This window comes from Pseudomonas sp. PAMC 25886 (genome assembly GCF_000242655.1).
In the GTDB taxonomy this organism is placed as follows: Bacteria; Pseudomonadota; Gammaproteobacteria; order Pseudomonadales; family Pseudomonadaceae; genus Aquipseudomonas.
On record NZ_AHHC01000058.1, the window covers coordinates 114,991 to 172,661 of the forward strand.

At 62.5% G+C, this 57,671-nt stretch carries 48 protein-coding genes (2 of these 48 only partly in view); 12 read left to right on the forward strand and 36 right to left on the reverse strand.

All coding sequences use genetic code 11. The features are described 5' to 3' along the window. The 4 genes in view from MUM_RS0120115 to MUM_RS0120130 are tightly spaced (at most 52 nt apart) and all read right to left on the reverse strand, a layout consistent with a single transcriptional unit that may run on beyond the window. Positions 1 to 202, reverse strand: partial view of an amino acid ABC transporter ATP-binding protein gene (locus tag MUM_RS0120115; protein WP_010173355.1) — the beginning only. Its footprint begins 584 nt before the window's first position; only the first 202 of its 786 coding nucleotides appear in the window; its start codon is at positions 200 to 202; its stop codon lies off the left edge, out of view. Further along, positions 199 to 861: an amino acid ABC transporter permease gene (locus MUM_RS0120120; RefSeq protein ID WP_010173357.1), complete on the reverse strand. Its 663-nt coding sequence runs from the start codon at positions 859 to 861 to the stop codon at positions 199 to 201. Before MUM_RS0120120 ends, MUM_RS0120115 begins: the two co-directional genes overlap by 4 nt. Positions 862 to 870: 9 nt before the next feature. Then, positions 871 to 1,533: an amino acid ABC transporter permease gene (locus MUM_RS0120125; RefSeq protein WP_003207993.1), complete on the reverse strand. Its 663-nt coding sequence runs from the start codon at positions 1,531 to 1,533 to the stop codon at positions 871 to 873. Positions 1,534 to 1,585: 52 nt separating this feature from the next. Continuing rightward, positions 1,586 to 2,434 carry a transporter substrate-binding domain-containing protein gene (locus MUM_RS0120130; RefSeq protein WP_010173359.1) on the reverse strand — a complete coding sequence of 283 codons (849 nt, stop codon included), beginning with the start codon at positions 2,432 to 2,434 and terminating at the stop codon, positions 1,586 to 1,588. A 334-nt stretch (positions 2,435 to 2,768) separates the two neighbouring features. Between MUM_RS0120130 and MUM_RS0120135 the strand changes: the two genes are divergently transcribed. Together MUM_RS0120135 and MUM_RS0120140 are read left to right on the forward strand one after the other, a co-directional pair. Then, on the forward strand, positions 2,769 to 3,005 hold the full coding sequence (locus MUM_RS0120135; RefSeq protein ID WP_010173361.1) for a hypothetical protein: 237 nt from the start codon (positions 2,769 to 2,771) through the stop codon (positions 3,003 to 3,005). Between the two features lie 148 nt (positions 3,006 to 3,153). Next, positions 3,154 to 3,531, forward strand: a complete 378-nt coding sequence (locus MUM_RS0120140; protein WP_029616022.1) for a thioredoxin family protein — start codon at positions 3,154 to 3,156, stop codon at positions 3,529 to 3,531. On the opposite strand, the gene MUM_RS0120145 is transcribed toward MUM_RS0120140, so the two are convergent. From MUM_RS0120145 to MUM_RS0120190, 8 genes are all read right to left on the reverse strand, one after another. Beyond that, a complete protein-coding gene (locus tag MUM_RS0120145; RefSeq protein WP_010173365.1) occupies positions 3,467 to 4,309 on the reverse strand; it encodes a PhzF family phenazine biosynthesis protein in 843 nt (280 codons plus the stop codon). The two genes, MUM_RS0120140 and MUM_RS0120145, sit on opposite strands and share 65 nt — an antisense overlap. A gap of 79 nt (positions 4,310 to 4,388) precedes the next feature. Continuing rightward, complete coding sequence (locus MUM_RS0120150) at positions 4,389 to 5,942, reverse strand: TerC family protein (RefSeq protein ID WP_010173367.1); 1,554 nt, start codon at positions 5,940 to 5,942, stop codon at positions 4,389 to 4,391. A gap of 482 nt (positions 5,943 to 6,424) precedes the next feature. Then, positions 6,425 to 6,895 (reverse strand): hypothetical protein, encoded by a 471-nt coding sequence (locus tag MUM_RS0120160; RefSeq protein ID WP_010173369.1) that lies wholly within the window; start codon positions 6,893 to 6,895, stop codon positions 6,425 to 6,427. Positions 6,896 to 6,913: 18 nt separating this feature from the next. Beyond that, on the reverse strand, positions 6,914 to 7,342 hold the full coding sequence (locus MUM_RS0120165) for a hypothetical protein (RefSeq protein WP_010173370.1): 429 nt from the start codon (positions 7,340 to 7,342) through the stop codon (positions 6,914 to 6,916). After that, positions 7,339 to 7,542 (reverse strand): toxin-antitoxin system YwqK family antitoxin, encoded by a 204-nt coding sequence (locus tag MUM_RS0120170; protein ID WP_442962340.1) that lies wholly within the window; start codon positions 7,540 to 7,542, stop codon positions 7,339 to 7,341. The genes MUM_RS0120165 and MUM_RS0120170 overlap by 4 nt, the downstream gene beginning before the upstream one ends. Positions 7,543 to 7,903: 361 nt before the next feature. Then, positions 7,904 to 8,470 (reverse strand): hypothetical protein, encoded by a 567-nt coding sequence (locus MUM_RS0120180; RefSeq protein WP_010173372.1) that lies wholly within the window; start codon positions 8,468 to 8,470, stop codon positions 7,904 to 7,906. A 42-nt stretch (positions 8,471 to 8,512) separates the two neighbouring features. Beyond that, entirely contained in the window at positions 8,513 to 9,703 is a 1,191-nt protein-coding gene (locus MUM_RS0120185; RefSeq protein ID WP_010173373.1) for a sugar transporter, read from the reverse strand. Between the two features lie 88 nt (positions 9,704 to 9,791). After that, on the reverse strand, positions 9,792 to 10,790 hold the full coding sequence (locus tag MUM_RS0120190; protein WP_010173374.1) for a bile acid:sodium symporter family protein: 999 nt from the start codon (positions 10,788 to 10,790) through the stop codon (positions 9,792 to 9,794). An 85-nt stretch (positions 10,791 to 10,875) separates the two neighbouring features. On the opposite strand from MUM_RS0120190, the gene MUM_RS0120195 reads away from it, so the two are divergent. Then, positions 10,876 to 11,664 (forward strand): AraC family transcriptional regulator, encoded by a 789-nt coding sequence (locus MUM_RS0120195; protein WP_010173375.1) that lies wholly within the window; start codon positions 10,876 to 10,878, stop codon positions 11,662 to 11,664. A gap of 72 nt (positions 11,665 to 11,736) precedes the next feature. Here MUM_RS0120195 and MUM_RS0120200 read toward each other — a convergent pair whose 3' ends face one another. The 7 genes from MUM_RS0120200 to MUM_RS0120230 form a co-directional block, all read right to left on the reverse strand. Then, positions 11,737 to 12,972, reverse strand: a complete 1,236-nt coding sequence (locus MUM_RS0120200; RefSeq protein ID WP_010173376.1) for a Zn-dependent hydrolase — start codon at positions 12,970 to 12,972, stop codon at positions 11,737 to 11,739. Continuing rightward, positions 12,969 to 13,460, reverse strand: a complete 492-nt coding sequence (locus tag MUM_RS0120205) for an L-2-amino-thiazoline-4-carboxylic acid hydrolase (protein ID WP_010173377.1) — start codon at positions 13,458 to 13,460, stop codon at positions 12,969 to 12,971. Before MUM_RS0120205 ends, MUM_RS0120200 begins: the two co-directional genes overlap by 4 nt. A 31-nt stretch (positions 13,461 to 13,491) precedes the next feature. After that, entirely contained in the window at positions 13,492 to 14,631 is a 1,140-nt protein-coding gene (locus MUM_RS0120210; RefSeq protein WP_010173379.1) for a branched-chain amino acid ABC transporter substrate-binding protein, read from the reverse strand. A 66-nt stretch (positions 14,632 to 14,697) separates the two neighbouring features. Beyond that, positions 14,698 to 15,414, reverse strand: a complete 717-nt coding sequence (locus MUM_RS0120215) for an ABC transporter ATP-binding protein (RefSeq protein WP_010173381.1) — start codon at positions 15,412 to 15,414, stop codon at positions 14,698 to 14,700. Then, positions 15,407 to 16,180 (reverse strand): ABC transporter ATP-binding protein, encoded by a 774-nt coding sequence (locus MUM_RS0120220; RefSeq protein ID WP_010173384.1) that lies wholly within the window; start codon positions 16,178 to 16,180, stop codon positions 15,407 to 15,409. Before MUM_RS0120220 ends, MUM_RS0120215 begins: the two co-directional genes overlap by 8 nt. After that, positions 16,177 to 17,262 carry an ABC transporter permease subunit gene (locus tag MUM_RS0120225; RefSeq protein WP_010173386.1) on the reverse strand — a complete coding sequence of 362 codons (1,086 nt, stop codon included), beginning with the start codon at positions 17,260 to 17,262 and terminating at the stop codon, positions 16,177 to 16,179. Before MUM_RS0120225 ends, MUM_RS0120220 begins: the two co-directional genes overlap by 4 nt. Then, positions 17,259 to 18,206, reverse strand: coding sequence for a branched-chain amino acid ABC transporter permease (locus tag MUM_RS0120230; RefSeq protein ID WP_010173388.1), 948 nt, complete (start codon positions 18,204 to 18,206; stop codon positions 17,259 to 17,261). The genes MUM_RS0120225 and MUM_RS0120230 overlap by 4 nt, the downstream gene beginning before the upstream one ends. Positions 18,207 to 18,378: 172 nt before the next feature. On the opposite strand from MUM_RS0120230, the gene MUM_RS0120235 reads away from it, so the two are divergent. After that, positions 18,379 to 19,278 (forward strand): LysR substrate-binding domain-containing protein, encoded by a 900-nt coding sequence (locus tag MUM_RS0120235; RefSeq protein WP_010173390.1) that lies wholly within the window; start codon positions 18,379 to 18,381, stop codon positions 19,276 to 19,278. A gap of 74 nt (positions 19,279 to 19,352) precedes the next feature. On the opposite strand, the gene MUM_RS0120240 is transcribed toward MUM_RS0120235, so the two are convergent. After that, on the reverse strand, positions 19,353 to 20,366 hold the full coding sequence (locus tag MUM_RS0120240; protein WP_010173392.1) for an ABC transporter substrate-binding protein: 1,014 nt from the start codon (positions 20,364 to 20,366) through the stop codon (positions 19,353 to 19,355). Positions 20,367 to 20,525: 159 nt separating this feature from the next. Between MUM_RS0120240 and MUM_RS0120245 the strand changes: the two genes are divergently transcribed. Next, positions 20,526 to 21,422: a LysR family transcriptional regulator gene (locus MUM_RS0120245; RefSeq protein ID WP_010173393.1), complete on the forward strand. Its 897-nt coding sequence runs from the start codon at positions 20,526 to 20,528 to the stop codon at positions 21,420 to 21,422. On the opposite strand, the gene MUM_RS0120250 is transcribed toward MUM_RS0120245, so the two are convergent. After that, a complete protein-coding gene (locus tag MUM_RS0120250) occupies positions 21,423 to 21,815 on the reverse strand; it encodes a RidA family protein (RefSeq protein ID WP_010173394.1) in 393 nt (130 codons plus the stop codon). Between the two features lie 148 nt (positions 21,816 to 21,963). On the opposite strand from MUM_RS0120250, the gene MUM_RS0120255 reads away from it, so the two are divergent. Beyond that, a complete protein-coding gene (locus MUM_RS0120255) occupies positions 21,964 to 22,395 on the forward strand; it encodes a hypothetical protein (RefSeq protein WP_029616023.1) in 432 nt (143 codons plus the stop codon). Positions 22,396 to 22,417: 22 nt separating this feature from the next. Here MUM_RS0120255 and MUM_RS0120260 read toward each other — a convergent pair whose 3' ends face one another. Together MUM_RS0120260 and MUM_RS0120265 are read right to left on the reverse strand one after the other, a co-directional pair. After that, positions 22,418 to 22,822, reverse strand: a complete 405-nt coding sequence (locus MUM_RS0120260) for a VOC family protein (protein ID WP_010173396.1) — start codon at positions 22,820 to 22,822, stop codon at positions 22,418 to 22,420. Between the two features lie 16 nt (positions 22,823 to 22,838). Continuing rightward, on the reverse strand, positions 22,839 to 23,582 hold the full coding sequence (locus tag MUM_RS0120265; protein WP_010173397.1) for an SDR family NAD(P)-dependent oxidoreductase: 744 nt from the start codon (positions 23,580 to 23,582) through the stop codon (positions 22,839 to 22,841). A 139-nt stretch (positions 23,583 to 23,721) separates the two neighbouring features. Between MUM_RS0120265 and MUM_RS0120270 the strand changes: the two genes are divergently transcribed. From MUM_RS0120270 to MUM_RS0120280, 3 genes are all read left to right on the forward strand, one after another. Continuing rightward, positions 23,722 to 24,618 (forward strand): AraC family transcriptional regulator, encoded by an 897-nt coding sequence (locus tag MUM_RS0120270; protein WP_010173398.1) that lies wholly within the window; start codon positions 23,722 to 23,724, stop codon positions 24,616 to 24,618. 50 nt (positions 24,619 to 24,668) lie between these two features. Beyond that, the gene (gene potE, locus MUM_RS0120275; RefSeq protein WP_010173399.1) at positions 24,669 to 25,988 is read left to right on the forward strand and encodes a putrescine-ornithine antiporter; all 1,320 of its coding nucleotides are present in this window, start codon (positions 24,669 to 24,671) and stop codon (positions 25,986 to 25,988) included. 65 nt (positions 25,989 to 26,053) lie between these two features. Then, complete coding sequence (locus tag MUM_RS0120280; RefSeq protein ID WP_050543215.1) at positions 26,054 to 26,887, forward strand: alpha/beta fold hydrolase; 834 nt, start codon at positions 26,054 to 26,056, stop codon at positions 26,885 to 26,887. Between the two features lie 830 nt (positions 26,888 to 27,717). Here the strand turns inward: MUM_RS0120280 and MUM_RS0120285 are convergent. The 11 genes from MUM_RS0120285 to MUM_RS0120335 form a co-directional block, all read right to left on the reverse strand. Next, the gene (locus MUM_RS0120285) at positions 27,718 to 28,695 is read right to left on the reverse strand and encodes a LysR family transcriptional regulator (RefSeq protein ID WP_010173403.1); all 978 of its coding nucleotides are present in this window, start codon (positions 28,693 to 28,695) and stop codon (positions 27,718 to 27,720) included. Between the two features lie 51 nt (positions 28,696 to 28,746). Next, a complete protein-coding gene (locus MUM_RS0120290; RefSeq protein ID WP_010173406.1) occupies positions 28,747 to 29,682 on the reverse strand; it encodes a peptidylprolyl isomerase in 936 nt (311 codons plus the stop codon). Beyond that, complete coding sequence (locus MUM_RS0120295; RefSeq protein ID WP_010173408.1) at positions 29,679 to 30,167, reverse strand: YbjN domain-containing protein; 489 nt, start codon at positions 30,165 to 30,167, stop codon at positions 29,679 to 29,681. The genes MUM_RS0120290 and MUM_RS0120295 overlap by 4 nt, the downstream gene beginning before the upstream one ends. Positions 30,168 to 30,187: 20 nt before the next feature. Then, positions 30,188 to 30,814: a hypothetical protein gene (locus MUM_RS0120300; RefSeq protein ID WP_010173410.1), complete on the reverse strand. Its 627-nt coding sequence runs from the start codon at positions 30,812 to 30,814 to the stop codon at positions 30,188 to 30,190. Positions 30,815 to 30,831: 17 nt separating this feature from the next. Continuing rightward, entirely contained in the window at positions 30,832 to 32,535 is a 1,704-nt protein-coding gene (locus tag MUM_RS0120305; protein WP_010173412.1) for a putative porin, read from the reverse strand. A 41-nt stretch (positions 32,536 to 32,576) separates the two neighbouring features. Next, on the reverse strand, positions 32,577 to 33,278 hold the full coding sequence (locus MUM_RS0120310) for an energy transducer TonB family protein (RefSeq protein WP_010173414.1): 702 nt from the start codon (positions 33,276 to 33,278) through the stop codon (positions 32,577 to 32,579). Positions 33,279 to 33,281: 3 nt separating this feature from the next. After that, positions 33,282 to 33,707 carry an ExbD/TolR family protein gene (locus tag MUM_RS0120315; RefSeq protein ID WP_010173416.1) on the reverse strand — a complete coding sequence of 142 codons (426 nt, stop codon included), beginning with the start codon at positions 33,705 to 33,707 and terminating at the stop codon, positions 33,282 to 33,284. Positions 33,708 to 33,718: 11 nt separating this feature from the next. Then, positions 33,719 to 35,518: a DUF2341 domain-containing protein gene (locus MUM_RS0120320; protein ID WP_010173418.1), complete on the reverse strand. Its 1,800-nt coding sequence runs from the start codon at positions 35,516 to 35,518 to the stop codon at positions 33,719 to 33,721. Between the two features lie 24 nt (positions 35,519 to 35,542). Further along, entirely contained in the window at positions 35,543 to 37,141 is a 1,599-nt protein-coding gene (locus MUM_RS0120325) for a ShlB/FhaC/HecB family hemolysin secretion/activation protein (protein ID WP_010173420.1), read from the reverse strand. A gap of 59 nt (positions 37,142 to 37,200) precedes the next feature. Further along, the gene (locus MUM_RS0120330; protein ID WP_010173422.1) at positions 37,201 to 37,794 is read right to left on the reverse strand and encodes a transposase; all 594 of its coding nucleotides are present in this window, start codon (positions 37,792 to 37,794) and stop codon (positions 37,201 to 37,203) included. Between the two features lie 964 nt (positions 37,795 to 38,758). After that, positions 38,759 to 39,223, reverse strand: a complete 465-nt coding sequence (locus MUM_RS0120335) for an Lrp/AsnC family transcriptional regulator (protein WP_032882017.1) — start codon at positions 39,221 to 39,223, stop codon at positions 38,759 to 38,761. Positions 39,224 to 39,382: 159 nt separating this feature from the next. Between MUM_RS0120335 and MUM_RS0120340 the strand changes: the two genes are divergently transcribed. The 3 genes from MUM_RS0120340 to MUM_RS0120350 all read left to right on the forward strand — a co-directional run bounded on the left by MUM_RS0120340 (position 39,383) and on the right by MUM_RS0120350 (position 44,631). Further along, positions 39,383 to 41,209 carry a tyrosinase family protein gene (locus MUM_RS0120340; protein WP_010173426.1) on the forward strand — a complete coding sequence of 609 codons (1,827 nt, stop codon included), beginning with the start codon at positions 39,383 to 39,385 and terminating at the stop codon, positions 41,207 to 41,209. Next, positions 41,206 to 42,945 (forward strand): hypothetical protein, encoded by a 1,740-nt coding sequence (locus tag MUM_RS0120345; protein WP_010173428.1) that lies wholly within the window; start codon positions 41,206 to 41,208, stop codon positions 42,943 to 42,945. Before MUM_RS0120340 ends, MUM_RS0120345 begins: the two co-directional genes overlap by 4 nt. A 78-nt stretch (positions 42,946 to 43,023) precedes the next feature. Next, on the forward strand, positions 43,024 to 44,631 hold the full coding sequence (locus tag MUM_RS0120350; RefSeq protein ID WP_010173430.1) for a hypothetical protein: 1,608 nt from the start codon (positions 43,024 to 43,026) through the stop codon (positions 44,629 to 44,631). A 64-nt stretch (positions 44,632 to 44,695) separates the two neighbouring features. On the opposite strand, the gene MUM_RS0120355 is transcribed toward MUM_RS0120350, so the two are convergent. Together MUM_RS0120355 and MUM_RS0120360 are read right to left on the reverse strand one after the other, a co-directional pair. After that, on the reverse strand, positions 44,696 to 57,211 hold the full coding sequence (locus MUM_RS0120355; protein ID WP_010173432.1) for a filamentous haemagglutinin family protein: 12,516 nt from the start codon (positions 57,209 to 57,211) through the stop codon (positions 44,696 to 44,698). A gap of 184 nt (positions 57,212 to 57,395) precedes the next feature. After that, a protein-coding gene (locus MUM_RS0120360; protein WP_010173434.1) for a substrate-binding domain-containing protein crosses the window boundary here: on the reverse strand, positions 57,396 to 57,671 show its final stretch. The gene runs 948 nt beyond the window's last position; only the last 276 of its 1,224 coding nucleotides appear in the window; the start codon falls outside the window, past its right edge; its stop codon occupies positions 57,396 to 57,398.

A 57,671-nucleotide genomic window follows, 5' to 3' on the forward strand; every position in this document is an offset into this window, starting at 1 on the left:
TCTGGCCACCCTGGAATTCTTCCAGCAGGTTGACGCAACGCAGCAGCGTGGTCTTGCCCGAACCGCTGGAGCCGATCAACGTCACGACGTTGCCGCGCTGCATGCTCAGGTCGACGCCCTTGAGCACTTCCACCGGGCCGTACTGTTTACGCAGGCCGCGAATGTTCAGCAGTGGCTGGCTTTCTTTTGAGAGTTGGTTCATGGCAACGCCACCCGCTTTTCAATGTAACGCCCCAACAATTCGATGGCGTAGTTGATGACAAAAAACATAAAGCCTGCGAACAGGTAGAACTCCAGGGTCATGAACGTCCGGGCGATGACCTGTTGGGTGCTGAGCAGCAATTCGGCCACGCCGATCACCGACAGCAACGTGGACGCCTTGACGATTTCCGTGGACGAGTTGACCCAGGTCGGCAGGATCTGCCGCAACGCCTGAGGCAGCAGCACATAGCCCAGGGACTGGTAGAACGTCAGGCCGATGGCCTTGCCCGCTTCCAGTTGCCCTTTTGGAATGGCTTGCAACGCACCGCGCACGATTTCCGAAACGTGAGAGCCGCAGAACAGCGTCAGGCCCACGGCACCGGCCTGGAACGCGGTGATCTGCCAGCCAAGCGCCGGCAGCATGTAGAAGCATGCCAACACCAGCACAAACACCGGCGTACCGCGGATCAGGTCGACGTACAGGCGAAACGGCGCGCGCATCCAGAATTTGCCGTAGGTCAGGATCAACCCGGCAACGATGCCGATCAGGGTGCCGAAGATAATGGCCAGGGCCGAGCAATAGACGCTGGTCTGGAACCCCGCCCAGAGGGTTTCCCGGGCGATCCACAACTCATGCAGCCAGCTGGGGGATTCGTACATGGGCGCTCCTTAGCGGCGAATCGCCAAACGCTGTTCCAGGTAACGGAGCAGCATGGCAATGAGGTAACAGGCAGCCACGTAGAGCGCGGTCGTGACCATCCAGGTTTCAATCACCCGGTAGCTTTCGACGTTGATCTTGCGGGCGTAATAGGTCAGCTCCGGCACCGCGATCGCGGCCGCCAGGGAGGTGTCCTTGAACAGCGAGATGAAGTTGTTCGACAGCGCCGGCAGCACGTTGCGCAGCATCACCGGCACGGTGATGTACGCGCGGATGCGCCATTCGCCCAGGCCGATGGCCAGGCCCGCTTCACGCAACCCCTTGGGAATGTTCAAGAGGCCTGCGCGGAATACTTCGGTCAGGTAGGCACCGGCGTACAGCGACAGCGTGATGATGAACGAGGGGATCTTGTCCAGCCGGATACCCAGGCTCGGCAAGGCGAAGTAGATCAACAGGATCAGCACCAGGATCGGGGTGTTACGGATCACCGTCACATACACCGAGGCCACGATGCGTAGCGCGCGGTGTTTGGACAGCATGGCAAACGCCATCAACAGGCCGATCACGCAACCGATGGCGATGGACAGCAGTGCCAGTTCAAGGCCGAGGCCGAGCCCCGCCAGCAAGCTGGGGAAGTCGCGCCACACAGCGGCAAAGTTCAACTGATAGTTCATGGTCGGCAGTACCTGATTGGGGCGCCGTCAGCGACGCCCCAGTGTTTACGAATTACTTGAACTCAACCGGGAAACCGATCGCAGGCTCTGGCAGATCCACACCGAACCATTGCTTGAACGAGGCCTTGTACATCGGGAATTCCACGCCGGTCATGGCTTCATGCAGCGCGGTGTTGACGAAGTTCAGCCAGTCCTGGTCGCCACGCTTGACGGCGCACGCGTAGGTCTGCGGGCTCCAGGCGTAGCTCGGGCTGCGGTAGCGACCCGGGTTTTGCACCATCAGGTACTTGACCGAGGACTGGTCGGTGGCGGCGGTGTCGGCACGGCCGGAGTTCACGGCCTGGTACATCAGGTCGACACTGTCGTACTGGTCGACCTTGGCTTTAGGCAATGCCTGGTGCACCAGCTCTTCGGCGTAGACGTTCTGCAGCACGGCCACGGTGACGTCGCTGCCTGCGGCTTGCAGGTCTTCGATTTCCTTGTACTTGCTGTTGGCCGGCAGCAGCAGGCCCACGCCTTCGCGGTAGTACGGCAGGGTGAAGGCCACTTGCTGCGCACGGCTGGCGGTGACGGTGATGAACTGGCAGCTCATGTCGACCTTGTCGGTCAACAGGTTGGGAATCCGGGCGTCGGAGGACTGCACCACGTACTCGACTTTGCTCGGGTCGTTGAACAGCCCCTTGGCGACGATGTGGCCGATGTCGATATCAAAACCCTGCAACTTGCCATCCGCTCCCTGGAAGTGCCACGGCGCATTGGTACTGCCTGTACCCACGATCAGGTGCCCACGCTTGAGCACCGTATCGAGCTTGCTGTCCGCCGCTTGCACTACGCTTGCGAGGGAAGCCGATGCGGCGAAGAGAAAAACACACGCTTTAAACACGGAAGGTCGGTGATGCATGACAAGCACTCCAGGAGTTGTGTATTCCGCTATACCGGAACTTAGTATGTAACAACGGAATAGACAGCAGAAAGTGTGCCATACGCGGTAACAGAAAAATATTGCGGGATTAATTTCTTTTAAAATCAATTAGATAAATTTGTATCGGCGATGAGGCGTTAGGCCAGTCGTTGCAATCAGATTGCTACCGTTGGCTACACACCGGGGTGACAGGCCACATTTAGGTGCGGGAGCAGCGCGTTACCGTGCACGAAAGAGGTGCGATGGCCGAATGGAAATATCCCGTGGCTGGGCTAGCCTTTGCAGGTGATCCGCCCCCAAGGAATGCGCTCAGATGAAGATCAGTCTTGTGCTTATCGTGTTGTCGCTGGTGTTCGCCAGCCAGGTGTTTGCCAAGGATGACCGGCGCGAATGCAAGGCCGAGCTGGTCAAGCTCAAGGCGGCGTTCAGTACGAACTACACCACCCAGAATCATCATGGGTATCGTCGGGCGAAGGACGCCAAGGAACAGGGCGACTATAAGCAGTGCGTGGGGTTGGCGAAGAAGGCTCGGGAACGGGCGCAGCGTTGAAAGCCTTGGGGCTGCTGCGCAGCCCAACGGGGGACAAGCCCCCTCACCACAAAAGCGGATTGCTGCAGGGGACCTGTTAGTTTTGACAGTAGACCGTTTTGATCGCCGGGTTTAGCGTGGGCCTTGCCCTTTTGCCAAGGAGATCATCATGGGAATTGCAACGGCGGTGATTGCCAATGCCGAGGAATATCAGCAAGTGCTCGCGTCGCATGAGACGGTGTTCATGTTGTTTGTCTCGCAGCATTGCCCGGCCTGCGGTCAGGCCGGGCCACTGTTTGAGCAGATTGCCGGAAAATATGGCAGCACCGTGAAAAGCCTGGTGCTCGATACGGCCCAAACCCCCAGGCACCCGGATGTGACTGGCACACCCACCCTGCTGGTGTTCCGGAATGGCCGAATGATCGAGAAGCTGAAGGGGTTCGACGAAAAAATTCTGAGCGAGACGTTCGCCAAGACCAGAATCAGTCCTCCAACATCAACCGCGCCGTACCCGACACCCGAATCGACGCACCCCGCTGCGCGGTGATCTGCGCTTGCAAGCGTGAGCGACTGCCCACGTCCTCGCCCTGGATGATGTCGATACGACCGTTGTGCGGCCAGCCCAGGTCCCGCAGGTAGCCGGCAAATGCTGCGGCAGCGGAGCCCGTGGCCGGGTCTTCGTACACACCGCCCACCGCGAACGGGTTGCGGGTGTGAAACAGCGTCGGGCTTTCAGCGAACACCAGCACCACGGTGCCCAAGCCGGCGTCGGTCATATAGCGGCGACCGGCCTCCAGTTCATAGTGCATCTGGCTGAGCTTGGCGCGGCTGTCGAGGGCCAGCACCAGGTGGTCGATACCGCCATGGATGATAGCCGGCGGGATGCTCGGGTCCAGGTCGTTGCGGGTGTAGCCGAACAACCTCAGGCCCGCGTCCACCAGCGCATCGTTTGCCGGTGCACTGCGGGTTGGCGGGGATTGCAGCGCGGCTTCGATCAGGTCGCCTTCGCTGCGGCCACTGACGGAAATATCGCCATTGTTCAACGTCAGGTGGAATTCGCCGTCGCCCAGCGCCAGGCTCAGGGCTGCGCCGAGGGCAATGGTGGCGTGCCCGCAGAAGGCGACTTCGGCCTGAGGCGCGAAGTAACGCACGCGCCAGCCATCGTCCTGCGGGCAGGCGAATACGGTTTCCGAAAACCCGACTTCGTGAGCGATACGCTGCATCTCTGCAGCTTCCGGCAAGTTGTCACCGATCCATACGCCGGCCGGGTTACCGCCCTGGTTGCCGTCACAGAATGCAGAAATCTTAAGCACGTCCAAAGTCATTCGGGTAACCCTTCCTTAACGGTTCAGTGAGCGGCGATGCTATCCAAAGGCCAGCCCAGCGTCGAATGAAATCCACCCGCTACAGCCGTGCCAGCAGCACCTGCGTAACCCGCCGTTCCTCCACTGCGGCCACGGTCAGGCGCCAGCCCTCGTGTTCCAGGCTATCGCCCACCACCGGCAGGCGATCCAGCAGGCTCATCACCAGCCCGGCCAGGGTCTGGTAATCCTCCGTGGCCACGGCCTTGAAGCCGGTACGCTGGCGGATCAGGTTGAGGTTCAAGGCACCGTTGACCCGGAAACCGCCCGCCTCCTCGACGATATCCGGCCCTTCGACTTCGCTTGCATCCGGCAACTCACCGGCGATGGATTCCAGGATGTCGGTCATGCTCAACACCCCGATAAAATCGCCGAATTCGTTGATCACGAAGGCAATGTGGGTCGACTCCTGGCGCATCTGCTCCAGGGCGTTGAGGATCGAAAAACTCTCCAGCAGGTTGATCGCCCGGCGTGCCAGGTACTCCAGGTTCGGCTCGTTACCGGCCAGGTATTCCTTGAGCAACTCCTTCTTGTGCACAAAACCCAATGGCTCGTCGACATTACCGTTGCGGATCAAGGGCAGACGGGAGTAAGACGAATGCATCAGTTTCAGGCGGATAGTGTCGGGATCGTCCGACAGATCTATAGAGTCCACCTTGGCCCGAGGCGTCATCAGCGTACGGATCGGGCGTTCAGCCAGTTGCAGCACGCCACTGATCATCACCCGCTCGCGCCGGTCGAACAGCGGCCCGCCGCTGGCATCGGGGTTGTCCAGCAGGTCGGCGACCTCTTCGCCTACCTCCTCCACTGCCAAATTGCGCCCGCCGAGCAAACGCATCACCGCATGGGCCGTACGCTCACGCCTCGGCAGCGTGCCCTGGGCCGACTTCTTGCGGCGCGACCGGGCGATCTGGTTGAACAGCTCGATCAGGATCGAGAAGCCGATGGCCGCGTACAGATAGCCTTTGGGGATGTGGAAGCCCAGGCCTTCGGCGGTCAGAGCAAAACCGATCATCATCAAAAAGCCCAGGCACAGCATGATCACCGTCGGGTGGGCGTTGACGAAACGGGTCAGCGGCTTGCTGGCAATGATCATCAGGCCGATGGAAATGATCACCGCGATCATCATCACTGCCAGCTCATCCACCATGCCCACGGCGGTAATCACCGCGTCGAGGGAGAACACCGCGTCCAGCACCACAATCTGCGCAACGATCGGCCAGAACATCGCATAAGCCACGTTGCCAGTGCGCTGAGCCACATGCCCCTCAAGGCGCTCATGCAATTCCATGGTGGCCTTGAACAACAGGAACACACCACCAAACAGCATGATCAGGTCACGGCCCGAGAAGCTCTTGTCGAACACCTCGAACAAGGGCTGGGTCAGGGTCACCAACCACGAAATACTCGCCAGCAAGCCCAGGCGCATCAGCAATGCCAGGGACAAACCGATCAGACGCGCACGGTCACGCTGCTCCGGCGGCAGCTTGTCCGCCAGGATCGCGATAAACACCAGGTTGTCGATGCCCAGCACCAGCTCCAGCACAATCAAAGTCAACAGGCCGAGCCAGGCCGTTGGATCCGCTAACCATTCCATTTTTCAGTATCTCTTCAAGTTTTTCAGAATGCCGGGCACGGCAACGCACGGTCGAGGGACCGGGTAAGGGTAGGCAATTGGAATAAGGGGTGCTTGGCGTTGAGGCAGGCGATCAGCGGGAACGGCGGCAGTGAATGTCTTGGGGAAAGACGACTGGGAGGCTCCGAGAGGGTGTTCATGTAGGTCCTGTTATGGAAAAAGGACTTGAATCGTACAGGCGAAACGGGAATTTCCTACAATCTAAAATTATTACAAGATCTGTAACAGGTAAGGTGTCGACGATTGTCCTGCATGGGTTGAAGGGCCTCTACATCCAGGCCCTCTCACTTCAACCCTTCACACCCAGTCCAACCAATCGATAGACTTAATAAGTTTTCTGCCGAGCAGAAACTCCTCATCGATCGTTCCCACGCTCTGCGTGGGAATGCATACCGTGACGCTCCGCGTCACCCTCGCGCCGGACTTCAGCCAGGCTTGTAGCATCAAGCTTTATCGTCGGGCAGATCCACACGATCTTGCTGCTCTTCACTGATCAGGTATTCAAGAAACGCGGTATACGTCGGCCATGAATCCGGCGCAGTCAACAAGGCCTCCCTACCAAGGCGACACACATCCACGTCGTCACACCAAATCACCCGACCGCCTCCGCCTGAGCAATCCATCACGATCAAACTGGCCGGCGGCTGGGCTAATACCAAAAACTGCCGCGCAAGCTCGGCACGCTCTCGAAGACGTCTGGTTTCATCCAGGACATTCGGCGCAAGCGACCACCCTATCGCGTGCAAGGGCAAAACGTAGATTCCAGAGCCATCGAAGAACTCGGCAGCCTCACGAAAATCATCCGCAAGCGCCAGGCCAAGCTGGCTCTGCACCTCATCAAGAAACCCAGGCTCAACGGCGCGCGCGCCATTCAAAAGCAAACATTGCTGCCGGATCATTGCCAACGTGGACATCAACACCCGCCCTCTCGTCTAGAGATTTGCCCGCGTGCCAAGAAAGCGCAGATAGCGCCCATCCTCGTTCTCAAAGATCTCGGCCCCTGCGCCCATGTATGCCCGCATCAATTCATCGGCGGCCTGGTCATCATGGCCTTGATCCAGCAAAACCTGCCCCAGGCGCAAATGTAAAAACGGATTTCCGAGACCGCCCGGACAGGTCATCGCATAGTCCAAGGCATCCCGGGCTGAGCCGTTGAATCCGGATAAAAAGCATGCATCAGCGATGGCCGCCAATACCCAGGTGGAGGCTTCCCAGTTATTTTGCGGTCCGGGGATCAAGATCCAGGCCTTGTTGTATTGCTCGATGGCCTCTTCATAGCGGCCTTCATCGGCCAATTGATCACCTGCACTGCATAGCGACTGGATCTCTCCGTGCAGCGACGACGCAAGCTCAGTGGTCATGAGGACTCCTCCAGAGATCCATCTGCATCCCAGAACGACCACACCCCAACTTCCTGGCCACGCTCATAAGCGCCCTGCGCCGCCACCCGTCCATTGGCGTGGTAGTCCCGCCAATCGCCGTGTTCGGCACCGTCCACGTAATTCCCCTCGGAAGCCAGGTTGCCGTTTGGGTGGTAGGCGCGAAAAAGCCCATGCCGAATCCATTGCGTGCCGTCGTCGGACAGGTAACGCGAATACCTGAATCGAACCTCTCCGGTCTCGTAGGGAATTTCCGCTATGTGTAACGCGTTTGGTTTTTCGTCCATGGCAAACCTGCTGCGGTATGTTGATGTGCTTTCAGACTCTGTTGAGAAAACTGACTTTAGCCGGCGTTGTACCTTTATGCCCGTTATTCAGAACGGCCCCTTCGTCATCACCCGCTCATCAATAAAAACTGGCCGCCAGGCTTGCAGGGCTGAGCCACAACACGGAAAACCCGGCGAGCACTGCAAATACCGCCGGTTTAATCAAACGAACTGCCATGGAAATACCTCCTGTAGGAGCAAGCAGTAAGCGGCGCCATCAGTGAGTTGAGGTTTTAAACTTTGCAAACGCATCCAGATAAGCCGCCTTCAACCCCACACTGACGGCATCGAGGGTAGCTGAATTGAAAGCCACTTTATCCCGCTGAATAAGCGTCTGGCCTGCGCCTTTTATCTTGATTCGTGAATGCCCGGCATATTTGACACCGCCGATATAAACCGAAAGTTCTACATCAGCCGCATAGTATTCGGGATCACTCCAGGTTTTTACGAAAACCCGATCAATCTCGACCCGGGCTTTAATGGACGATGCCGAATCAGACCCTATAGCCCGCTTGGTAAAGCCAACCCAATCATCAACAGGAACATTGGCCATCCCCTCGTAGAGGCTGACGATTTCGTGGTTCGCGGCATGCCATACAATCTTGCTTCGCTCAGTACAGGGCCCACAACGCTCGTAGCCTGAAACCCCGACAATATCCGACTGAACAGCACTGTTCTTAATGCTGGCCAACTCCGCGTCAGAGGTATAAGAAGCGAAGTGCAACTGGTTGGTGACGCAACCACCCAGCATCAATAAAACAACGATCAGCAACCCTGCTTTCATACTAAATCCCTAGAAAAAACCACTGCATTAAGAATGTCGCGCCTACAGAGGGCCGCGGGCCACACCCTGCCCAAACCGATAAATCGCCAGGCAATACCCAATCAACGCCACTGCCGCCAACAACCCGCCCGCCGCACCTATCCAGGCAAACCCAAAGTGGCTGCCGACCCAACTGCCCATCAGCGCCCCACCGCCAATGCCGATGTTGTAGATCCCGGAAAACATCGCCATCGCCACATCCGTCGCATCCGGCGCCAGCACCAACACTTTGGATTGCAGCGCCAGGCCAAAGCCCATGATGGCCATGCCCCAGAACACGCTCAGGGTCACCAGATACGACACCTCGCCACTCAACGGCAGCAACAACGCCAGGCACAGCGCGAGGATGGTCACCGCGCTGATCAGGAAACGATGGGGGTTAAAGCGGTGCACCAGGCTGAACAGCAGCGAACCGATGATGCCCGCTCCACCGAACACCAGCAGGATCAGGGTCACGGTGTTGCCACTCATACCGGCAACGCCTTCAACGAAGGGTTCGACGTAGCTGTAGGCGGTGAATTGCGCCGTCACCACCATCGCCGTCAACACATACAACGCCACCAGCGCGGGGCGTTTGAACAGCAGCGGCAGGCTGCGCAACGAACCGGAGTTCTGGCTCGGCAGCAGCGGCAAGGTGCGCGCCAGCCAGAACACCAGCCCGGCCGCAAACGCGCCGATCACCAGAAACGTGGTGCGCCAGCCCATGGCTTCGCCCAGCAAGCGGCCGAGCGGGATACCCAGCACCATCGCCAGCGAAGTACCGGTAGCCAGCAGACCAAGGGCCTGCACCTGCTTGCCCTCCGGCGCCAGGCGCACCGCGAGGGACGCCGTGATCGACCAGAACAGCGCATGGGACAACGCAATACCCACCCGGCTGAGCATCAAAATGCCAAAACTGGTGGCCACACTGGACAGGATATGGCTGGCGATAAACATGCCGAACAGCACGATCAGCAGCCTGCGCCGCTCGACGTTGCGGGTCAGCAGCATCACCGGCAGCGAGGTCAGGGACACGATCCACGCATAGATGGTCAGCATCAGGCCGACGCTGGCGATGGGCATGTCGAAGCTCGCGCCGATGGCACTCAGCAGGCCGACCGGCACAAATTCGGTGGTATTGAAAACGAAGGCGGCCAACGCGAGGGCGAAGACCGGTTGCCAGTTGGCTTGAGGTGTTGCGGCGGAAATGCTCATTTACAGGTCGTCGTACTCGTTTGCGCGCAGATCAAGCCGGCCCGATGCCGGCCCTTGAGCCGCGCGCAAAAAATAGTAACACGACGGTTCAGGGATCGACCTGTCCCATCAGCTCCGGAATCGATTCCGGACGCTTGGCATAACGCTGGGCCAGGGCGGCACACACCATCAACTGGATCTGGTGAAACAGCATCAGCGGCAGGATCAGCACGCCCATGGTCGCCCCGGCGAACAGCACCTGGGCCATGGGCACACCGGTGGCCAGGCTCTTCTTGGAGCCGCAGAACAAAATGGTGATGCGGTCTTCCTGGCTGAACCCGAACGCCTTGCCCAGCACGGTGGACGCCACCAGCACCAGCCCCAGCAACACACAGCAGGCCACCACGAGGCCACCCAGCTCCCACAGCGGAATCTGGTGCCAGATGCCTTCGTTGACCGCTTCGCTGAACGCGCCGTAGACCACCAGCAGGATCGAGCCCTGGTCGACGAACTTCAGCCAGGATTTGTTGCGCCCTACCCACTCGCCGATCCAGCGGCGGGCGATTTGCCCGGCGACGAACGGCAGCAGCAGTTGCACGCTGATCTTCAGAATCGCGTCGACCGTCGAGCCGCCGTCGCCGTGCACGTTAAGCAACAAGGTCACCAGCAACGGCGTGAGGAAGATCCCGAACAGGCTCGACGCCGCCGCACTGCAAATCGCCGCCGGGATGTTGCCCCGGGCCAGGGACGTAAAGGCAATCGCCGACTGCACCGTGGCAGGCAATGCACACAGATAGAGCATGCCCATGTACAGGTCTTTGCCGATCAGCGGCGACAACACCGGCTTGAGCGCCAGGCCCAGCAGCGGGAACAGCACGAAGGTCAGGCTGAACACCAACAGGTGCAGGCGCCAGTGGCCGGCACCGGCGACGATGGCCTGGCGCGACAGTTTGGCGCCGTGCAGGAAAAACAGTAGCGCGATGGCCAGGTTGGTCACCCAGCCGAAGGCCACGGAGGTCTGGCCGCTGGCGGGCAGCAGGGACGCGAGGATCACCGTCGCGACCAGGGTCAGGGTGAAGTTGTCAGGTAAAAAACGTGGGCGGGTCATAAGCCAATCTTCCAGGGGTTGCCAAGAGCATCCTCGCGACTCTAACGTAACGGCTTGTTACCGACTAACGCCAATGAGCCAGTAAATGCCGCCTAAAGGACATGAAAAAACCGTGCGCCGCAGCGTGCCCGGGCTTTCCAGCCTGCCGAGGCCGGTGTATGGCCGTACCGAATCCCTGCCCAACCGCGCACTGACCCGTCGTCACAGTCACCCGTGGGTGCAGTTGTCCTATGCGATTTCCGGGGTGCTGGAGATCCAGACCAGTGCAGGACGCTTCGTCGCGCCGCCCCAGCGCGCGGTGTGGATCCCGGCCGGCATGCCGCACCGGGTGTTCAGTTCGCCCCATACCGAGATGCGCAGCCTGTACCTGGATTGCAGCGTCACCGGCTGGGCGGCCGACCGCTGCCAGGTGCTCGCGGTGAGCAGCCTGTTGCGGGAGTTGATCCGCAGCTTCAGCGAGTTGCCGGTGGAATATGCCGAGGATGGCCCGGACGGGCGACTGGCCCAGGTGGTTCTGGACCAGTTGGCCGCCGCGCCCCAGGTCGATTTGATGCTGCCACTGCCCGCCGACAGCCGCTTGCGCCAGATTTACCGCAGCCTGAACCTGCACCCCGAGCAGCAAACCACCCTGGGGCAGTGGAGCCAGAAACTGGCGGTGAGCGAAAAAACCCTCAGCCGGCTGTTCCTGAGCGACACCGGCCTGACCTTCCGCGCCTGGCGCCAGCGCTTGCGCCTGCTGAGCGCCTTGCCCGCGCTGGAGCAAGGCGAACGGGTGACCGATGTGGCATTGGCCTGCGGCTACGAATCCACCTCGGCGTTCATCAACGCCTTCCGCCAGCAATTCGACGCCACACCCGGCGAATTCTTCCGCTGATCCCCAGACAAAGAAGCTCCAGAGCGGGAACTCGGTCCCCTGTGGGAATCCAGTTGAACAGTTACACCTCGCTCACTCCTGCGCCTTGGCCAACACCGCCTGCAACAACACATCCGCCCCTGCCGTCGACCATTGCGGATAAATCTCCTCCGCCTCGTTATGGCTCAGCCCATCCACACACGGCACAAAAATCATCGCCGTCGGCGCCACCCGGTTCAGGTAGCAGGCATCATGCCCGGCCCCGGAAATCATGTCGCGATGGCTATACCCCAACGCTTGCGCCGAAGCCCGCACCACGTCCACACACGCGCTGTCGAAGGCAATCGGCGCGTACTGGAAGATCTGCTTCACGCTGTGTTGCAGGCCAATCCCCTCGGCAATCCGCGCCACCGCCGCCTGCAACTGCTGGTCCTGATGCGCCAGCACCGCTTCATCCGGGTGCCGGAACTCGACACTGAAAAACACCCGCCCCGGCACCACGTTGCGTGAGTTAGGGAAGATATTCGCCATGCCCACCGTCGCTCGCCCTTCGGCGCCCTGCTCCAGGCCAATCTGGTTGACCGCTTCCACCACCCGTGCAAACCCGAGAAGCGCATCCAGGCGGTGATCCATCGGCGTAGTACCGGCATGTGCGCTGCGCCCGCTCAGTTCCACTTCATACCAGCGCTGGCCCTGGGCGCCAGTCACCACGCCGATGGTCAAGTCCTGGGCTTCAAGAATCGGCCCCTGTTCGATGTGCAACTCAAACGCGGCATGCACCGCCTGGCCACCCACCGGGTGCGCACCGGCATAACCAATCTGCTGCAACGCCTGGCCGATGGTGACGCCAGCCTTGTCTTCGCGGGACAGGCCGTACTCCAGGTCAAACACCCCGGCATACACCCCGGAAGAAATCATCGCCGGGGCAAACCGCGAGCCTTCTTCGTTGGTCCAGTTGACCACTTCTATAGGCCGCTCGGTCTCGATCCCGAGGTCATTCAAGGTGCGCACCACTTCCAGCCCGGCCAGTACCCCGTAGATGCCATCGTACTTGCCGCCCGCCGGCTGGGAGTCGCCGTGGGAACCGGTCAGCACCGGCGCCAGGTGATCCTGGCGCCCGGCGCGACGGGCAAAGATATTGCCCATGGCATCCACCCGGATGCTGCAACCCGCCGCCTCGCACCAGCGCACAAACAGGTCACGACCGCGGCGGTCCTCATCGGTGAGGGCCAGGCGTGAAACCCCACCCTTTTGCGTGCCGCCGATCTGCGCCATTTCCATCAGCGAGCCCCACAGGCGCTCGCCGTCGACCCGCGCCAAGTCACTCATGAGCGGGGCTCCTGAGGCTTGGCCCGGTAGCGGAAGTCACAGTGATGGGCGCCGCCCATGATGGTCTGCGTGCGGGTCAGCTTGATGTCCGGGTTGTAGCCGACGATAAACAACTCGTCGCGGTTGCAGGACAGCAAGTGGCCGATCTCGCCCAGGCCCATCTCGTGGTACATCTCGGCGTAGCGGCAGCGCTTCACGTCGTAGTCATAGTGCTCGGCGTCGCTGGCGATGATCTCGACCTTGAGCGCATCGTCCTTTTCCCAGAGCACTTGCAGCTCGACGAAACTCTTGAGGTCGGCACCCTGTTCTTCCAGTTCGGCAAAGTGCTTGCCGGCCTGGATCGCCGCATTGCCCACCGCCTCGCCGATCACCGCCGCCGCAAAGTCCTTGCCCTGTTCGCGCACCAGAATCTCGTAGATCGGCTTGATGATTTCGGCTTCGATCCGCCGCCGGGCCAGGATGCCCAGTTCACCTTCCAGCTTGCTCATTGTGTGCCTCCGTCAGCTCCACATAATTCGTTTACTTGCCGCCCGCCACACTCACTGGCTGCCACTGATTGCCCTTGACCTGATACACGGTGAACGACGGCTTCTTCAGATTGCCCTCGGCATCAAACGCGATAGTCCCGGTCACGCCCTGGTAGCTGATGGCGCGCAGCACCGGCAGGTACTTTTGCGGGTTCACCGAGTCGGCTTTCTCGATCGCCGCCACCAACACCCCGACACCGTCATAGGCGAACGGCGCGTGCAGTTCGATCGACGCCTTGTAGCGATCCTTGTAAGCCTGCTCGAACGCCTTGCCACCCGGCATCTGCGACACCGCCAGGCCCGGCTCCAGGGCAATCACGCCCTCGCCTTCGTTCTGCGCCAGTTGCAGGAAGGTCTGGCTGACAAACCCGCCCGCGCCCATCAACGGCGCCTTGATGCCCAACTGTTTGATGCGCCGGGCCAACGGTGCCGCCTGAGAATCAACGCCGCCGAAGAAAATCAGGTCCGGGTTCTGGCTGCGGATGTTGGTCAGCACAGCGCTGAAGTCGATGGTCTTGTCGTCGACGTATTCACGGGACACCACCTTGGCGCCACCGGCCTCGACGGATTTGACGAACTGGTCCGCCAGGCCCTGGCCGAACGCGGTACGGTCGTCGATCACCGCAATGCGCCGGGCCTTGAGGGTGTTCAAAGCATAGTCGCCGGCCACCTGGCCGCCATCGTCGTCATGGCCCATGATCCGGAAGCTGGTGTCGAAACCCTGCTGGGTGTACGCGTGCCCGGTGGCCACCGGTGCTACCTGGGCGATACCTGCGTCGTGGTAAACCCGGGCGGCAGGAATGCTGGTGCCGGTGTTCCAGTGGCCGACCACGCCCACCACGCCTTCGTCCACCAGGCGCTGGGCCACGGTCACGGCGGTGCGCGGGTCGGACTGGTCATCCTCGGACAGCAGCTTGAACGTCACCGCCTCGCCGTTGATTTTCGGGTGCTTGGCGTTGGCCGCCTCGATGGCCAGTTGCGCGCCGTTTTCCAGGTCTTTGCCGATACGCGCCGACGGGCCGGTCAGAGGGCCGGCCAGGCCGATCAGTACGGTCTGGTCGGCCTGGGCCACGGCACTCGCCAGGCTGCTCAGAGCCAGGCCGATCACTAGGGTGTGTTTGAAAGTCTTCATCAGTAGTTCCTGCTTGTTTACGGGCGGGTCGGAACACGCCGGGCGTCCGGTAGCGTCAGGGTTAATTCATTCACCGAGGTAGGCACTGCGCACCTCGGGGTGGTCGAGCAATTCGTGGGACGGGCCGCTGAGGCTGATGCGCCCGGTGTCCATCACATAGGCGCGGTCGGTGACCTGCAGCGCGAGCCGGGCGTTCTGCTCCACCAGCAGCAGGGTCATGCCCTGGCGGCACACGTCGTCGATCACCTGGAAGATCTTCTCCACCATGATCGGCGCCAGGCCCATGGACGGTTCGTCCAGCACCAGCAAGCGCGGTTTGGACAGCAGTGCCCGGGCCAGGGCGAGCATTTGTTGCTCGCCACCGGACAGCAGGCCGGCGGACTGTTGCAGGCGCTCTTCCAGGCGCGGGAAGTGCTCGAACAACTGGCGGATCTCGCGGTTGACCTGTTCGGTGTCGCGGCGCAAAAAGGCCCCGGCCTGGAGGTTTTCCAGCACGCTCATGCGCGCAAAAATGCCGCGCCCTTCCGGCACCATCGCAATGCCCTGGCGCAGCAGTTGGTCCGGCGCCTGGCCGAGGATCGAGCGCCCGGCAAAGCGGATCTGCCCCGCCGCGGCCGGCAGCAATCCGGTCAAGGCCTTGAGGCTGGAGGTCTTGCCGGCACCGTTGGCGCCGATCAAGGTCACGCGCTCGCCTTCACCGATGTGCAAATCCAGGGACTTGACCGCTTCGATGGCGCCGTAGCGCACCTGCAAGCCGTCGACTTTCAATAGCGGTTCAGACATGGGCGCTGGCTCCCAGATAGGCCTGGATCACGGCCGGGTCGCGGCGCACCTCAGCGGGCGCGCCCACGGCGATCACTTGCCCGTAATCGAGCACGCTGATGCGGTCACAAACGCCCATCACCAGCTTCACGTCGTGCTCGATCAGCAGCAGCGTGTGGCCGTCGTCGCGGATCTTTTCCAGCAGGCCGCGCAACTGCACTTTCTCGCTGGCGTTCATCCCGGCTGCGGGCTCGTCGAGGGCGAGCAGGCGTGGCTCGGTGGCCAGGGCGCGGGCGATTTCCAGGCGGCGTTGATGGCCGTAAGACAGGCTGTCGGCGCGGTAATTGGCGAACCCCGCCAGCCCCACATACGCCAGCAGGCGATGGGCATGGGCGCGGGTTTGCGCTTCTTCTTCCCGGGCCCGGCGATGGCGACTCAAGGCGGCCCATAAGCCATTGCGGGTGCGCACATGGCGGCCGACCATGACGTTCTCCAGGGCACTCATGGCGTTGAACAGGCGGATATTCTGGAAGGTCCGGGCAATGCCGGCCTGGGCCACCAGGTGCACGCTGGCCGGCTTGTAATCCTGGCCGTCGAGCTGGAAGCGCCCGGAATCCGGGGTGTAGAGGCCGGTCATCACGTTAAAGAAGGTGGTTTTACCGGCGCCATTCGGGCCGATCAATCCATAGATTTCCCCAGGCTGGATACTCAGGCTCACGTCGGTGAGCGCCGCCACGCCACCGAAGTGCTTGTTCACCTGGTCGATCTGCAACAACGGCTGGTTCATCGCGCCACTCCTTTTGGCCACAGGCCTGCCGGGCGATAGAGCATCGCCAGGATCAGCGCGAGCCCGTAAAACAACTGACGAATGATTTCCGGGTCCACCAGCACCTGGCCAAACAGCGCCTGCTGCAATGGGCCCATGCTTGCGCGCAACGCCTCCGGCAACGCCGCCAGCAATACGCAGCCGAGAATCACCCCCGGGATGTGGCCCATGCCGCCGAGTACCACCATCGCCAGTACGGCGATGGACTCGTTGAGGGTGAAGGACTCCGGCGAGACAAAGCCCTGGAACGAAGCGAACAACGCCCCGCTCACCCCGCCAAACCCGGCACCGATGGCAAACGCCAGCAACTTCAGCCGCAAGGTGTTGACGCCCATCGCCTGGGCCGCTTCTTCGTCCTCGCGGATCGCCACCCAGGCCCGGCCGATGCGCGAGCGCTCCAGGCGGACGCAGGCAAACAGGATCAGCACCACCAGCGCGGCGAACAGGTAGTAATACAGATAGACCGAAGGCAGGCGCAGGCCGAACAGCTCCTGGGTGCGCCCGAGGTTGATCCCCAGCAGGTTGACCGGATCGACCTGGGCAATGCCTTTGGGGCCGTTGGTGATGTTTACCGGGCGATCGAGATTGCGCAGCAGGATGCGGATGATTTCGCCGAAGCCCAGGGTGACGATGGCCAGGTAGTCGCCGCGCAGGCGCAAGGTCGGTGCCCCCAGCAACACCCCAAAACCTGCCGCCAGCAGCGCAGCCAACGGCAAAATCAACCAGATCGAGGTGTGCATGCCCGCCGGCAGCAGCGCCATCAGCGCCGGGAATTGCTGCAGCAGGTGCGGTGAAGACAGCAACGCCGCAAGGTAGGCGCCCACCGCGTAGAACGCGATAAAGCCCATGTCCAGCAAGCCGGCGTAGCCTACGACGATGTTCAGGCCCAGGGCCAGCATGATGTACAGCAAGGCAAAGTCGAGGGTACGCACCCAGGTGTTGCCCCCGGCGTGGCCGACAATCCACGGCGCCACCACCAGCGCCACGGCAAACAGCACAAGGCCGAGACTGGCACGCTGGCTGGAAGCGTTCAAGACAGTCATGCGCGGGTCGCCAGTCGTTCGCCCAACAGCCCCGAAGGACGAAACACCAGCACCGCGATCAACACGATAAAGGCAAACACATCCTGGTAATTGCTGCCGAACACACCGTTAGTGGCCGCGCCCAGGTAACCGGTGCCCAGGGCTTCGATCAGCCCCAGCAGCAGGCCGCCCAGCATCGCGCCCTTGAGGTTGCCGATGCCGCCCAGCACCGCTGCGGTAAAGGCTTTGATGCCCGGCAGGAAACCCATGTAGAAATGCGCGCTACCGTAGTTGCTCGCCATCATGATCCCGGCCAGTGCCGCCAGGGCGCCGCCGATGGCGAAGGTCAGCACGATGATGCGGTTCGGGTTGATGCCCATCAGGCTCGCCACTTGCGGGTTCTCGGCCACGGCGCGCATGGCCCGGCCAAAGCGCGTGCGTTCCACCAGCACCAGCAGCGCGACCATCACCGACAGTGCGACGGCAATGGTGGTCAGGGCGGTGGCGTTGGTGATCGCCGGATGGGCCGAAGCGCCGGCGAGCACTTCAATCGGCTCCAGTGGCAGCAGTTGCGGGAACATCTGCGGGTTGCGCGTCCACACCAGCATCGCGATGGTTTGCAGCAACAACGACACCCCGATGCCGCTGATCAACGGTGCCAGGCGCGGCGCATTGCGCAGGCGTCGATAAGCGACCCGCTCAATCAGCACCGCGAGGACCGCGCAGAACGCCATGGCGATCACGGTGGCCACCAGCAGCACCAGCACCGGCGGCATTGCCGGCCATGTCGCCTGCAACAGGCGAATCACCGAGAGGCCCACCAGGGCGCCAATCATCAAGACGTCGCCATGGGCGAAGTTGATGATCCGCAAAATGCCGTAGACCATGGTGTACCCCAAGGCCACTAGCGCGTAGAGACTGCCCGTCATCAAGCCATTGAGCAGTTGCTGGATAAACGCATCCATGAACACCATCGACCTCACTACTTACGAGGGCGGCACACTAAGCATCTATTCTATTTTTATCAAATATCAGAAATTCATATGGTTATGCCAAACGTATAGAGCGCTATAACCGCCATAAATACGGCATTTATGGCTCTTTATTTGCCATCACACTTAGTATTTAATTCAACACATGAATAATTTAGAACAGTTAGCCAATGACCCGCCGCTGCGTGCCGTGCGCACCTTCGAAGCATTTGCCCGCCACGGCGGGGTGAATTCCGCCGCCCGCGAGCTGGATGTGTCGCCCTCCGCCGTCAGCCATCAACTGCACCTGCTGGAAAGCTTCCTGCAGCAACCGCTGACCTTGCGCCAGGGCCGCAACCTGGTGCTCACCGAAGAAGGCCGCGAGTACTACCGCGCGATTCGCTCGGCCTTTGCCGTGCTGCGCAGCGCCACCGAACACGTGCGGGAAAAGAGCGCCACGCGCCAGGTCACCATCAGCCTGATCCCGCTGTTCGGCATCAACCTGTTCATCCCGCGCCTGGCGCAGTTCCTCAAGGACCATCCGGCGCTGGACATCAACGTCACCTACGCCAACCACCGCAGCTACCCCAGCGACGCGGCCGACCTGTCGATCCGCTTTGGCACCGGGCACTGGCCGGGGTATCACAGCGAGCCGCTGATCTCCGGGGCGGTGACGCCCTATTGCAGCCGGGCATTCCTGGAGCAACACGGCCCGATCGACACGCCCGAGGCCCTGAGCGAGTTGCCGTTGCTGCACGACGAAGAGCGCGGCACCTGGAGCCAATGGTTCCAGGCTGCCGACGTGCATCACGGCACGGCGCTGAATGGTTTGCTGCTGGAGGATGGTCAGTTGGCGCTGACGGCGACGCTGACCGGGCTGGGCTGCTCACTGCTGCGCGAGCCACTGGTGGCGCCGCATGTGGCGAACGGGGAATTGGTGAAACTGTTTGATCTACAGGTCGACGATGGCCGCCAGTACTACCTGTGCCGGCGGGCCAACAGCGAGTTGTCGAGTGAGGGGAATCACTTGTATGAGTGGATCAAAACCAGTCTTGCGGGGACTTGAAAACACCGCAGATCCAATGTGGGAGCGGGCTTGCCAGCTCCCACATTTTGTACTCATTTCAATTCGAGACGGTGTCAGCTCCCGTCACCGCCATGCGCCTCTTCAAAGAAGTAATCCTTCCAGCTCCCCGCCTTGTTTTTCAGCACGCCCAACTCCTGCAGTTTCTCGGCATAGATGTACGTACGCTGGGGCACGATGGTGAAGTCGATTTCCGGGTCCTGGACGATCTTCTCCACCAGCGCCAGCGGTAGCTTCGACTGCTCTACACGAATGTAAGCCTGGGCCGCTGCCGGCTTGTCGGCCTTGATGATTTTCTCGGCCTCGGCCAACGCGTCATAGAACGCCTTGTAGGTTTTGGGGTTTTCGTCGTGGAATTTCTCGGTGGTGTACAGCACGTTGAACGTGGCCGGGCCACCGAGAATGTCGTAGGAACTCAGCACCTTGTGCACCTTGGGATTCAACAGCTCCTGGTACTGGAACGGCGGGCTGGAAAAGTGCGCGTTGATCTCCGAGCCGCCGGCAATCAGCGCCGCAGTGGCGTCCGGGTGAGCCAGGCTGATGGAGATGTCATCGAACTTCTTGTAGTTGTCGTTTCCGAATTGCTTGGCGGTTTCAATCTGCAAGGTGCGCGACTGGAAACCCACACCCGCGGCCGGTACGGCGATGCGGTCTTTTTCGCTGAAGTCCTTGAGGGTCTTGACGTCCGGGTTATTGGTCAGCAAATAGTTGGGCATCGACCCCAGCGAGGCGATGGCCTTGACGTTCTGCTTGCCCTTGGTGCGGTCCCACAGCGTGAGCATGGGCGGCACACCCGCCGACACCACATCCAGCGCACCGGCCAGCAACGACTCGTTCATCGCCGTGGCGCCGGAAATGCTGTTCCACTCCACCTTGATGTCCAGGCCCTGCTCCTTGCCGTGTTTCTCGATCAGGTGCTGGTCGCGAACCACGTCGAGGATCAAGTAGCCGATGCCGAATTGCTGGGCAATGCTGATCTTGCCTTCGGCCTGGGCGCCCGGGCTGAGTAACACGCCGGTCGCCGCCAGGGCAGCAGCCAGCAGGGTCAATGAGGAACGCTTGACGGTCATGAGGGGGTCTGCCGCGTTAATGAGAAGGGCTGCGAGCGTAGCGACGAAAGGCCACATGGAAAAAGAACATCGGGATCTATGGATATACGAAAAACACTCCCCGCCGGCGCTGCTATATTGCGCGCCTGTTCCTGATGATGTGATCCGGAGACGCCTCGCATGCTGCGCACCAACCTCAACGAGATGCTGATTTTCATGGCGGTGGTCGATGGCGCCAGCTTCGTCGCCGGCGGCCAGGCGATGGGCCTGACGCGCTCGGCCGCCGGCAAGGCCGTGGCGCGCCTGGAAGACAGCCTGGGCGTGCGCCTGCTGAACCGCACCACCCGCACCTTGAGCCTCACCGATGAGGGCCGCGCGTTGTATGACCAGGGGTTGGAGATCCTCGCGGCGGTGGACAACGCCCAAAGCCGTATCGGCCAGCCCACCGGCGTACCACGCGGGTTGCTGCGGCTCACCGTGCCGGACGCCTTCGGGCGCAAGGTGCTGCTGCCATTGTTGAAAAAGTACCTGCAGGCGTGGCCCGAGGTGCAGGTGGAAGTCAGCTTCAGCGACCGCACCGCCGATATCGTCGAGGACGGTTTCGACCTGGCCATCCGCATCGGCAGCGCGAACACCGACCGCCAGCTGGTTTCCCGCGTGGTCGCCCGTTATCAGGCGCTGCTCTGCGCCGCGCCGGGCTATCTCGCCGAGCACGGCACGCCACGAGACATGGACGCCCTCGCCCACCACGACTGCCTGTACTTCAGCAGCCGTACACGCAAACAAAGCTGGCGTTTTCGCGAAGCGGACGGCACCTGGGTCAAGGCTTACGGGCGCAGCCGGCTGCGCCTGGACAGCGGCGAAGCGCTGCGTGACGCCGCCGTGTCCGGGCTGGGCATCGCCTTGCTGCCGGATTTCTTGGTGGCCGAGGACCTGGCCGCCGGGCGCCTGGTGCCCGTGTTGCCCAACCTGGACGCGGGAGACGTGGAGATTCTGGCGATGTACCCGAGCAAACGCTTCCTGGAACCCCGGGTACGGCGCTTTATCGACCTGATGGTGGATGAACTGGCAGGCTGATCAGTCCGCGTGGGCAATCACCTTGATCTCGACGATCTGCGCGTCCGACGCCAGGTAATTCACGCCGACCAGGGACGCCGCCGGGCGATGGTCGCCGATGTATTCCTTCCACACCTTGACCACCGCCTCAAAGTCGCGCTTGGCGTGCACCAGGAAGAAATCCACCGCCGCAATGTTCGACCGGCTGACGCCAAAGCCTGCCAACACGTGATCAAGATTCTCCAGGGCCTGGCGTGTCTGGACGGCCGCATCACCGTCAACGAATTCGCCGTCGAGGGTGTGAGAAAACTGCCCGGCAATATAGATCGTGCCGTTGACGCGGTAGCCCTGGCTGACGCTGTTGCCCTCTTCCCATGAAACGCCGTGGTTGTAGATCGTGGGTGTGCTGCTCATGCCGGTTTCCTCTGGGGGTGATTTAAGGAAACTCTAACAAGGGCATTGGCGAATGGACGTCCCCACTGAAGCGACCAAAAACTACCCGCCCATGCCCTTCGGCTGGTATCGTGCCGCCCTTGAAAAAACCGCTGCGAGGAAATGGACCTTGAACACTGACGAAAAAATGACCGGCGACCTGTTCGAGGTGGACAAGCGCCTGTCACTCAAGCCCGTGGTGGACTTCAACACCTACCTGCGCAGCGCTTTCGGCGATGGCCCCTGCACCTGCATCCGCTGCGTCGCCAGCGAAGGCAACGAGGCGGGTTACGAGTTCCAGCACACCTTCGATTTCGACGGCAGGAAAGTCCACCGCCGCTTCGCCTCCACCGCCGGCAGCGACGTGCTGATGATGTTGAAAAAGGCCTGGCTGTCCTACACCAAGGCCGAGCTGCCGCTGAGCGGCGCGCTGGCCCTGGACACCGTGAAAGAGTTTGTCGAGCCGCAGTTGCACAAACGCCTGGCGCCGCTGTTTGTGGCCAGTGGGTTGGTCAAGGATGTGGACGGTGAGTGGCGGATGCAGCCGCAGGCCGCGGGCTGATCGCCTCCCTCTCCGACAGTTGCTACGACTGGGCGTGCTGCCAGTTCTTGTAGACGAATTCCAGGCTGTAGCCGTCCGGGTCCAGCACATTGGCGGCGTAGTAGTTCGGGTCGTAGTGCAAACGCGCGCCCGGGGCGCCGTTGTCGACGGCGCCAGCACTCATCGCCGCCTGGTAGGCCGCATCGACCTCGGCGCGGCTGCTGGCGACGAAACCCACGTGCACCGCCCTGCCCTCAACCACGCCCTCGCGCAACCAGAAAAATATGCGTCCGTTGGCGCCGAAACCCTTGAGGTCCGGATGGCCCGGCGGGCCGTCCTTGCCGGCGTAGTCGTGGCGCGTGGTGATGCCCAGCGGCGTCAGTACGGCCTGGTAGAAATCGATGGCGCGTTGAATGTCGCTGACCGACAAAAAGATATGATCCAGCATGCTGTAGCCTCGCTCTTCAGATGATGTAACCGCCCGCGACCTCGATCGTCTGGGCATTGATCCAGCGGCCTTCTTCCGAGAGCAACAGGGCGATCACACGTGCCACATCCTCAGGTTCGCCCACTCGGCCGAGAGCGGTTTGTGAAGCCAGCAGCGCTTCGAACTCATCATTGAGCCCGCCGCCCAACTCGGTGCGAATGGCTCCCGGAGAGACGGCATTCGCGCGAATCTGCCGCTCGCCAAACTCCTTGGCCATGTAGCGGGTGAGCACATCCAGCGCACCCTTGAAGGCGGCGTAAGGCGCGACGCCGGCGGTAGCCACGCGGGTGGTCGCGCTGGTCAGGTTGACGATGCAGGCGTGTGCCTGCAGCAACGGCAGCAAGGCTTGAGTCAGGAAAAACGGGCCTTTGAGGTGCACATTCAGCAGACCGTCGAACTGCGCCTCGGTGACCGATTCCAGGGGATTGAACAGGCCGAAACCTGCGTTGTTCACCAGGCCACTCAAGCCGCTCTCACCAAAGGCTGCCGACAGCGCCTGTTTTACCGCCTCGCCAAAACCCTTGAAGGAACTGACGTCAGCCACGTCCAACGGCAGCGCGACGGCCTGGCCGCCCGCCGACTCGATCCGCTGCACCACCGCCTGGGCGGCTTCCGGATGACTGTTGTAGGTCAGGATCACACCCATGCCTTTACGGGCACACAACTCTGCAGTGCTGGCACCAATGCCACGGCTGCCGCCGGTGATGAGGATAACGCCCATGTGTGGCTCCACTGCTTGTTCAAAGGAGTGACCACAGTAGGCGTGTACGCCTGCGCCGACGCAGCCGTTCGTGCTCGAAACCTGCCTGTTTCTGCTTTTCGCTTGCACAAGACACACCCGGACGCTCAGCATGCCCGGCATGAACACACAACTGATCGAACTGCGCACCCTGGCCGCCAAGGCCGAAAACCGCCGCACTGAAACGGGGATCCTGCGCGTGGCCATGGTTCAGGGCGCGATTCCCGAGCACATGCTGGCTGCCGTGTATGAGCCGATGATCAACCTGATCCTGCAGGGCAGCAAATCCATGACCGTGGGTGATCGCACACTGCGCTATGACCCGGCGACGTATTTTGTGATGTCCATCGAGCTGCCCGCCGTGGGCACTGTGCACCCTGCGGCCTCCGGTGAACCGTACCTGGCGGTCAGCCTGACACTGGACCCGACGGTACTTGCGACGCTGCTCGGCGACTTGCCCAAACCTGCCGGACGCTACGACCGGGAGGCGGGATTTTCAGTGGCCGCCGTAACCCCTGAACTGATGGATGCCTGGCTGCGCCTGCTGCGGCTAATGGGTAACCCTGAGGCCATAACCGCCCTCGCGCCGGTGTATGAACGCGAGATTCTCTATCGCGTGCTGCAAGGGCCCCACGGCTGGATGCTGCGGGAAATAGCAGCGCCCGACACGGCCATGGCCCGGGTGAGCCAGGCCATCCAGTGGATCCGCCGGGACTTCGCCGAGCCGATCCGGGTGGAAGCCCTGGCGCAGAAAGCCGCGATGAGCGTGTCGGCCTTTCACCGGCACTTCAAGGCCGTCACCAACCTGAGCCCATTGCAGTACCAGAAGCGCGTGCGCTTGCTGCAGGCCCGCACCCTGATGGTGGCCAGCGCCAAAAACGTCACCCGCGCCGCCTTTGAAGTCGGCTATGAAAGCCCGACCCAGTTCAGCCGCGATTACGCCCGGGTATTCGGCCTGCCACCGGCGCGGGATGCCGCGCGGATCCTGGGAGAAAACCGGGGCCCGAAGGCGAAGTGAGCACAACGTGCTAGCCTGCCATCGCACGCCCCCACGACAAGGAGTTGCCGATGGCCGAGCCAAGCAAGAAGATGAGCCTGATGGGCCTGACCACCCTGGTGGCGATCAATATGATGGGCTCGGGCATCATCATGCTGCCTTCCAGCATGGCGCAATTGGGCGCGATTTCGTTGCTGTCGTGGGTGATCACCGCCGTGGGCTCGATGGCGATCGCGTATTGCTTCGCCCAATGCGGCCTCTTCTGTACACGCACGGGCGGCATGTCGGCCTACACCGAAGAGGCCCACGGCAAGTCGGGGTTCTTCCTCTGTTCGTTTCTGTACTTCCTGTCGCTGATCATCGCCAATGTGGCGATTGCAATTTCGGCGGTGGGCTACCTGTCGTCCTTTATCCCGTGGCTGGGCAGCGGGCCGATCCCGTTGTTTATCGGCACCCTGGGGCTGATCTGGCTGACCACCGTGGCCAACTTCGGCGGCCCGCGCCTGACCGGCCGGATCGGCGTGATCACGGTGTGGGGCGTGATCATTCCCGTGGCGGGGCTGAGTGTGATCGGCTGGTTCTATTTCAAGGCCGAGGTGTTCAGCGACGCCTGGAACCCCAACCAACTGCAACTGTGGGACGCCATTGGCGCGAGCATCCCGCTGACGCTCTGGGCATTCCTTGGCATGGAGTCCGCCGCCCAGGGCTATGACGCCGTGGAAGACCCCAAGCGCACCGTGCCCCTCGCCTGCCTGCTGGGCACCCTCGGTGCGGCACTGGTGTATGTGCTGTCCACCAGCGTGATCCAGGGCATCGTGCCCAACGCCGAACTGGCCGAGTCTTCAGCGCCGTTTGCCCTGGTGTACGCGCAGATCTTCACGCCGCTGGTGGGTGACATCATCATGGCCCTCGCGGTGGTGGCATGCATCGGTTCGCTGCTGGGCTGGCAATTCACCCTGGCGCAAACGGCCAAGATGTCGGCAGACCAACGCCTGTTTCCGCGCTTCTTCAGCCGGGTTACCCGCGCCCATGCGCCGGTAGTGGGAATGGTTGCCTGTGCGGCATTGCAGAGCCTGATTGCCTTGTCGACCATATCACCCACCGCCAGCGCCCAGTTCAGCAAGCTGGTGAACCTGGCGGTGGTGACCAATCTGATCCCCTACGTCACGGCACTCACCGGGCTGCTGGTGATAATGCACAAGGCACGGGTGACAGCGGCGGTTTATGCGCGCAATACCACGGTGCTGCTGATCGCCGTGGGGTACTCGCTGTATGCGATTTATGCCTGTGGTGAAGAAGCCGTGTTTGGCGCAACGTTGGTGTTGGCGTTTGGTTATCTGCTGTATGGGTTTCTGGCCCGTCGATTTATCACCGCGGCTGATATGGGCTGATAACGCCGCCTGCAGCCTGGCAGGTATAGGCTAAGGCGTTCATCTCCCTTGTGCGCGAGGCCGTCATGGCGCTGCTTGAATATCACGATCTTCAGGTGCAGGACATTCCCGCCTGCCTCGGCCGCGTGCGCGTGCGCAGTGTCGGCGAGGGCCCGGCGATGGTGTTCTGGTCCAGCCTGCTGATGGATGCGCGCATGTGGATGGCCCAGGCGCGGTATTTCAGCCCGCGCTATCGGGTGGTGCTGATCAACCCGCCGGGGCATGGTGACAGTGAGGCGCTGAGCCGCGCGTTTACCTTTGCCGAGTGTGCGCAGTGTGTGAGTGAGGTGTTGGATGGGTTGGGGATTGAGCGCTGTACCTTCGTGGGGAATTCGTGGGGTGGGATGATTGGCGGGACGTTTGCGGCGATGTACCCGGCGCGGGTCGAGGCGGCGGTGTTGATGAACTGTACGGCGTCGCCGGCGGGGTTGCGGCATCGGCTGGAGTTTCCGCTGCTGGCGGTGGTGATTCGGCTGTTGGGTGGGTTTCGGCTGGGGATGGTGGGGACTGCGACCCGTGCGTTTGTGGGGCCGACTACCGAGCGGGAACGGCCAGAGGCGATCGCCCGGATTCATCAGGCATTGGCTGTGTGCGATGTCGATTCGATCGCTTGGGCGGTGGACAGTGTGGTGCCCAAGCGGCCGGATCAGAGGGCGTTGCTGGCGGCGATTCGTGCGCCGGTTCTGGTGGTGGCGGGTGAAGAAGATCGCACGTTTGCCGTGGCGGAGACCCGGGCCATGGCACAGGTGATTCCCGGGGCGGAGTTTGTGGTGATGGCGCGGACTGCGCATCTCGCGGCGCTGGAGAATCCCGAGGAGGTGAATGGGTTGATTGAGGGGTTTTTGGGTAGGGCGCGGTGATTGGGGGCATATCCATTTTTTCGGTGATGGCCTCTATTGGTTCCGCTCTTACAGCGGGTCACTTTTGAAAGGAGCCCAAAAGTAACCAAAAGGCTCTTGCCCCACCACTCGGCACCTCGCCTAGGCTCGGTGTGCCCTCACTCCGGCATTACTCCGCGGGCCGCCGCGACGGGGCGTCCCTGCCCCGTCGCGGCTAAACCGGCGTCCTGCCGGTTTACCCGCTCCGTACTACCTGCGTTCGGCCAGCGTGGTTTAACGGGGCGCCTAAGATCAAGATCAAAAGCAGATCAACAGCACAGCGGCCTACCGGCCGGCTTGAGTGGTGTGGAGCAAAATCAAAATCTAAAGCGGGCACAGTCCCCCTGTAGGAGCTGGCTTGCCTGCGATGGCATCAACTGGGTGCATCTGAAAAACCGAGGTGTCTGCATCGCAGGCAAGCCAGCTCCCACAGAAAAGCAGAGCCGCATCAGTTTCAGATTTGGCTTTCGCTTTGGATTTTGCTCTGGCTTCTACCACTCAAGCCGGCCTGTAGGCCGCTGTGCTCTTGCTTTTGATCTTGATCTGGCTCTGACTGCCCCAATAAGCCCGAGGCCGAACGCAGGGATTGAGGAGCGGGTAAACCGGCAGGACGCCGGTTTAGCCGCGACGGGGCAGGGACGCCCCGTCGCGGCGGCCCGCGGAGCAATGCCGGAGTGAGGGAACACCGAGCCTAGGCGAGGTGCCGACAGGCGGGGCAGAGCCCTTTGGTTACTTTGGGGCTTTTCCAAAGTGACTCGCTGTAAGAGCGAAACCATAGGTGGCCATTACCGAAAAAATGGATATGTACACAATCAATCAAACCACTCCCCCCTCTCCCGAAACGTATTCCGAATCATCTCCACCACCCACCCCACCTCCTGCGGATGCCGCACCTCAGCATTCACCCCCATCCACACCTGCCGCTGCATCCCCTCCAAAAACACCCCATCCAACGCCGTCAACCCACGATCAAAACACCCCATATACCGCGGCAACAACCCAATACACGCACTGCACCGAATCATCTCCAGCATCAACGGATAAGCCTGCACCTGCACCACCCCCGCCAACCGCTGCTCCACCAGGCTGTTCCAGGGCCGCAACGCCTCCACCTGCCGGTCCGGCTGCCACTGCACCAGCATGTAATCCGCCAGGTCCTCGATACTGTCCGGCCGCACCGCCAACCGTGAATAACGCTTGGCAATGTGCGGCGAATAATCCAACCGCGCCAACACCTCGGGCGCACTAATGGCAAAGCTCGGCCCGGCCCCCGGCGACTCCATCCCCGACAACCACACCACCACATCGGCCTCCAGTGCCTGCAACGCCAAATCACTGTCGATGGAAATGATCTCCAGCCGCACACTCGCATTACGCCGCAACAGGGCAATCAGGTCGCGTCCCAAAATGTCATGCAGGATCGACTCGGCCACCGCCAGCCGAATCAGCGGTTGCTCCAGCACCGGCAGGCGTCGTTCATGGGCCAGGGCAATCAGCTGCGCCTGCAACTGCTGCCCTTCACGACTGAGGGCCAGGACATTGCCCTGATAGCTGAACAGCGAGCGGCGCAGTTGCTCTTCCAGTTGAGCCAGGCGCTTGCGCAACTGTGTGGCCTTGATGTTGAGGCTGCGGGCGGCCTGCATGAAACAGCCACAACGTGCGCTGATCAGGAAGTACTGCGCCACCTCGGGCTCGATGGTGGCGGCCAGCGCCAGCCAGGCCTCGCGGGACTCCGTCAGCCCGCGATAAGGCGTGGTGCCGTGGGGTACAACCGGGTCAAGAAATACCATGGGAGACTCCCTGTCTTGTGGGTACTGTGCATCCAATGCGGTGAGACGTTTTTACTCCAGCACCTTGTTCAGCTCGGCGCCATCGATACTCAAGGTGGCGGTGTTAAGCATGCCTTCGAGGTAGGCCTTGGCAATTTGCTCCTGACGCTGGGCACGCAGGGCCTCGGTCAGGCGCTCACGCAATACATCCAGCGTCGCGGTGCGCGCCGGTTGTTGCCCGGTGAGTTTGAGCACGTGGAACCCCGCCGCACTCTGCACCGGCTCCGACACCGCGCCGGTCTTGAGCCGCGCCACCACGCCACGCATCTCGGGCACCAGTTGCTGCAACGGTTGCATCCCCGAATCACCACCGCGTTTGGCACTGTCGGGGTCCTGGGAGTATTGGCTGGCCAACGCCGCAAACTCACCCGGCGCAGCCTGGGCCCGGCGGCTCAATTCCTGCGCCTGGCGGCGTACGGTGTCGAGGGTTTGCGGGTCGCTGGCGGCGAGGAAGATCTGGCTCACCCGGTACAACGGCGGCGTCACCCACTGCGCCTTGCCGCTGTCATAGGCTTGCTGCAACTCGGCCGCGCTGGGGTAGTCGGCCGGTACCTGGCTGACCGACAGCATGTAGTCGCGAAACACGATCTGCTCGGTGGCGGCACGGGTCTGCTGCTCTACTTCCGGGCGCTGGCGCCAGCCCTGGGCGTCGGCCTGTTCAAGCACGGCCTTTTGCGCCAGGCGCGAACGCAGCCAGGTTTCCAGGGCGCCACGGTTGCCGCGCAATTGCTCGCGGGTTTCCACCGGCAGCGCCGCCAGCACCGTCTTGAGTTCAAGCAGGTCGATCTGCTGGTTGCCCAGGCGAGCCACTGCCGGCCCGTCTTTCACGGCCACCGGCGCCGGCTGCTGGGCTGCGACCGGGTCACTGCCCGGTCGCAGGCTCAACCCCACCGCGACCGCCAGCACCACCAGGGCGCCGGCGCCGACCACAAGGGTTGGTTTCTTCACAGGGCAGGCGCCTCTTCGCGCGCGTCGACAGCCGGCGCGGCTGCGGCCTGGGCCTGAAGCTGGGCCGCTTGCTGGCTGTATTCACGCAGGTAGACGATAAATTCCTGCAGCAGGCGGTCCCACAATTCCAGCTGGTTGCGCAGGTACGGGGTACCCACGCCGGCCGCCACCACATCCATCTCCATCAGCAGGAATTCACCCTGCAACGACAGCCGCGCAAAGCGGCGGGAGGCGTTCCACACTTGCGCCAGGCCGTCCGGCAATTCGCCCTGCACCCGCAGCGCGCAGCTGTAAGTGAAATCCACATAGCTGCCCTGCTCCACCGCCGGGTTGCCAAAGCGCACGGCAAAGCCGATGCCCTGGCTGGCGCTGAGCAATTGCACGATGCCGTTCTGCTCGGTCTGGTTGACCCGGTAGCCGGCTTCCTGCAGCAGCTCGGTCAAGGCCTGCGGGGTAACGCTGGTGATCAGTTGTACGTCGTTCATAGTGGTCTCTTCCTTGTTGATCAATGATTAGTGACGGTCTGTGGAGCATCGAACCGATTAAGGTAAAGACCATCACCAAAACCCTGGGCGAGTTCCTCGAACTTGACCCGGGTGCTGCTGGCGAACGGTTGGCGGATGCTCATCACGTCGGCCACGTCGATTTTTTCGTAGGCCGTCAGCAACTGCTGGGCCACGCCGTACATCTGTTGATTCTTGACTGAACATTGCTGCACTTGTGTGTCACGTTCCGTGAGTTGCGCCTGCAAACGTGCGCGCTCGGTCTCTTTGCCACGGGCGATCACCAGCAGGTCTTCGTAGGCCTTCTTGAACTTGCCGACTTGCTCGTTGCTGGCCGCCACCTGAGCCTGGGCCTGGCTGTGCAGGTTCTGTTGCTGGCCCACCAGTTGCTCGGCCACGCCACGGGTCTTTTCCAGCTCGGCGGTCAGTTGCTTGATCTGCGCCTGGGCCTGTTTGGCCTGGGTTTCGGCAGCGATGCGCGCGGCACTGGCCTGGGCCTGTTCGCTTTGCAGCGCCTGCAACTGCTGGGTGGTGCTGCGCAGCTGGGTGCGCAGGCGCTCTTCCATGCCTTCAGCCGAAGCGCCGGTGGTAATCAGCAGCAACAGCAGGCCGCAAATTCGCGTGTTCATGAGCTTTCTCCGGCGCATCAGAAGCGCGTGTTGAGTTCCAGTTGCATGACATCCACTTCAAACGGCGCGCCATACACTTCGGAGGCGCTGAGCCAACGGGCGCTGGCATAGATGTTCTTGTCGAGGCCGTAATTGGCGCCGATGAAATAGCCTTTGGCGTTGGTGCCGCCGAGGTGGAAGGAGGAGTCGTTGAAGCCGTCCGGCAAGGCGTCCGGCTGGATGTACTTGTAGCCCGCCAGCACGTTCCAGTCGCCCTTCCTGCGCATCTCCAGCGCACTGCCGAGGGTGAACTGCACGAGCAACGCGTTGCCGCCACTTTCAAACTGGCCATCGCTGTTGATGTTGTTGACGATCTGGCCTTCGCTGCGCTTGAGCATCTCGCCCTTGTCGTAGGCCAGGTTGTGGATGAAGTTGGTCTGGCTGCGCAGCTTGAGGTCTTCCGGCAGTTCGCTGTCCCACGCCAGGTTGAGGTCCAGCACGTTGAACTTGGAGGCCAGGCCGACGAATTGCGGTTGCGGGGTCAGGCCGGGCGTTGCCGGGTTGGGGGCGATGTCACGCAGCAGGAACACGCTGTTGCCCTTTTGCATAAACGCCAGGCGTGTGCCGTCGGTGTCACAGGCCGGCTGGCCGGACCACGGCGAGCAAGGGCTGGAGCGTTCGCCCTGGATGTCGCCAAAGTGGTAGTAGGCCATCGAGCCTTTCAGGCTGTTGCTGCGGTTGATCTTCCAGTCGGCGCCGATCTGCCCGCCGAACATCCATTTGTTTTCGCTCTCGTCCTTGTCGAAACCGTTGGTGGTGGCCGTGTCGGGGCTGTACTCCACCGGGAATGCACCGAGGGTGCCGAACAGGCCCCAGTCGCTGTTGAGTTTGTGGTTGAAGATCGCCGCCACGCCGTCGAAATTGAGGTCGCCGGAATACATCATGTCGGTGGAGTAGAACGGGTTGGCGAAGCGCCCCGCCGTCAGGGTCATGTAGTCGGTGGTCTTCCAGGTGAGGTAGCCCTGGTCGAGCCAGATGTCTTTCTTGCCAAAGCCGCCGCCCAGCGTCTGAGTGGTGGACACCGGGTTGTTGTCGTTGCCGGTGCCCAGGCGGATGCCGGCGGTCCAGTCGGGCGAGATCACAGCCTTCATGCCCAGGCGCGCGCGCAGGCGGAACAGGTTTTCTCGGTCCTCGCGGGTGTTGAGCAACGGCGGCAATTGGGTATTGGTGTTCTTGTTGACGTCGTAGGGCCCGCTTTGGTTGAGCTTGGCGTAATCGACGATTTCATTGCTGTTGTTGCCCGAGAAGTAGCGCGACTCATCCCGCAGGCGAATGTCGCCGTCGAAGCTGATGCGCGAGACCCAGTCCGGAAAGGTGTTGGGCTGGGCCCAGTTTTCCTGTTTGGCGGTGGCCATGACCTCGGCCTTGACCTGGTCGCGAATCTGATCGCGCACCGCTGCCGGCACGTATTGCACCCGCACATCACCAGGGGCGGCTGCCGGGCCGGTCGCCGCCACCGCTGTGGCCGCGTTGGCCTGGCGGGCTTGCTGGGCTTCTTTCTCGGCCTGGGCGATCAACCCGTCGGCCTGTTCCTGCTTGAGCACACCTTGCTGCACCAGCAGGCGGATCAGGTTGACCGTGGCGTTTTCCGAAGGTGCGGCAGTGGCTGCCGTCGCCTGGCCGACCAGGGTCGCAACGACCATGCCGACCGCCAGGGTCAATCGATTCACGTGGGAAATCATCTGCACACAACTCCTGTAGAAAACTGCAAAAAAGGGTTCGATCAATCCGGGCGCCGGCCCTTGAGGGACAGGCGTACCGGCAGGGTCAACGACGCGGGTGTGCGTTCCTTCAGGCGCGGCGTGGCACGCAAGGCGGCCAGCACCTGGGCGTCGGTCTCGGCGTCGCCGCTGGACTTGGCCAGCTCCACGCGGGTCACCTCGCCGTCGGCGCTCAGCCACAGGTCGGCCTGCAGCGTGTAGGCCTTTTTGCGCAGCTCCGGGTCTTCCCGCAGCAGGCGCTGGAATACACCGGCCAGGTACTGCTTGAACGTGCCGGTGCCCAGGCCGCCGCCACCGGAACCGGCCATGCCGCCGCCCTTGCCGGCGCCGATGTTGAAACCGTCGGTACCTGACTGCGCGTCGCCGTCGATCTGCATCGGGTTGGCCAGGTCGTCCGCCGGTGAAGGCGGTGCTTCTTCCTCGGGCTTGACCTCGTCCGGGGTCGGTGTGGGTTCCGGCTCCGGGATTTTTTCCTGCACCTCGGGCTCCTTGGGTTTTTCCGGCGGCGGTGGCGGTGGTGGCGGCAACGGGATAATCGTCGGCACCTTGGGCGCTTCCCGGCGCACGCCACTCATGTCATTGGCCCACTGCCAGAGAAACCAGGCGGCAACGGCGCCCAGCAACAGGCCAACGCCCCACTTCAATGGACGCAGCGGCGACCTGTTTTTTACCGGCGTCGGCGTGATCGTCATCTGTGCGGTCATGGGTCAGCCCTGGCTCGGTTTGCCGGTGACCAGCCCGACCTGGGACAGCTCCAGGCGGCGCAGCAAGTCGAGCACTTCGATGACCTTCTGGTACTGCACCATGGCGTCGCCGCGCACGATGACCGGGAAGTCCGGGTTCTGCGCTTTCTCGATGCGCAGGCGCTCTTCCAACTCGGGCAAGGTCACCGGGTAAGCGTCGAGAAACACCTGGCCGCCATCGTTTACCGAGATCGCCTTGGTCTTGGCCTCCGACAGCGACACCGAGGCGCTGGCCTTGGGCAGGTGGATCTGGATCCCCGAGACCTGGGCGGTGGCGGTCAGGATAAACATCACCAACACCACCATCAGCACGTCCACCAGGGGCGTGATGTTGATGCTGTCGACGGGTGCGTCATCGTCATCGTCGTGGGAGGCATTCACGGAAGCCATGCTGATTCTCCTCAGGCCGGGACGGTGGCGTGGTGGTCGCGACGGTGCGCCGCTTCACTGTGCTGGCTCTCGCCGTGCATCTCCGCCAGGCGAGTGATGAACTCGTCGACGAACACGCGCATGTCGGCGCTGACTTCCTTGTTGCGGGTAATCAGGCGGTTGTAGCCAAACAGCGCGGGGATCGCGACAAACAGGCCCATGGCCGTGGCCAGCAAGGCCGCCGCCATGCCCGGGGCGATGGCATTGATGTTCACGTCACCGGCCATTGCCGTGCCGAGGAACACCACCATGATCCCCAGCACCGTACCCAGCAGGCCGATGTACGGGCCGCCGGCGATGGCGTTGGACAGGGTTGAAAGCTTGGCGCCGAGCAACTGGTTTTCCCGGGTGCGCACACCGTCCATGGAGCAGCGAATGGCTTCGATGGTCGCCGCCGAAACCGACGAGGTGTCGGCGCCCTGGGCGCGACGGGTACGGATTTCCTTGACCGCCACCCGGTACAGGCGCCACAGCGAGGAATGGGTCAGGCGCTCGGCCAGCAATGCGTCGTCGTAGTACATCTCCAGGCGGGTGCCGATCTGCGCGAATTCCTCGCGGAAGATCTCGTTGGCCGCACTCACGCGACTGACCTGACGGTTCTTGCGGACCATGATGAACCACGACTGGAACATCATCCCCACCAGCACCAGGATGATCACCCAGGCATCCACCGGCACGGCCTTGAGCAGGAACCCCAGGCTGCCGAAACCGAAGCCCGACTGTTCTTCATCCACGCCGTAGGTCACCAGTTTCGACTCGGCGCCCTGGGCCGTGGCATCGGCCAGCAACAGGGCTGCCGGGCGCGCGACCTTGGACAGGCGCAGCTCGTCCATGGCACCGGCAAACGGCAGGTGCCCGCTGGTGGCTTCCGGCAAGTCCGCACCGATGGCCAGCTGGGAATTGAACGCCGGCATCGCTACCGCCAGGCTCGCCGTTTCGCGGCCATTGACGTAGAGCGAAACCTTGTCGCCCTCGGCGCTGAACGCCAGGTGCTGCCATTGGCCCGGGTTCAGCGGCTGGGTCGAGACCGCGCGCTGGCCGTCGATTTCGATAAACGGCATGCCCTGGTTCAAGCCCAGCAACAGGCTGTGGGCACCCTCGCGACGAGCCATCACTGCTTGCTCACCGTTGGCCTGGTCCAGGCGCAACCAGGCACTGAAGGTAAACGCACTGCCCGCGCTGTGTTGCAGCGACGGACTGGCCGGCAGCAGCAACGGCTGGCCGCTGAACTGCAACGCGCGGCCGATGACCCCGTCGATGCTCGCGCCGGTGGCATTCAGGGCGGTGTTTCCGTAGGCCGTGGTGTCCCGGGGCGGCGTGCCGTTGGCACCGTCAAAGTGGTAGAGCGCGGTGTAGTTCGGGTCAAAGGTCAACTGGCCGTTGGCGGTGGCCGGGGCCTTCTGATTGCCGTAGTACATCCACAGGTCCTGGCGCTGGCCGCCTTCGACCTTGGGCACATCGACCCAGATCAGCGCCATGCCCATCAGCGGGTCGAAGCTTTCGATCTGGTGGTTGAACACGGTCTTGTCGTCGGCGCTGACAAAACGCAGGTCGGCACCGTCGTCCTTGACCCCGTCAAAGGTGAAATTACCGGTGTGCAGGCGTACCAACAGCGCCGTGCGGCCCAGGGCCTGGCTGATGGCCGCGCCTTGGGAGGTGGTGTCCACGGTGATCTGTTTACGGTAGTGCCAGTCGTCCTGCCACCAGGCTTGGGCGGTGGCTGGGAGCACGAAGCCCAGGCAGATCAACAGGCTCAGAAATAGGCGTTGCATGTCAGGAATCTCCGAAAAAAAGGGTCAGAAAGTCGCCTGCACACTGAAGTGCAGTCGCGAGTCCTGTTTCTGGGTGTTTGGGCCATCGAGCAGCGGGTAGCCCCAATCCAGGCTGCCGGACAACCACTTGCTCAAACTGGCGCGGGTGCCCAGGCCGACACTGGCCAGGCTGTATTCGTCTTCCTGCTCGGGCAGCGGGTCATGCAGGCGCAGGCGCGCGCCTTCGGCAAACGCGTAGAAGCGCCACTCCTGCACATAACTGCCGAGGAACTTGGCGAGCGACGGCGTGCGCAGTTCCTGGGACAGCAGGTAGCCTTCGTCACCGGTGCGCTCGGCGGCGAGGTAACCGCGTACCGAGGTGGCACCGCCGGCGGAATATTGCTCGTTGGACACCAGCGGCCCCGAGGCCAACTGGAAGCCGGCCTTGGACGCCGATTGCCAGTCGTTGCCGAAGGTGTAGGTGTAATTCAGGTCGCCCTTGAGCACGGCGAAACTCGGGCTGGCCTTGTCGCGTTTGTACTGGAACTCTTCGGCGTCGCTGCCGTAGCCAAAAAACGCGCGGGTGCCGACGATCAGGTTCAAGCCCAGGCCCAGCTGCGACTGCTCGGTGTAGCGGTAGCCGTTGTAGCCGAACGTCAGCGGTGCGTACTTGAGCGGGATATCGTCCGTGCTGCTGCCAAACTTCATCTGCTCCTTGAAGTCCTTGAAGTCCACACCGACCGAGAACGAGTTGGCCCAGCTGCCGCTGGCCGGCAGGCTGTAGATCGCCGCCACGCCGTAGGAATGGCCCTTGCCCAACACGTTGCTGCCGCCGATGGTGGCGATGTTGCTGTCGGACTGGTAACCGGAGAACTGCAGGCTCCAGCGATCATTCAGCGGTGCGGTGTAGGAACCCGACCAGACCTTGGCATTGTCACTGTCCTGGGGCGCCGTAAAGTAGGTCAGGGAAATGCTGTGGCCCAACTGCCAGAGGTTGTCGTAACCCAGCGTGGCCACGCTGCGCAGCTCCTTGGTGTCGGCGCTGTAGTCGTTGTTCAGGCCGAGGCTGGCGTGCCACGGGTTCTGGTCTTCCACCTGCAGGTCGACGTCCATGGTGCCGGGGCGCTGGCCTTCGCGAACCAGCGGCGTGACCTGGCGCCCGACGCCGCGGTTGAGGCCGGCGAGCTGGGTTTGCACGCGGGTGAAGTCCGGTACGGCGCCCTCCTTCAGGCCCGGCACTTCTTCGCGGATTTCCACTGGCGAATAATGCTTGGCGCCGACCACACGGACGCGGCCGACCTTGGTCTCGCTGACTTGCAGGTAGACGATGCCGTCGTCGACCTTCTGCTCGGGCAGCTCCACGAACACCGATTGGTAGCCGCGTTCCTGGTAGATCTTCTGCAAGGCATCCCGGGCGCCTTCGATATCGGCCAGGGTCTTTTGCGGGCCGAGAAACGGGTACACCGCTTCTTCGATCGCCCGGGCATCGAGCACGGTATTGCCGCGCACAAAGTACTCGTTGACGTCCACCCGCCGTGCCGGAGCTTCGGGCTGGGCGCCCTGCTCTTCGGCCTGCACCGGTTGCGCCAATGCGCCCAGCGTCAGCCAGCACAGCGCCAGCGTTGATTTGAACAGATGCTCCACACCGCCCCCTGGTTTACTCAAGATGATTGCCGTCGCCGTTTGCCCGGCGTTTGGCCTGTTCAATTGCTGGATATCGAGGTGTTGCCGTGCCGTGCGAGCCAGGTGTGCAGCAGGGCGAAGTTCAGGGAGAACTCCGGCATGTGCAGCAAGGCGCCACAGAACACTTCACCGATGATTTTCTGGATCAGTTGCACCGCCTGCGGGTTGCCGAGGAAGGTGGCGATGTCGCGTTGAAGAAGGTTGATGCCCCAGACTTTCTGGTTCAGGTCGAGGCCGACGAACCAGCGGAACAGCAGGTTGTAGTTGAGCTGTTCGTGCAGTTGCTGTTCGTTGGGGACCGAGTACAGGAGTTGCAGCAGCAGGATCTGCAAGACGGTCTGGGGGGCGATCCGGGTGCCGGGTTCGGCCTGGAGCAGGTCGCGGTGGTGGTCGAGGATGTCGTCGATCTGCGGGCGCAGCAGGACCAGTGAATGGCCTGCGGGGATATAGCTGGAGACTTCCTTGAGTGCGCCTTGCCAGTCGTCCTGGGAGACGATCCATACCCACGGTGCGCCATAGCGGTAGACCGAGACCGGCTTTTTGCGCGCGGCTTCGACGATCTTTGACAGGCGCTGGTCGAGCTCCTGCATGCCGACTTTCGAGTAACGTTCCATAGTTCCCATTCGCCCCACTCCTGGCATCCTGCTTGCGGCTCTGGCATCGCCTGTTTTGGCGTTGTTGAGCGCGTTACATAGCCAAGACCGGGGTCGCTGGGGACTACCGAACTTTTGTCATAAAAGCTTCTTTTTTGGGCGGGGGTTGGGGGGCATATCCGTTATTTGGGTGATGGCTTCGATGGGTTCCGCTCTTACAGCGGGTCACTTTTGAAAGGAGCCCAAAAGTAACCAAAAGGCTCTTGCCCCACCACTCGGCACCTCGCTAAGGCTCGGTGTGCCCTCACTCCGGCTTTGGACCGTGGGCCGCCGCGATGGGCCATCCTTGGCCCAGCGCGGCTAACCCGGCGTCCTGCCGGGTTACCCACGCTCCAAAGCCTGCGTTCGGCCAGCGTGGTTTAACGGGGCGCCTAAGATCAAGATCAAAAGCAGATCAAGAGCACAGCGGCCTACAGGCCGGCTTGAGTGGTGAGCAGACAAAAGCCAAAGCGAAAACCAAATCTGAAACTGCTGCAGCTCTGCTTTTCTGTGGGAGCTGGCTTGCCTGCGATGCAGACACCTCGGTTTTTCAGGTACACCCAGTTGATGCCATCGCCGGCAAGCCAGCTCCTACAGCGGATCGTGCCCGCTTTAGATTTTGATTTGCTTCTACCACTCAAGCCGGCCTGTAGGCCGCTGTGCTTTGGCTTTTGATCTTGATCTGACTGCCCCATTCAGCCCGAGGCCGAACGCAGGTGGTGCGGAGCGGGTAAACCGGCAGGACGCCGGTTTAGCCGCGCTGGGCCAAGGATGGCCCATCGCGGCGGCCCGCGGAGCATCGCCGGAGTGAGGGAACACCGAGCCTAGGCGAGGTGCCGACAGGCGGAGCAGAGCCCTTTGCTTACTTTGGGGCTTTTCCAAAGTGAGTCGCTGTAAGAGCGAAACCCTAAGCAGCCGTTACCTAAATAACGGATATGCCCCCCAATCACAGCAACGACAAAGGCAACGGCAATTCATAAGACTTCTTAACCGTCCGCACCACCAACGTAGAAGAATAAGTACGAATCGGAATATCCCGGTAAATGTCTAAAAACCGATAGATATAATCCGTGTACTCCGTGGCATCCCGAAACTTCGCCACCATCACAAAATCAAACTCCCCGGTCAGCAGATAACAGTCCTGAATCTCCGGATGACTCGCCAGGATATGCTGCATCTTGCGGTCAATGTCATTGCTGTCCCTATCAAGCTTGATCAAAAAGAACGCCGTCACCTGAATCCCAAGCTTGCGCTCATCCAGCACCGCCACCTTCGCCTTGATAATCCCGACACTCTCCAGCCGCCTGATACGCCGGTAGCAGCTGGTCGAAGACAACCCCACACTGTCACTCAACAACTCCAGACTCTGGCTGCAATCCCTTTGCAACTTCCCCAGAATTTTCAAATCCATGGCATCTGTCATTTTTTCCATATCTTCCTTGAAAAAACTGCAATGAATCCACCGTAAAACCCCGCCAATTTGCACAAATCCTGCGCAGCGGCGCACTAACATCAATCCAGCTTAGCAGCCCAGCCAAATCAGGCATCGGGGCGGCATGAGAGGGATCTTATGATAGTCGCGAAACCGACATGGGCCACCGATATCCACGGCCTCTTCAGCGCCCCTTACTGGATACCGCCCGCACAACGCGCCGCCGTCGCCGCCTCCTGGGTGGGCTGCATGAACGCCTACTTCGTGTTCCTCGAAGACCCGGCGTCGGTCAAGACCTGGTCCGAAACCATCTACCAGCACCTGGCCTCGCGCAGCATGCCGCTGACCCTCGACCCGCAGCAGTTCTGGCCCATAGACGCCCTGGAAACCTTCAGGCTGTGGGTCAACCAGGGCTGGCGCCTGACCCCCAGCTCACCGTTCGATATCGCCGAGCGCATTCCCCCACCCGACCTGCCCCACCCGGTCAAACGCGTACGCCAGGACATTCGCGCCCTCAGCCCCGAACAACTGAACCTGTACCGCTCACGGCTGGATGACGTGATGCAGGTGGCCGACCCCGACAGCGGTTCGCCGTGGCAGCGCTACGCCTATATCCACACCAACTGGTGCCTGCATTACCAGGAAGCCTTTGCCCTGTGGCACCGGGCCTATCTGCTGTACCTGGAGGCGCTGATCGACTGCCCGATTCCCTATTGGGACTGGATGGCCGAAGACGCCAGTGTCGACGGCAGCCCCCAGGCCGGTTTGCCCCAGGCGTTTCTCGATGAAACCTACGTGCACCCGCACACCGGTGAAGTGCGGCCCAACCCGTTGCGTTACGCCGCCGCCAAGGACGGCACCTCGAAAGTGTGCGCCAGGGGTGCGGTCAACGGGGTGGATTGCCGCTTCGTGCAGCGCAACCCGCTGTTCTACACCCAGGGCGAACCGTTCCGGCATGAGCGCACGGAGCTGTATGCGATGAGCCGGATTTTCCAGCAACAAGTGGTGGATGCGCTGCAGTTCACCTCGTTCAGCCAACCCCAAGGCGTGCCGGGCTATCCATGGGCGAACATTCCGGTGTTTGACCCGCCGCAGAAAGACGACCTGTACCCCAACCGCGCGCTGAATTTCGACGGGCTCTACGAGCAGCCCCACGACAACTATCACGGCTGGATCGGCGGCGACATGGCCGACAATGCCTATACCGCGTTCGACCCGGTGTTCAGCTCGTATCACGCCAATATCGACCGAATGCTGGAAGTCTGGATCCGCGCCAACCCGGCGGCGCAGTACACCACCCAGTGCCTGCTCCAGCCGTTTGCCGGGAGCGACGCCAGCACCGTCACCTTCACCAGCGCCGATGCCTGGCGCTACACCACCCTGGGTGACATGGCCCAGGACAGTCGGCATATCGGCTACGACTACGGCACGCCCGTGGCCCCGCAGTTTGGCGCGACCAGGGCGGCGGCGAAGGCCTGCTGCCAACACCGTTCGGCGCCCGCCCCGGCGACGAACAACGCCGCTGGCCTTGGCCCGTGGGTGGTGTTCGACCACGTGCGCTGCACCCACGACACCTACCTGATCGACGTATTCCTCAACCAGCCCGACGCCACGCCACAGCAGGTGAGTGCCGACAATCCGCACTACGTCGGGCGCTTCAGTCGCATCGGCATGGGCCTGGTGGATGACAAGGGCCGCTGTATCACCCAGGGCGTGTCCCGGGCATTGAACGCCGCACGCAATGCCAGGGCGCTGAACCTTGGCCCCACTGACACCACGCAGTTGTCCGTGGTGGTGACCCATCTCGATAGTGCCCGGGTGTTGACGCCGCAAGAGTACGCGCCGCTGCCAGGCTTTATCGCCCAACTGGTGTGGGACGACCCGCGCCAGGCCATTGCCGGCCCTGCTCCCAGTGCCGGTTGCTGCTCTGCTTCCACTACCACAACACCTGGAGAACCGACATGAGCACACCCTTCAATCAATTCACCTCGCCCGCCGGGCAAGCCCCCAAGGACTACAACAAGCTGGGCCTGGAAAACCAGTTGCCGCAGTTTGAAACCGACTGGAACAACGACCTCACCGGCTGGACCCAGTCCGCGATCATCGGCAACCCGTGGTCGGGCCTCAATGACGCGCCGCGCTCGGGCTATTACAACCCGCTGGTGGAAGGCTACGGCCCCACCACGCCACCGGCGATCACCTGGGCGCCCTTCCCCAACCGGCTGTGGACGTTCTTCTACAACAATGGCACCGCGGTGATTCCGCAATTGGGCGGCAAGGCCATGACGTTGCAGCAGGTGATGGAGCTGACCGACAACGGCCAGATAACCCTCAACAACACCTTGTACACGCTCTACGATCCGAACAAGCAAGGCACCCTGCTGCAACTGCCCGTGACCCGCTGCCCGAGCATCGACTGGCAAGGCAAGTACAAGGATTTCTCGCCCTCGGGGCCCCGTGGCTGGCTGGACGAATATTGCGAGTGGTCGATCGTGCGCGACCCCGGTACCCAGAACATGCGCAAGATCACCTTTACCTGCGAAAACCCGGCGTATTTCCTCGCCATGTGGCGCATCGACCCGAACGCGGTGCTGGGCCTGTATCGCGACTACATCGACCCGCAGGTGCAACTCGAGGACCTGTACTTGCGATACACCGCCGACTGCCCGACCGGCAACAAAGGCGATCCGGTCATGGACCCCACCACCGGCCAACCGGCCTATGACACGGTCAACAAATGGAACGCCGGCACCGCCTGCGTGCCCGGCCAATATGGCGGGGCAATGCACCTGACCTCCGGCCCCAATACCCTGAGCGCCGAGGTGTACCTGGCGGCCGCAGCAACCATCCTGCGTCCACTGGCCAGCAGCCAGAATTCCCAGGCGTTGATCTGCTGCGCGCAATACGGGCAGAACTACCGCAACTCCGACCCGCATATCGGCTTTTCGGCCAACAGCGTGGCGGTGAATAACCGGCTGTCCCTGACCAACCCCATCGGCCTGTACCTGCAACAACCCACCGACTTCTCGGCGTGGAAAGGTCCTCAGGGCCAGGACGTCAGCCAGTACTGGAAAATCACCCGGGGCACCGCAAAATCTGCGGCCAACGGCTCCGACCAGATCCTGCAGGCGGTGTTCGAAGTGCCGGTCAGCGCCGGGTTCTCGATCAACGACATCACCATCAGCGGCCAGTCCATCGACTACGTGTGGGTGATTGCCCAGCAACTGCTGGTGGGGCTGAGCGTGACCACCACGCCCATCAGCCCGACACCGGAATCCTGCCCGTGCGTGACCGATCGGGTCACCGGTGTGCAACCCTGGCCGGTACAACTGCTGCCGCTGGATCTGTTCTACGGGCAGTCGCCCACCGACCTGCCCGCGTGGCTGGCACCCGGTACCAGCGGGCAGTTTGCCCTGGTGGTGCAAGGCGCCGACCTCAAGACCACCGCCGAGACGGCGCGGGTGCAGTTTTCCAATCCCGGCGTCACGGCGGTGGTCACGAAGTTCCTGCCCGACGCCTCGGCCATCCCCGGGCAAACCAACTCCGGCGGCACCCAGGGCTACCTGCTGACCATCACCGTGAGCCCCACCGCCGCACCGGGGCTGGTGACGGTGCGCGCGCTCAACCCGGGCGAAGCCGATAACCCCAGCGCGGCGCAGCACCCATGGGAATCCGGGTTGGCGCTGGTGCCTGGCGCCTGATCTGAACGTTCCACCTTCCTTGTGGTGAGGGCGCTTGCTCCTTCACCACAGGTTTACCTTCCTGCAAGGAGCGCGATGATGTCCAGGTTACGCTTGAGTGTTTTATCGCTGCTGACCAGTGTGGTGCTGAGCCTGTTTGCGGTGCAGTCGGCCTATGCGACGCCACAATCCGATGCCGACGCCTGCGTCCAGCAACAGTTGGTGTTCAACCCGGCCAGCGGTGGATTCCTGCCGGTCAATAACTTCAACGCCACCGGCCAGAGCTTTATGAACTGCTTCGGCTGGCAGTTGTTCATTGCCCTGAACTGGCCGGTGAATCCCGGTTGGCCAGCCACGCCCGCCCTGGCGGGTGAGCCGGACATGCACAGCAGCCTCGCCCAGTTCGGCGTGCCGCCCGCCTCCGGGCAGCCGATGACCGTGGCGCCGGTGTGGGCCAGTTACAAGGACGCCAACGATATCTTCCTGCCCGGCGCCCCCGTGCCCACCGGATGGGGCGTGCAAACCCTGGTACCGTCCAATTGCAGCACCCAGGGCAGCCTCAAGGCGATGGCGGTGGGGGCGCGCAAGTTCATGACCGCCACCTCGGAAAGCGCGATCAACGCGCGGCACGGGTTTCACCTGTCCAGCGGCACCCTGGCCTCGATTCCGGACCCGATCATGGAAGCCTCCGGCGGCTGGCTGACGGACCAGTCGAAGAACCTGGTGTTTTTTGAACGCAAGGTCGGCAAGGCCGAGTTTGACTACATCGTCAGCAAAGGGCTGTACGACGCCGCCAACCAGCTGACAGTGGCGCAGAACCTCGACAACCAGAACCCGGGCGGGCTGTCCCTGCCCATCGGTGAACCCATGCGCTCGCTGCCGCCAGACCCGGTGCCGCAGGAGCAACTCGGGGCCCTGGAGGTCAAGGCCGCGTGGCGGATCCTCACCGGTAAACCCGAGCTCTACGGGCGCTACCTGACCACCGTCGCCTGGCTCAAAAACCCGGCCACGTTGCAGTGCACCCAGCAAGTGGTGGGCCTGGTGGGCCTGCACATCATCAACAAGACCCAGGCTTCGCCCAACTTCATCTGGACCACCTTCGAGCAGGTGGACAACGTGCCGGAACCCGACCAGGTGCCGCCACAGCAGACACCGCCCGACAGCTTTGCCTTCAACAACCCGAACTGTGGCACCGGCCCCGAATGCACGCCGAACGTGGCGCGTATCCAGTGCAAACAGCATCATCCCGACCGCGACTGCACCGAGCCGTATCCACGTGACCAACCGGTGCAAACCACCCGGGAACATCCGCTGCCCACTGAGCTGCAGGCCCTGAACGGCGCGGTGCAGGCCAACTTCGCTCAGCAGAGCCAGGGCAAGTCGGTGTTCCAGTACTACAAACTGATCAACGTGCTCTGGACCCTCACGCCCAACCCGCCCACCCAGCCGGAGCCGGGCGTCAGCGCGCAGGTGCCGCTGTCCTACGGGCCGTTTATCAGCCAGGGCAATGTGCCCGTGGCCAACACCACCCTGGAGACCTACGTCCAGGGCGACAACTGCAACGCCTGTCACCAGTACGCGACCATCGCCGGCAGCTCGACCCTGGCCTCGGACTTTTCGTTCCTGTTCAACAGCGCCGACTCGGCCAGCAAGAAAAGCCTGGTCAAGCGGGTGAAGGCGTTCGAGACCCTCAAGGACCAGCCCTGAAGAAGCCGAAAAAAAGGGGCGATCAATGATCGCCCCAAATACAACGAGAGGTCCTTTTCCGAAACTACAAGCTGATCTGCTGGCGCTCCTCATCCGTCAACTGCGCCCGCGCCTGGTCACTCAACGGTCCGGCACCCAGCACCTGCACCGGGCTGTTGGGGTTGTAGCCGGAGGTCTTCTGCCCGTCCTCAGGCTTGTGCTGCACCGGCTCGCTGCCAAAGCTCAACACTTCCACCGTGACAATCGACGCCCGGCCTTGTTTGGCCGCCGCCTGCTGGCTGCGGGCGGCATCTTCCGCCGCCTGGGACGCCGCCGCACCGGCCGCGCTCACCGACGTCATGGCCCCGGTGTTCACCGCTGCCGACACCGGCACCCCGGACGATTTGCCCTGGGTCTGGATGTTCGCCGCGTTCACCACCCGCAACGCGGCGATGTTGATGTTGCCGGAGACGCGAATCCCCGCCTCGCCCGCATCGATGGTGCCCAGCGGCGCGATCAGGTCGATGTCGCCGGCCGGCACTTCAGGAATCGGGTTCAAGGTCGCGATGCCCGCACCGGTACTCGGCACCGCCGGCGACAGGCTCACGTTGCCCCAGTTGTCGTAGACACGCTTGGGCGGCGTGTACACCACGGTGGTCTTGGAACCGCGACCGGCGTTGATGTCGCCCACGGCCGACCAGCCCATGATCGAGCCGCCGAAGGTCGTCATGATGCGGCTTTGGCCCAGCAGGATGCTGCCCAGGGAGTAAAGCTGAATGTTGCCCGTGCCCTGGGTGATCACCCCCGCAGAAGCAGGGGGTGCCACGCCTTCGATGCCGAAGGTCTGGCTACCGCCGGGGGTGAGCATCTGGATCGAGCCGCCGAAGTTGGTGTGTACACCTGCCCCGCCAAACAGGCGGATATCGCCCTGGTAGGTGATGGTGTTGCCGGCTACGTCTTTCTCCGGGAACAGTGCCGCAATCGCCGCCCGGCCACGGGCATAACTGCCTTGCCGTACACCGCCGCTCTCGTTGTACTCGCGACCGCCCGCCTCCAGCTCGGCAAAGTACACCTCACGGGCAAACACCCGTTGCTGCTCGGCCGGCAATTGCATGAAGTAAGCCACGGCCTGCTCGCTGTCACCGGCAAAACCGAAGCGCTCGGTCAGCCACGCCACCAGTTCGTTTTCGTAGGTCTTGGCCACCTTGCCGCCCGAGGCCGACAACGGTTCACCCGCGGCCAGTTGGTTGGCCGGGTTGAGGTAAGCCGCCACAAAGCGCTGGTAATCCCCGCCGTTGGCACCGACACCGGCCTGCATGACGATGCTTGCGCCTGGACGCAAGTCGCCGGCAAGGATCGGCCCGAGACTCGTCACGCTGACCTTGTCGTCCATCACGATATTGCGTCCGGCAGTGATCTCCAGCGCGCCAGGCCCTGCGATGTTAAAGCTGCTGTAGATAATGTCGCGTCCGGCAGAAACGATGGAAATGTCGGTGGCGTTGTTGTGAACGAACAGGTTGCCCGTGGTGAGCACGCCCGGATAAATCTCGCCATTGTCATTGGGGTTGGCACCGCTGCTGACGATATCGCGCCCGGCCATCATCCATACCGGCCGGCTGCCTTCGTACCAGGTCTCTCCGTTATGAGGCAAATTGATGGTGTTGTAGCCGATGATCCGGCCGCTGCTGACGCCAACCAGATCCCCGGTCACGGCGTAGAAACGTGAAGGATCCGCCCTGTTGCTCAACGGCTCAGCGGCTGTGCCCGGGCCGAAAGCGAACAACGACATCCCCTGATTGCCGTAGGTGTTGTAGTTGCCCGTGCTAGACGTGTTGCCGTAGTTGCTCGCTCCCAGGCTGGCAACAATGGCCGGATTCCAGGGGGTCGCCATGCTGCTCGGCGCCGAACCGGACTGGGTGACGGTAAAACCACCGGCGTAAATCGAGTCCTGCGCCAGGAACTGCAGTTGCCCGTTTTTGCCAGGGGCCAGGAGCAGCGGGTAGGTGTAGCTGGGGAAATCACGAAATGTGGCGGCTTTGCCATAGTAAAGACTGCCGCTGGCCGCAGTCGCCCTGACGATCGATGGATAGACGACCGCCATATCCGTGTTAGCCGCAGCGAGGACAAAAGGCGTCAGGTTACCACCCTCGGCATACAGGTCGATGGCGGTGTTTGGGGTCCATAAGCTAAACCAACTGCTGGAGCCACCGTTCACGCCGTCACGGCTGAAGGCAGAACGATTGTACTGGCGCACACGCCCGGCATCTTCAACCGTCTGCACCACCAGGTCGCCCAAGGTCTGCAAGCTGAACGTAGAGTCGCCTGCCACCAGGGTCAGGCCACCTTGCGGCGCACTTCGGCTGGCCCGCAGCGGTTCCTGCGCACGGACCTCGCCAGGAACCTGGATCCCGACACCGTACTGCAAGTCGATGCGCCCGATGCTGGTGGCCTGCACTTGCACATTGCCGCGAGTATTCACCAGCACGCCGTTACGACTGTCGGGAACCTCCAGGGTGGCGACAGGGTTGAACGCACCGCTGACGCGCACCCGCATGTCGCCGCCACCGGTCAGTTGCAGGCTGCCGTCGCTGTTTACCCGGCCGGTGCTGCCGACTGCCAGTACCAGGCCCTGGGTACGTTTGTTGGTGAGATCCCCAACGAAATTCGGGATGTTCAACGTGCCCGCATCGCCGCCCACATTGACATCCAGATCACCGCCACCCAAGGTGCCGAAACCGGTGAAGCCAACCAGGTTGTCAGCGACGATATTGGTGTAGGTGCCAAAGTTGATCCACCACGCCGTGAGCTGGGCCTGCCCGCCGGTTGCGAAATTGCCACTGCCCTGTCGCCACAACCAGGTGCCGACTTCGGCCGTATTGCTGCCCCCGTCATAGGGGTCGGGGCGCGAAGGGACTGAGAGACCTCCGGCATCCAGGTGGCCTGTCAGGTTGCCACCGACGTTCAGCGTCAGGTTACCGCCCGCCTCCGGGTACCAGGCGCGGTACAGGCTCTGGCTGCCGCCATTGACGAACTGTTCGAAGTAGCTGTTGGGATCCTTGAGTACCGTGGTGCCGCCCGCCAGGGCGCGCGGCTGGTTGAAAGGGTCGCCCGCCTCAGTGGTGGTGGACGAGGTGCCGGCCGTGTACACCCCGTACGTCGAGTTCACAGTCAGGTTGCCCGCGCTCAACAATTGCAAGTCGCCGGTGCCGGTACGGACCACGCTGAACAGCGAATTTGACGGGGTTGGCGCGTACTCCTTGCCGCCCATGGCCACACAATACGCCGGTGTGCCCTGGCAGAATTCCGCCACGGTCTGGCCTACCATTTCGAGCATCCAGGCGTCATCCATCGCACTTCCGGCCTGAACAATAATCCCCTGCTCAGCCAGTTCATCGGCGGCCTGTTTGCTCCAGGCAAAGGCCGCTTTGGCGCCACAGTAATCCGGGAAACTGTTGCAGAAATCAGCAATCGAACCCAGGCCGAACTCATCCAGAATGGCTTGATCTACCGGGTCGCCCTCTTTGATCACCACCCCTGCGTCTCCCAGGTCGCTAACCGCATGGGCAGTCCAGACCAATACCCCTTTAGGCGGCAACTCTTTGGCGAACATGCCGTAGTGGCTGTCAGCCAGGCGCAGCGTGCCGCTGCTCGGGTCCGGCTTGAGCAGCCGACTGTCCGCAGCCTCGGTGTCAGCCCCGGCGACCAGACGCAATGACCAGGATTGGGAACCTTCGGCCAGCATCGGGGAAATGGCCCAGAGTTGCCCCTGCCGCCCGGCCACTTCAGGGCGCAACTCGACCGAATCCACCCCGCCCACCAGCTTGACATCGGTGCCGACCGGAATCAGCGCGCCACGCGCCAGGGCGATATTGCCATCCAGGGTGACGACATTCTTGCCCCCGTCCAAAGCCCCGTTCAAGCCAGGCAATGGCACGCCTTTGGGCCAGATCATGGCTCGCAGTTGGGTGGGCTGGTTCAGCAAGGTGCCGGCCTCCAGTTGCACCCCGGCTTGCAGGGTATACGGCTGGTTCAACAGCGTGCCGGCCGCCAACAACACAGTGCCCGACGCATCCAGTACCGCGGCCGCGAGCACAGTGCCTGCCGGCAAGGTCAGGTCCTGGGCCAGCGTTGCCCGGGCTGGCAGGCGGGTGCCGGCCACCACGGTCATGCCTTTGATCGGCAAATCGTAGTTCAGCACCGAGCCGCCGATGTAGGTAGTGCCATCGGCCAGGACCACGCCATTGCCCGGCACGATGATCTCGCCGCCGGTGAAGTCCCGGCCCGCCAATAACAGCCAGCCCTTGTCATTCATCGTTTCCGGTGGCGGCGAGAAGCCGTCGTTGAGGCTGCCATAGATGTTCAGGTCGCCGCCGGCCCGCAACGTCAGGCTGCCGGACTCGCCCGAACCATACACCGAGGTTTTCTGCGTGTTGGGGTTGAGGCTGGCGTAGCGGTAGCCGGAAAGGTCGACATCGCCCTGCACCACCAGGTCGCCGTCCGGGGTCTTGCTGATGATCTCCACGCCCGGGCGCAGGTGGAACGCGTCGGCGTAAGTGGCGTTGTTCAAACCGGCCAGTTTGTTGTTCAACAGAGTGGTGTTTTGCAACGCGGCGTTGATAAACGCCGTGCTCAGCACGTGCTTGCCATCCAGGTACGCCTGATCGATGACCTGGTACGGCTTGCCGCTGGCAGTCGGGTCGGTCATCAGCGGCGCATCGTCGTAAGTCGCCATGCCGTTGAGGGTGATCGCCCGTGCGCCTTGGATCGTCAGGTTGCCACGGGCATCAATGGCAATGTCATTGGTGTTGATGCGCGGTGCGTTCAACTCCAGGGTGCCGCGATTACGTCCGTCATTGCCTGCCGTGCCTGACGTGCCGTGACGCAGGTCGATCGTCGCGCCATCGCCCAGGGTCAGTTGTCCGGTGCCGGACCCCAGCACCACCATCGCCCGGTTCGGTGAGTCGATGATCTTGCCGTAGCTGTCGACCCGCACCTGGCTGCCGTGGGCATCCAGCACTGCACTGCCGTCGAGGGTCAGGCCTGTTTTGCCCGCCAGGTTGATGCTGCCGACGCGCTCACCGCTGGCATCCACCAAGCCGGTGACACGCAAGCTGCCGTTGTCCACCGAGACGTTGAGGGTGTTGGCCTTGAGGCCGTTGCCGATGGTCAGGTCGCCCTGCTTGAGCTGGAAGCTGCGCGCGCCGAACACTTCGCCCTGGTTCAGGCGCTGGTTGAGTTCAGCAAACTGCTGATCCAGCGAGCCACTGGCGCCCAGACGCTGGGCCTGGATTTCCACGATGCCGCCTGCATACGGCACATAGGTGCCACCCGCGTTGTAGTAACCGCTGCTGCGCCCCAGGATCTTGCCTTGCAGGTCGACTATCCCACCGGCCGCATTCACCGCCACGGCGCGCAATTTGCCGCCCTGGTTGTACTTGGCCGACAGGTCGATGGTCGAGCCCGCCGCCTGCCGGATATTGCCATTGCGGCTGTCGAGCAGCACATCGCCGCCTGCGCCATATTGGGTGATGTCGTTGAACACCACCGCACGACCGGCCACGTCGATCAACGCTTGATCGGTCAGCACCACATCGTCAGTGGCCTCCAGCGTGACCTTGCCGCTCGGCAAGACCACCGCGGTGGCCAGGCGAACGGTTTGACCTTTGAACGACAGTTCGCCGCCGTAGCCTGTGGCCGCACCACGGGTGTCGGCAGCCCCTGCGACATCAATCGTGCCGCCAGCGGTGATGCGGTTCAGCGAGCCGCCTTCACCGGTCATCAGCGGCGTCACGATGTTGAGGTTGCCGCCGCTGTAGGCAAAACCGGTGACCGGGTCATACGCGCCCTGGCGTTGATACACCGACAGGCTGCCTTTGTAGTTGGCCGTAATCCGCTCGCTGGCATTCAGGTTGACGTTGGCAAAGCCCAGTACCAAACGGTCAAAGACCGTGTTGGTGTTTGCCTGGGCAAAAGGCCCATAACCGAACTCGATACGCTCGGCGTTGATATCCAGGCGTCCGCTGCCATTACCGGCACCGTTCTTGATGACCGCGCCAGGCCCGCCTGTGGCGCCTTGCCAAATCAGGTTGGCGGTGTGAATGCTCGCCACATCATCGGCATTGCCCGAACCGTAGATCGCCGGCGTCGACAGCACCAGATTGCTCAGCAACGACTTGCCGGTCACCGAATCATAAGTATCAAGGGTGGTGGTGCCGTAGAAGTTGAACGCCTGGCCGGCCGACAGTTGCAGGGTTTCCAGCGCCGGAGCACCGGCCTGGGTGTCTCCGCGCATCAAGCGTTCGAGCACTTGCTGGTTAAGGGTCAGGCCTGATGGCAACACATTGCGCGCAGCGGCATCGGCCAGCCCCGCCGCGCTGCCGACGTTGATATTGCTCAGGGCCAGCGCCAGGTGGCGGGTTCCGTAGCGCACCTGGTCGTCCAGCTGCAGAGCGGTGTCGGTCGCCGCGATGATACTGCCCTCGGAATAGATCGAGGTCTGGCCCGAGCAATTGCCGCTCGGGCACACGCCGATCTTGATACCGCCCGAGGGGTTATTGGTCAGGTTTACGTAAGGCAGCACATTGAGCAGGCCGTTGGACACGGCCAGCATGCTTGGCACGCCCTTATAAACAAAGCCGTCACGCGCGTCATAGGCCGCCGCACCGCGCCCAAGAGTACTGATCGAAGCGCCCTGCTCGACCACGATATCGCCGGTGCCCGACACCATGATCACTTCCGGCGCCGACAGGCTTGCACCGCTGCGCAGGGTGATCCCGTAACCCACGGTGTTAGAGCCGTAGGGGAATTGGATGATATTACCGTTACGGCCATATTCCACTTGGGTCAAACCGCCGATGATCAGGCGCTTGGCGCCCAGATTATTAAGGCTTTGGGCGGTGAGGGTCAGGCCCTCGTAGGCTGGCAAGGGACTGTTGGCATCAACGATCTGGGTCTCTCGGCTCTCGGCAGTGCTACCGCCCAGGTTGATCACACCCACCGTGCCGCCGTAGCCGCCTTTCGCCGCTTCAAAGTTGCCAACGCCCTGGAACGAGAACGTCTCTTTGCCCCCGCCGCCGTTAAACGCCAGCTTGAGGGTTTTGGCGTCCACTTCCAGCATTGGCCGTGGTACACCGAGCCTGGCGGCATCGGCAATGGCGAACTGAGCGTAGCTGGTTTCGTTGTACTGGGAGTAGCGGCGCAAGGTGTCGGCCGAGGTCAGGATCACCTGGCTGTTCACGCTGTTGTGAATGCCGGTGTTGATAATCGACAGTTGCCCGGCCGTCGACCACGAACCGTTGCGCATCAGCGTGGTGGCGCCGTCGCTGCCCTGTGCCGCGAGACCGTTGATCTCAACCCGGAAGGCCCCCGGTTTCAACGCGTAGGTTGACGGCATCAAGGTGTAGGTGCCTGCCGGCAATCCCGGCACGCCGGCACCGATGGTGATCTGCTGGCCCAGCAGCGGGGTACTGGCGCCGGCTTCGCCAGCCACCGGCGCATAGCCTGATTGCACGCCCGGCACGATGGCATAGACCGGGTTGGTGCTCAGCCCCGGCAAGGTGAAACCGCCATTGGCCCCGAACTGCACCAGCGGGTTGAAACGCGCATCGGTGGAACCGCCGCGCCCGGAAATAAAGCCGGCACCCAACAATTCGCCGCCACCGGACAGGTCCAGCGTGGCGTCGGGCAATACGTCCACCGACTTGCCGCCCAAAATCACCCCGACCGACAGCTCTCCACCGTTGGTCGCTCCGATCCCGCCCTGCCCGGTGAAGACCACGGTCTTGCCGTTATAGCGATAAACCTGGCCATCCACAGTGCCGCCATACGGCAACACCAGGCCCTTGGCGCTGACCGAGGTCAGGCTGCCGGGCAGCAATTCGACCTGGGTACTGCCCAGGTTGCCGAGTTCGATCAACCCCAGCGGCGCACGCAATACGCCGCCCTGCTTGATGGTGGCGGCACCCAGTTGCAGGCGCCCGAACACCGAGTCCGGTGCAACGCCATTGTCATCGCCGACCTTCTCAATCGTCAGGGTGCGCGTCGGGTCGAAGATCATTTGATTGCCATTGACGCCGATACCGCCCACCAGCACTTGGGCCTTGATCTCGGAGCCCGGGTAGATGCGCGCGGCGCGCAGGGTCATGTCGCCCGCCGAACTCAAGAGGGTACTGAAGCCGCTGGGCGTATTGCCGCCGTCGCTCCCCGCCAGGAAGCGCAGGTCGCCACGGCTGTTGAGCCGGACCTGATCGAAGCCCTGATCGGCACCAAAGGCGAAGCGGTCGCGGATGTCCAGTAAGTCGCTGTCGACGGTCAAAACGCCCTGGCTGCGGAAAGTCGGCGAGGTATCGCGGATATACGCCCGGGTCCACGCTTCCATCCCGGGCTTGTCCGGCTCAAGCAAGCCGCTGAGCAGCACATGGGGAGCACTGAGATTAATCTGCGAAGTCGGGTTCGCGTTACGGGTCAGGCCAATACCGCCGGAATACAGCTGCAGGCTTTGCCCCATGTGTAGCGAGGCATCACCGTCAACGTTCAACGCCCCCCGCACCAGCACTGTCAGGTTGTCAAAACCACCGGCCTGAATCTGGTCAATTCCGAGTGCGCCGTGACCGTAAATCAACGCGTCTGCCGCCGCTTCTGCGTTGTCGGGCAAGGCGCTGGCCTGATGTTGACGGTTGATCACCAGTTCACGGACCGGCAGCACACGGTCCTTGACGTGCAGCTTCAAGTAATACGGCGACTCCAGTGCCAGCGCCAGACGCCCGCCGGCCGCTCCGGCGCCACCGGCATTGGCCACGAAACTGCCGTCCAGGTACAACCCGTTGTTGGAAGCAAAAGCAATGTTGCCGCCGTTGCTGGCCACCAGCGCGCGGCCCTGGCCCGGCAGATCGAGCAGCGCCTGGCTGCCGGACGCATCCAGGCGTGCACCTTCGCGCACCACCACAAACAGGTCGCTGGCCTTGGCTATGCCGGTGACCGGATCAACATCGCCACCGACGGTGATCTGGCCGCCATTACGCACCTGGCCATACACACTGCCACGATTGTCAACAGCGGTCACCGCCCGCGAGGCCACGTCAATCACCGCTGTTTCGCCGACCCAGATCGAGCGGCCATGGCCATTGCCTTCGACTTGTGTGGAGTCAGCGCTGCTCAAGCCCGCCAGGCTCACCGTGCCGCCCCAGGCATTGAGCGTGCCGTCGACGGTCAATTGGCCGATGCTGCGCAGGTTGATCCCCTGGCCGGGGTCGACGCTAATCACCGCGCCTTTGCCGACGGTCAGGGCGGTGGTCGCGGCCAGCGCGCCTGAAGCGATGGTGGTACCGGCGTTGAGGTTCAGGCTGGCGCCACGGCGTTGAGTCAGCACGCCTTTGACGGCGTCTTCCTGGTACAGCCCAGGTGTCCAGCGCTCCAGCGCCGTGGTCGGGTCGCTGCCGCTTGGGGTGGACAGAGCCTGTTCGCCCAAACGGTAGACCGGCATGGACACATCGACCCGGGTGCCGTCAGTGACCAGCAGCCCTTCGTTGCCGGTAATGTCGTAAGCCGAGAAGCCCTTGTTGAAGAAGTCCCCTGCCAGGTGCAGGGTGTCGTCGCCCGGCGAACCGGCGTTATCGCCAATCTGCACCTTGCGCGCCTGTACGGCCAGCGTGCCGCCGCCGCTGACACCGTAACCGCGAATCTCGCTGCCCAGCTCAAGCGCGTTCAAGGCCGCCAGGGTCGCGCTGCCGCCCTTGCCACCGATGACCTTGCCGTCCAGGCCAATGGTGGCCCCGGAGGACACGTCCACCACACTGCCTGGCGCCAGTTGCACATCGCCGGTGCTGCGCAGCGACACCTTGCCGCCATTCAGATACGCCGCGCCGGCGTTGTTGACGCCGTCCTGCGCCAGGTTGCTCCAGCGCCCGGATGCATCCAGCCTGGCCCCTTCGGTCACCTTGACCCAAGCCTGGGTACCTGCCGTTGGCAGCAGGTACACATCGCCGACAACCATGTTGCGATCTCTGTCCGGCTGGTTAAGCAGGTTGCCCGCATTGAGGCTGCCACCGTGGGCAGTCAGGTTGGCGTTGACCGCCACCCGAGGCGCAAACAGGGTGATGTCGCCACCGTCGGCCACTTTAAGCGCACCGTTGACGTTGATCTGTTGCGCGGCGGCGGCTTTGATCGCGCCCAGTTCGAAGCCGTTGAGTTGGTCACTGTCAAGCATCACCTTGCCCTGGCGGTCAGCGGGCAAGGCCGTGTCCAGGTCCAGGCCATCGGCGATCTTTTGCGCGCCGGGCTCGAACAGAATCTCGCCGGTCACCGGGTTCAGGTTGTAGCGCAAGGTGCCGGTACTTTTATTGAACACCGGTGTGTAGCTGCCGATGATCAGTTGCGCGCGTTGCGCGGCAGCCTTTTGCGACTGCTGATAGCCATCGATGTTGATCGTCGGGGTGCTGCTCTGGCGATCGCCCTGGAACACGTCGCTGATCAATTGGCCTTCAAGCACCGCGCTGGTGGTGCCGATCACCAGCTTGCCCGCGTCGCGGCCTACGGTGTAACCCGCCTCGTAGCGTTGCTGCGCGGCAATCAGCGGGTTGTAGTAATGGTCGGTGCGGCCCCAGCGGGCGCTGGCGTCTTCAAAGCCCTTGTAGAAACCCGAGTAGAGAATGTCCCCCGGTGCTTTGGACAGCTCATAGAGGCGACCGTCCGGGCCCTTGAGCCAGCTTTGCCGGATGTAGCCGTCCTGCACATCAATCGTGCCGCCCGACAGGTTGAACTGGGCGCCCTGCTCGGTCACCACTTCCTTGCCGGTAAACGTCAGCGTGCCGCCCTGGGCCATCCACTCGCTGACGGTATGCCCCTGGGTGCCGAGGTAACCGCCGACTTCCAGCAGGCCACCGGCGGTGTACCAGCGATCGGTGGCGTAGCCGTTGGTGCCCGCAGGCACAAACACCAAGTCACGCAGATCAACCCACACATCGTTGTTGATCAACTGGCCGCCGTCACGGTTGACCGGCGCATCGCGCTGTTCGTTACCCTGGACGTTGATCTTGATGTTGTTGGATTCCATCGACACCTTGACGCCAATCGCGCCGGACACATCGATCATCGCTCCGTCACGCACCAGGCTGCGCTGGCCCGCCGTCACCGCGACCTGGCCGCCGGTGGCCAGGGTGATCGAGCCGTCCTTGAACTCCACGGTGCCGCCGCTGACGATCTCCACCCGGGACTGATCGATACGGTCACTGACCGTGCTCAGGTTGTTGAAGCGCCCGGTGGCCATATTGACCGCGTCCGGGCGGCCATCGAGGTTGATCAGGCCGTTGTCGCGCTGGCTGTTAAGCGCCGTGTTGCCGGTGTTGTCGAGAAGGATTGCAGTGGTGCTGCCCTGCCCCAGGGTCACGCTGCCCGTGGTATCGGTGACCGAGTTGAGCAGGTGGACGGTGCCCCGGTTGTCCACCGAAGTGCTGGCCAGGGCCACGCCGTTTTGCTGCACCTGGTGCCCGGTCAGGGTGATATCGCCCGTAGCAGCCAATATCAGCCCATTGTTGCTCACCTTGCCCGCACCGCTGCCCGGCTTGAGGCTGGTGGCCACTTCGTTGCCGCGGGTGGTGGAGTTCTGGTTACCCGAGGTGCCCACGCCACGGCGAATATAAAAGCTGTCGCCAGCGGCCAGGGTGGTCTGGCCCTTGGCGGTGATGATCGTGCCGGCGTTCTCGACCTCGGAGCCCAACAGCAAGGCGTAGCCGCCGGAGTCGGTGGACAGCGTCGGGGTGTGGGTCTGGATCAGCGCGCCACGTTGCACCTCGACCTTGCCCGCGGCATCAGTAAAGGTCGGCTGGGAGCCGTTGATGTCGACGTAAATCCCGCGCTGGGTGAACTGCTCATCGGTGATGTTGGCGGCGGCGGCCACCAGGTTGCGCACGTTGACCTGGCTGGTGCCGCTGAAGACCACGCCGTTACGGTTCATGATCATCACCGTCCCGGCGCCGGTGATCTGGCCCTGAATCTCGCTGGGCCGTGCGTTGGGATCGTTGACCCGGTTGAGCAAGGCCCAGTTGGACTGCTGCTGGAAATCCACCGTGGTGTTGCGCCCGACGTTGAAGGTTTCCCAGTTGAGGATCGCCTTGTCGGCGGTCTGCTCGATGGTCACCGTGGTCTTGCCGCCGGCCTGGCTTTGGGTCGGCCCTTTGGCATTGACCCAGCCTTGGGTCAGGCTATTGTCGACCTGCAGGCCACCTTTGCCCAGGCCATCGGGAATCGTCGAGACCTGGCCAAGCGCAGCCTGCCGGCCGGCCGCCTGAGCCGCCTGCTGGGCGGCAATCGCCGCGACGCTGTTGTTCAACGTGCTGATGGACCGTGCCAGCTGCTGATTGACCTTTGCCTGTTGATTCAACGCCGGGATCCCCGGCACCTGCCCGGCGCCGAGACGTGCCGCCGTGGTGGCCTGGGAGGCGCCCTTGTCGGCAAACCAGCCGGAACTGAACGCCGCCGAAGCGGCATGGGCATTGCCCGCCACCATCAACAAGGCAATGGCCTGGGCCAGTGGCTTCAGGCGCAGGACTGTCTGGGCGCGCGGCGCCCGGGCATTCAGGTTAACCAGTGGTGTGCAGCGGACCATCAGGAATCTTCCTTATTTGTAATCGCCCGGGGGCAAGACACGCTCATGTATGAGGGTTAGGCGGTTGGCGAGGGACGGGACTGAACTTCTGTCATCGAAAGTTCATATGAGGCTGTTAACAAAAAAAATCAGCAACGGCACAGGCCGTTGCTGATTGGTGTTGCGGGGTCGTGGAACGCTTGGGTTACAGCGGACGACCAATACCGTTGCAGATGTTCGACTTGCCGATGCTCAGGTCGCTGCCAGCGCTGAGGAAGGTGTCGTTGATTGCGGTTTTCCAGGTGGTTGGCAGTGGCACGAAGCGGTTGTTGCGGATAGCCGTATCGTTGCTGCTGAACGCGTTGGTGTTGTAATGACGGGTGAAGAACGTGCGGACCTGGGAGGTCTGGTCAGCGTTGGCGTAGCACTGGCTGAACACCACGTTGGTGAAGCCCAGGATTGGGTAACCGGTGCTTGGGTA

Excerpts from the sequence above, each read along its gene's own strand:
- MUM_RS0120120 (WP_010173357.1), bottom strand. The coding sequence starts at position 861 with ATGTACGAATCCCCCAGCTGGCTGCATGAGTTGTGGATCGCCCGGGAA.
- MUM_RS0120125 (WP_003207993.1), bottom strand. The coding sequence starts at position 1,533 with ATGAACTATCAGTTGAACTTTGCCGCTGTGTGGCGCGACTTCCCCAGC.
- MUM_RS0120130 (WP_010173359.1), bottom strand. The coding sequence starts at position 2,434 with ATGCATCACCGACCTTCCGTGTTTAAAGCGTGTGTTTTTCTCTTCGCC.
- MUM_RS0120135 (WP_010173361.1), top strand. The coding sequence starts at position 2,769 with ATGAAGATCAGTCTTGTGCTTATCGTGTTGTCGCTGGTGTTCGCCAGC.
- MUM_RS0120140 (WP_029616022.1), top strand. The coding sequence starts at position 3,154 with ATGGGAATTGCAACGGCGGTGATTGCCAATGCCGAGGAATATCAGCAA.
- MUM_RS0120145 (WP_010173365.1), bottom strand. The coding sequence starts at position 4,309 with ATGACTTTGGACGTGCTTAAGATTTCTGCATTCTGTGACGGCAACCAG.
- MUM_RS0120150 (WP_010173367.1), bottom strand. The coding sequence starts at position 5,942 with ATGGAATGGTTAGCGGATCCAACGGCCTGGCTCGGCCTGTTGACTTTG.
- MUM_RS0120160 (WP_010173369.1), bottom strand. The coding sequence starts at position 6,895 with ATGTCCACGTTGGCAATGATCCGGCAGCAATGTTTGCTTTTGAATGGC.
- MUM_RS0120165 (WP_010173370.1), bottom strand. The coding sequence starts at position 7,342 with ATGACCACTGAGCTTGCGTCGTCGCTGCACGGAGAGATCCAGTCGCTA.
- MUM_RS0120180 (WP_010173372.1), bottom strand. The coding sequence starts at position 8,470 with ATGAAAGCAGGGTTGCTGATCGTTGTTTTATTGATGCTGGGTGGTTGC.
- MUM_RS0120185 (WP_010173373.1), bottom strand. The coding sequence starts at position 9,703 with ATGAGCATTTCCGCCGCAACACCTCAAGCCAACTGGCAACCGGTCTTC.
- MUM_RS0120190 (WP_010173374.1), bottom strand. The coding sequence starts at position 10,790 with ATGACCCGCCCACGTTTTTTACCTGACAACTTCACCCTGACCCTGGTC.
- MUM_RS0120195 (WP_010173375.1), top strand. The coding sequence starts at position 10,876 with ATGCCGCCTAAAGGACATGAAAAAACCGTGCGCCGCAGCGTGCCCGGG.
- MUM_RS0120200 (WP_010173376.1), bottom strand. The coding sequence starts at position 12,972 with ATGAGTGACTTGGCGCGGGTCGACGGCGAGCGCCTGTGGGGCTCGCTG.
- MUM_RS0120205 (WP_010173377.1), bottom strand. The coding sequence starts at position 13,460 with ATGAGCAAGCTGGAAGGTGAACTGGGCATCCTGGCCCGGCGGCGGATC.
- MUM_RS0120210 (WP_010173379.1), bottom strand. The coding sequence starts at position 14,631 with ATGAAGACTTTCAAACACACCCTAGTGATCGGCCTGGCTCTGAGCAGC.
- MUM_RS0120215 (WP_010173381.1), bottom strand. The coding sequence starts at position 15,414 with ATGTCTGAACCGCTATTGAAAGTCGACGGCTTGCAGGTGCGCTACGGC.
- MUM_RS0120220 (WP_010173384.1), bottom strand. The coding sequence starts at position 16,180 with ATGAACCAGCCGTTGTTGCAGATCGACCAGGTGAACAAGCACTTCGGT.
- MUM_RS0120225 (WP_010173386.1), bottom strand. The coding sequence starts at position 17,262 with ATGACTGTCTTGAACGCTTCCAGCCAGCGTGCCAGTCTCGGCCTTGTG.
- MUM_RS0120230 (WP_010173388.1), bottom strand. The coding sequence starts at position 18,206 with ATGGATGCGTTTATCCAGCAACTGCTCAATGGCTTGATGACGGGCAGT.
- MUM_RS0120235 (WP_010173390.1), top strand. The coding sequence starts at position 18,379 with ATGAATAATTTAGAACAGTTAGCCAATGACCCGCCGCTGCGTGCCGTG.
- MUM_RS0120240 (WP_010173392.1), bottom strand. The coding sequence starts at position 20,366 with ATGACCGTCAAGCGTTCCTCATTGACCCTGCTGGCTGCTGCCCTGGCG.
- MUM_RS0120245 (WP_010173393.1), top strand. The coding sequence starts at position 20,526 with ATGCTGCGCACCAACCTCAACGAGATGCTGATTTTCATGGCGGTGGTC.
- MUM_RS0120250 (WP_010173394.1), bottom strand. The coding sequence starts at position 21,815 with ATGAGCAGCACACCCACGATCTACAACCACGGCGTTTCATGGGAAGAG.
- MUM_RS0120260 (WP_010173396.1), bottom strand. The coding sequence starts at position 22,822 with ATGCTGGATCATATCTTTTTGTCGGTCAGCGACATTCAACGCGCCATC.
- MUM_RS0120265 (WP_010173397.1), bottom strand. The coding sequence starts at position 23,582 with ATGGGCGTTATCCTCATCACCGGCGGCAGCCGTGGCATTGGTGCCAGC.
- MUM_RS0120270 (WP_010173398.1), top strand. The coding sequence starts at position 23,722 with ATGAACACACAACTGATCGAACTGCGCACCCTGGCCGCCAAGGCCGAA.
- potE (WP_010173399.1), top strand. The coding sequence starts at position 24,669 with ATGGCCGAGCCAAGCAAGAAGATGAGCCTGATGGGCCTGACCACCCTG.
- MUM_RS0120280 (WP_050543215.1), top strand. The coding sequence starts at position 26,054 with ATGGCGCTGCTTGAATATCACGATCTTCAGGTGCAGGACATTCCCGCC.
- MUM_RS0120285 (WP_010173403.1), bottom strand. The coding sequence starts at position 28,695 with ATGGTATTTCTTGACCCGGTTGTACCCCACGGCACCACGCCTTATCGC.
- MUM_RS0120295 (WP_010173408.1), bottom strand. The coding sequence starts at position 30,167 with ATGAACGACGTACAACTGATCACCAGCGTTACCCCGCAGGCCTTGACC.
- MUM_RS0120300 (WP_010173410.1), bottom strand. The coding sequence starts at position 30,814 with ATGAACACGCGAATTTGCGGCCTGCTGTTGCTGCTGATTACCACCGGC.
- MUM_RS0120305 (WP_010173412.1), bottom strand. The coding sequence starts at position 32,535 with ATGATTTCCCACGTGAATCGATTGACCCTGGCGGTCGGCATGGTCGTT.
- MUM_RS0120310 (WP_010173414.1), bottom strand. The coding sequence starts at position 33,278 with ATGACCGCACAGATGACGATCACGCCGACGCCGGTAAAAAACAGGTCG.
- MUM_RS0120315 (WP_010173416.1), bottom strand. The coding sequence starts at position 33,707 with ATGGCTTCCGTGAATGCCTCCCACGACGATGACGATGACGCACCCGTC.
- MUM_RS0120320 (WP_010173418.1), bottom strand. The coding sequence starts at position 35,518 with ATGCAACGCCTATTTCTGAGCCTGTTGATCTGCCTGGGCTTCGTGCTC.
- MUM_RS0120330 (WP_010173422.1), bottom strand. The coding sequence starts at position 37,794 with ATGGAACGTTACTCGAAAGTCGGCATGCAGGAGCTCGACCAGCGCCTG.
- MUM_RS0120335 (WP_032882017.1), bottom strand. The coding sequence starts at position 39,223 with ATGGATTTGAAAATTCTGGGGAAGTTGCAAAGGGATTGCAGCCAGAGT.
- MUM_RS0120340 (WP_010173426.1), top strand. The coding sequence starts at position 39,383 with ATGATAGTCGCGAAACCGACATGGGCCACCGATATCCACGGCCTCTTC.
- MUM_RS0120345 (WP_010173428.1), top strand. The coding sequence starts at position 41,206 with ATGAGCACACCCTTCAATCAATTCACCTCGCCCGCCGGGCAAGCCCCC.
- MUM_RS0120350 (WP_010173430.1), top strand. The coding sequence starts at position 43,024 with ATGTCCAGGTTACGCTTGAGTGTTTTATCGCTGCTGACCAGTGTGGTG.
- MUM_RS0120355 (WP_010173432.1), bottom strand. The coding sequence starts at position 57,211 with ATGGTCCGCTGCACACCACTGGTTAACCTGAATGCCCGGGCGCCGCGC.